Raw genomic sequence first — 57,253 nt, 5'->3', positions numbered from 1 at the left:
TGGACGCCTTCCAGGAGCGCAGTGAGGAGCGGTACGGCGACTACCTCGCCGCGTTCTTCGAGGTGGCCTCCGGTGCGGTCGGCGCACCTGACGGCTTCTCGACCATGGCGCTCGCGCTCCTCCAGGACGCCCTGCGGCGCGGTCGCCGCAGACTGCCGGGCCGTGTCTTCGGCGGCAAGTACAGTGCGAGCGCCGCCTGGTACGGCAGTCATCCGCTCACCCGCAGCCAGGACCAGTGGGAAGCCCTGGTGGAGCTCAACCTCTGGCGGCACGAAGGCGACGAGCAGCAGGAGCGGCTGGACCGGGTGCTGTTCTCGGCGTTCCTGGAGGATCTCAGACGCAACACCGCCCGTGCCTTCATGCCGCGCTCGTATCTGCTGCTCCTCGACAACTCCCATACGGAGTACGGCCGTCGCTTCCTCGACCACCTGATCCGGGCCCGGCACGACGACGCGGTGGTGACGGGCACGGACTGCGATCCGCTGACAGTCGTCGCCAGCTCCAACCGCTGGCTGCCCCGCTGGGGACCGGCGACCGGTGACGCCTGGCCCTGGCGGTTACGCGGCCCCGACCGGGCATCCCTGCAGGACTGGCACGAGCACCGGCCCACCCGCGACAGCGACGACACCTGGTGGTATCCGCTGCGGCTGCGCGACCTCAACCTCGACGAGGTCCGCATCCGGATCGACCTCGAACTGGGTGGCAACCCCGAGCTCGCCCCCTTCACTCGTCTGACGCCCTTCGTGCACCGGCTGACCGGCGGACTGCCGCGCGCGGTGCGTCAGGTGCTCGACGTGCTCCAGCAGTCCACGGCCCCCGCGGAGGACGGCCCCGGGCAGGACCGCTGGCTGCGCACGCTGCCCGACCAGACCCTGCGCGTCGGCGAGGACACCCGGACGCTCGTGGACGCCGCCCTCGGCCATCTGCTGCGTGGCTTCGACCCCGTCGCCCGGGGCGCCCTCGCGGAGTGCGCCGCCGCACGTGACCTGTCCGTCGGCACTCGGGTGCTCTCGTCCGGGGAGACCCTGTTCGGGGAGATCCGCGCTCGGTGGCTGCTGAGCCCGGGCACGATCACGCCCACCCTCCATCCGTGGCTGCGCAGGCTGCTGCTGTGGGAGCTGGGACGGCGCCCGGGCGACTGGGACACGGTGCACGAACTGCTGGCCGAGCATTTCAGGACCGAGCGTCAGCCGGTCCAGGCCATGTACCACCGGCTGGCGATGGGCTGCATCGACGAGGTCACGGACCATCTGCTGCTGCGCTTCCCCGCGGTGCCCACACCGCAGTGGATCAGCGAGTTCAGCCTGATCACCAGCGCCCCCAACCGGCTCCCGTCCCACGGCGGCCCGCTGGAACTGCTCGCCGGCCTCGCCCCGCTCCGGCCGGACCAGGCGGTCGACGCCGCCTCGGCGATACGGGGCCTGGTCGCGGCGCGCTGGGTGTGGAGCGATCCGCTGGCCGACCCGGCCATGCGGCTGAACGACCTGATCGCCGACGGGTTCACCCAACTGTCCCAGTTGCGGAGGAACGACATCGTGGCGTTGTTCAACGAGGCGGAACGCTACCGGCACTGGCGTCACCCGCAGACGACGGAGAGCGAGGGCTGAGGCGGTGTCGGAGAGTGCGGACGGTGGCGAGGGCGGGATGAGAGGAACGAGCCGGTCATGAGCCGCATTCCGAGAATCGAATGGCCCCTGCACATCGTGCGCCGGGTCGTCGTAGGCCTGATCGTCGTCGCCGCGCTCGCGGTGGCGGTGCCGTACGGAGCCGGCTGGATCGGCCAGTGGCGGGCACACTGCGCCGACGGCGTGGTCGAACGGGGCGAGGCCGACGAGTGCGTGGGGGTCACCGACGGCGGATACGCCTTCGCGAAGCACCTCGACTCGGTCCGAAAGAAGATCAAGAAAGAGAACGACCGCGTGGCCGACGGGGACGAACCCTACGTCAGCGTCGCCTACATGACCTCCTTCACCCTCACCGACGACGACAGCAACTCCGAGGAATCGGTCCGGCACGAGCTGGAGGGGGCCTATCTGGCTCAGTACCGCCACAACAACGGAGACCTGTCGGCCTCCCCGAAGATCCGGTTGCTCATCGCCAACACGGGAAGCAGCTCCGGGCAATGGCGGTACACCGTGGACGAGTTGATCAAGCGGAAGACTTCCCAGGACCGGCTGGTGGCTGTCACCGGACTGGGTCCGAGCACCGACGACAACCTGGCCGCGATCCGCCGCCTCTCCCAGCACGGCATCGCGATGGTCGCCAGCACGATGACGGCCACCAACATAAAGGACATAGCCGGGTTCGTACGGGTCGCGCCGACCAACGAGGACGAGGCGTACGCCGCCTCCGCCTATCTGAAGCGGAAGAAGATCACCTCGGCCGTGGTGGTCCAGGACACCGCCAAGGGCAACCTCTACGCCCGGACGCTCGGCACCGCCTTCAGCAAGGTCTTCCCGGACAAAGGGCACCGGCTGGTGGCCGAGACCATGACGTTCGACTCCTCGATCAGCAGCGCCTGGAAGAACGAGCTGCTCTACATGCGGAGTCAGCTCTGCGAACAGAAACCGCAGGTCGTCTACTTCGCGGGCCGCGGGCGGCACCTCACCCACTTCCTGTACGCCATCGCCAACCGCTCCTGCCAGGAGCGCACCTTCACCGTGATCGCCGGAGACGACACCACCAACCTCACGGCCCAGGAGCTGGCGCGCGCCGCGAAGACGAAGGTGCAGGTCTACTACACGGGCCTGGCCCATCCGGACATGTGGCAGAAGGAGCCCGACGCCGTCTCCGACCTCTCGGCGCAGTACTTCCAGAACGGCGGCGAACTGGACCGGTGGTTCCCCAACGACCCGCGCCACGACGGCCAGGCCATCATGGCGCACGACGCGGTCATCACCGCGGCCCAGGGCGTCCAGATGGCGGCCCGCTGGCAGGGAGAGGTGACCGGCGACGCGGTGGGCCGGATGTTCCACCAGATGGAAGGCAGCCTGCGGGTGGCGGGTGCGAGCGGCTTCATCTCCTTCCGGGAGAACGGCAACCCCGTCAACAAGGCGGTGCCGATCCTGCGCCTGGACGAGCGGGGCAGGTCGGAGTTCGTGGAGGCATCGGCGGCCGGCGGCAAACCGCCGGAAGGTCGCTAGTGTCCTGCGCCTGAAATCCGTCGGCAGAAGTGGGCGAGGGATTCGAGGATCTCTTCAGCGGTCTTGGTCCAGATGAACGGCTTGGGGTCTGCGTTCCAGTCCTTGACCCAGCGGCGGATGTCGGCTTCAAGGGCCTGAACGTTCTTGTGTGCGCCACGACGGATCATCTGGTCGGCCAGGAAGCCGAACCACGGCTCGACCTGGTTGATCCAGGAGGAGCCGGTCGGGGTGAAGTGCATATGAAACCGTGGGTGCTTGGCCAGCCATGTCCTGATCGCGGGCGTCTTGTGGGTGCCGTAGAAGCCCCTATGTTTCGTCAAGCCGCAGAAGAAGGTTGGATGTGGCCGTAGAGCTCGCGGGCGACGTACCGCCTGAGACACCTGATGATCTCGCGCTTGGACATGCCCTCAGCGGTGCGTCCCTGCAGGTACTTCTGCGTGCGTTCGTCCCAGCGTATGCGGGTCGTCACGATGCGGTAGAGGGCAGCATTCGCTATACCTCACACACCACGGATACAGCCACCGCACCAGGCGAAGCAGGGACTTCCCTCAGCTTCACCCTAATGAGCCGGAGTCAGTAACCGCGTGCCCACCTTCTTGGGGGAAGGCCCGAGGTACGACGGCAGGACCATCGTGATCACCGGGGGTAGCCGCAGCCGGTCGAACGGAACGGGTAAAAGGGGCGGACCCGCGCTCATCACTCGCCCTCGCACCAGGTCACCGAGCACGCGCACGTTCAGCCAAGGCGTCATCCGAGGCGCAAGCGGCTGTAGGTGCGCGGCGGAAGCGGCTCGGCGAGATGCCGTACTCACGGCGGAACGCGGCCGAGAAGGCGAACTCGGTCGAGTAGCCGATCTCGCGGGCGATGGTCGCCAACGTGGCGTCGGTCTCGCGGAGCAGCCGGGCACCGAGCCCCAGCCGCCAGCTGATCAGGTAACTCATCGGCGGCTGACCCACCACGGTGGTGAAGCGCCTGGTGAACGCCGCGCGGGTCATCCCCACGGCTCGACTCAGCCGCTCCGTCGTCCACTGCTGCCGTGGGTTCTCGTGGATCTCGCGCAGGGCTGCGGCGATCGCCGGGTCGTCGGTCGTCGGCCACCCGGCCGCACCGTGCTGTTCGCGCCACTGCCGCAGCACGTTGACCAGGATCAGGTCCAGCAGCGCGGGCAGTGTCGCCCCGGTACCCATCTGCGTCCCGGACACATCCGCGCAGAGGAGGTCGACCAGCGCCCGCATGTGGGGGTAGCGGTCGTAGTCCGGCGACACCGTGATGAGGTCGGGCAACACCCGGAGGTACTGCGGCGCGCGGCCGTGTTCGAGCAGATAGGCGCCGCAGAGGAACTCGAAGTCGAAAGGCCCCGGTGCCGATGGTGCCGGGCCCATCACCACGGGTGGCAGGTCTTTCAGCGCGCACGGGACGTGACTGAAGCCGTGCGCGGCGCCGGACGAGGTGAGCACGACGTCGCCCGGCCCCAGGGCGACCGGCTCCTCGTCCTCGGTGATCAGCCAGCACGTGCCTCGCACGACGACATGGAACCCACTGCCGTCGAAGTCGGGGAATCGGATTCCCCGGGAGCTCGGCTGCCTGATCAGGCGAGCGCCGGCGGTGCCGACCCGGACAGTGCGGATCACTTCGCTCACCAAGTCCATGGGCGCATGCTAACGAGGATTGCTCGCGGGCTCCGGCGCACGCTCTCGTATGGATTGGTGGAGCTCTCGTATAGTCCCGCGCGCACGGCCGGTGATTGGGTCGATGTCGTGATCGATTACGGGCCCGCGTATCCCCTGCGCCCCTGCCGAACAGCGGAGCAGGCGCGGACGCGGTGCGGAACTGGCCGGCCGTCGTCGATCGCGACAAGTGCCGGCCCCGGCCGGTGCCACGCCGACCGTCACACCCGGTCCCCTGGACCGCGACTCCCGAGGAATGCCATGTCCCAGCCTGACTACGACCGAGCGGCCCGCGAGTGGGACCGCCTCAACAGCATGCCGCAGCCGGTGTCGGACGCGATTGCACGATGCCTTCCGACGCTGCCCCCGGGCGCTCTGGTGCTCGATCTCGGATGTGGCACCGGTGAACCGGGCTTCACCATCAAGTCCGCGTTCCCCGACACCCGTCTCCTGGGTGTCGACGCCTCTGAGCCGATGATCGAGATGGCCCGTGCGAAGGCGCAGCGCGATGGCCTGACCGGTACGGAGTTCAAGGTCATGCAGATGGAGGACCTCGCCGTCGGCACCGGCGAGGTGGACGTCCTGGTCTCGCGCTTCGGTTTCCTCAGCGTCCACGACACCGCGGCGGAGGCGGCCCGCGTCCTGCGGCCCGGCGGGCACTACGCCATGGCGGTCTGGGACCGGTCGGAACTGAACACGGCGATCCATGTGTTCTTCACGGTCCTCAAGGAGTCCTCGGTGGCCGACGAGATTCCGGATCTCGGAATCTTCGACGTGGTCTCGTCGGACGCCCGTAGGGAGCAGTGGCTCCGGGACGCGGGGATGGCTTCGATCGACACCGAGCTGTTCGCGTGGTCGTACACGCTGCCCGACTTCGACGCCGTTCTGGAGACGCTGGCCGCTCCCCCGTTCGGCGCCGCCGTCGCCACGCTGGACGACGACGAGACCAAGAAGGTGCAGGAACAGATCTTCGAGCGCCTGTCCCCGCACCGTGCCGCGGACGGGTCGTACCGCATCCCGCAGACCTGCCGCCTGTACTGGGGCCAGCGCTAGACGAGTCATCTGGCACAACCACAAGACCGGCCAGCCCGTCATCCGGTCCTTGATCGCTTATGACCACTAATCACATCGGAATGACTCGTCTAGAAGCGGGCTCCTCCGGGACCTCCCCCGTCAGGTACTCAGCCTCCGACGCAGTTCCTCGGTCACCTCGACGCCCGTCACCGGGGTGACGGGTGACGGCGGTCCCTCACCTCGGTTCAGTTGGGTGCGGACAGGTCGCCGAAGACCCAGCGCGCGTCGGCGGGGGCCAGACCGGCGAGGTGGCGGCCGGCATTCTGCAGGACGACGGGGCCCGAGGTGACGTGCTGGGCGCCGGCGTGCATGTCTCGGAAGAACCTCTGGAGGTCGCCGTCGCGCAGGGCCGCGGTACCGGCCCACTTGTACGCGGTCGCGCACACGCTCTGCCCGGTCCGGGTGGCGTTGTTCAGGGCCAGCCGGGCGAGGGTCTCTTCTTCGGTGCTGAGCGGGGCGCCCGAGTCGATTGTGGCCTCGATGCCGGCCCAGACCTCCAGGGCCCAGGCACGGGCGGAGCGCAGGGCGATCTCGGCGCGGGCGTAGTCGGCGTGGAACTCGGCGGTGTCGACGGTCGCGGCCGGGGCGCCGGACTTGCGGCGGGCGACGCCGCCCAGCTCGTCCAGGGCGCGGCGGCCGACTCCGAGGGCCCAGCCGGTGAGGGCGATGCTGGCGATGTTCCAGACGCCGACCCGGTACAGCGCCCCGCCGTTGACGGGTTCGGTGGTCGTGATGTCGTACGCGTACTCGTCCGGCACGAAGGCGTCGTCGACGCGGTAGTCGATGCTGCCGGTGGCGCGCAGGCCCATGACGTCCCAGTTGTCGAGCAGGGTGGCCTGTTCCTTGGGGTGGATGAGGAGGACCGGCCTGCCCGTCTGCTCGACCACCGCCGCGCTGTGGAGATAGTCGGCATGGTGCATCCCGGAGGCGAAGGACCACGATCCGGTCAGCCGGTAGCCGCCGTCCACCCGGACGGCGGTGCCCGGGCGGGTGCCCTGGCCCGCGACCAGGGTGACGCGGCCGTCACCGTACAGTTTCTGGGCGGCCTCCTTGCCGACGTACGCGGCCGTGGTGCCGGAGCAAACGTAGACCGAGTGCACGATCCAGCCGGTGGACGCGTCCTCGTGACTGATCTTCTCGACGCTCTGGATGGCCTGGCTGGGTGTCAGTTCGTAGCCGCCGAGCGACCGGGGAATGCCGATCCGGAAGACGCCGCTGTCTTCCAGGGCCTGGACGACGGCCGGGGTGAGCCGGCCGGCCGCCTCTGCCGACTCCGCCTCCTGGCGAATCAGCGGTCCGATGGCGTCCAGTCGGGCGAGCAGGGGGCCAAACTCTTCGCTGACGTGCAGGCCGTCGGTGGCGGCGGTGGTCAGCTGGTCGGTCATTCGTCAACGCTCCCTTGCGTGATCGGCTTCGCTTGCCGTGCTGCTCGTGGTGGCTTGTTTGCCGTTCCCCTCTTGGAAGTTGACGTTAAGTCAGGGGAATGGGTGTGCGCACCACCAGTCAATCGCGGACACGTGCCATCCGGCAGCCGTATGACGAAGGTGGCGTCCGTCGAGTCATCGTGGACGAAAGGCGTACGACGCCATGTCGATGTCGCGGACGCCCAACAGCCCGCCGCCATTCCCCTGATGGCGACGGGCTGTTGGGGAGGACGGCTGCCATCAGCAGCCGTCTGGACGCAGCGCTGCCATCAGCAGCGGTCTGGATGGAGGGCGGCGATCAGCAGCTGTCGGCGATGGCGTCGATGACGCGTCCGAAGCCCCTGTCGTAGTTGTCCGCGTAGTCCCCGGCGCGGACGGTGCGGCATTCCTTGGTGCCGTTGTTGTAGTTGATGAAGGCCGCGTCGCGGGACGCTCGGAACGAGTACACGTGGTCGTGCCATCCCGGCGGGAGGTCCCGGTATCCGCCGCTCCACTTCAGCAGGTCGCCCCCGCCGTTCTTGCCCTGCCACAGGCAGACCGTGTTCGCGTCACATCCCGGAGCGGCGTGGGACGGAGTCGCGGCGACGAACGTTGCCGCCACGGTGGCGCCGGCGAGCAGCAGTGCGCTCAGTTTGCGGTTCATGATCTCCCCAGTCTCAGTAGTGAGCTCCCTCGCCTTCGAGGCTCCGGCGAGAGCTTTCGATCTGGAGACGGGAGATATGGCTGTGCCGTATGAGTCCGGCAGCGGATTCCCTCTGCCGAGTGAGGCTGATCCCGTCATCCGGTGACGTGTGACGCGGTGGCGGCGCACCGGAATGACCTGTCCGGCGAACTGATGGAGGAGATCATCGAGCTCGGCTCCATGGAGAGGCTCGCCCTCAACTCCTCGCTCTCGGTCTCAATACAGGGATCCGTTTCGCGCAACATCCACAGGCATCCGTACGGTCCGCGGCCGCGGCCAGGTCGGCCGACTTGACGCGCCTCCCACCGAGTACGTCCTGGTCTGGCCCGCCACCGCCGCCCCGGCGCGCGTCCGCACCTTCGCGGCCACCCTGCGCCAGGTCGCAGGGTGATGCGCCGGTTCGCCGACGACCTGCGCGTGGTCCGGCCTCCGGCGCGGTCGGTGCGGTCGGCGCAGTCGGCGCAGTCCGCGAGCTACGGAGTCCGTGTCCGAAAGACTCAGGACCCCTCGAACTGGCGGAGAAACGCGAGCAGTTCACTGCTGCTGAACGTGTCACTGCCGCTGTGCCGCACCCTCTCCTGATGGAGCGACTCGGCCTTGGCGAAGGCCTCTTCCAACGGCACGCCCTGGGCACGCTGGAGGGCGACGAGAGCGGTGATGAAGGCGGAGGTGGTGCCGCCGTAATGACGTTCGCTGGACATTCCGCGGATCCTACCGCCCGAAGGGCTCCCCCCCGGCTGCCGGCGGGCGAACGGGACGACCGGCCGTCCGCCCGCATGGCTGCCACCCCGGAGATGATCCGGACGCCATCCGGGGCAGCGGTACCGGCACCCCTGCCACCTGCGCGTTCGTGGTTGATTTGTCGGCGGGAACGGGCTGCCAATCAACTCCCCGGCCGCTGAACTCGAGTGTGCCGGAACCGGTCACGGACCAGTCGGCTCGGATTCGGCGGTGAACCAGCCGCCGCCGTCCGACGGTTGCCGCACGTTCCTCACGGGGGGGGAGGGAACGTGCGACGACCGGCACGGGGGAGGGCACGGGGATCATCCGTGCGGCACCTGGCGCGGGGAGCCCAGGTGCTGCACGGTTGATCCCCATCACGAACGAGCCCGGGCCGGGCGGCGTCCAAGACGGACCGGCCGGGACCGGCGCACGGCGCGGGAGAAGGAGAGCGACTGAAGTGGGACGCCCTGAGAGTCCGCTGGATCCCGAGGCGGGACCTGTCCAGCGTTTCGCCCATGAGCTGCGCATGCTGCGCCGGCAGGCCGGCAGGCCCACCTACCGCGCCATGTCCGAGCGGGCCGGATACGCGCCCGCCACCCTGTCCGAAGCCGCGGCCGGTGAGCGGCTGCCCTCCCTGCCCGTGGTGCTGGCCTACGTTGCCGCGTGCGACGGGAACGCGGAGGAGTGGGAGGGGCTGTGGCGGCAGGCCGCCCAGGAGGAGGCCACGCTGCCGCCCGTCGAAGACGGGTCCGTGGCGCCGTACCGGGGTCTGGCCCGCTTCGAGCCCGGGGACCGGGAGCGGTTCTTCGGCCGGGACAGGTTGGTCGCCGAACTGGTCGAGCTGGCCGGCAGGCACCGGTTCGTCGGCGTCGTGGGTACCTCCGGCAGCGGCAAGTCGTCACTGCTGCGGGCCGGGCTGATCCCGGCCCTGCGATTCGACAGCCCGCCGCGGGAGCGTCCGGCGGCGATCCGGATCCTCACCCCGGGCGGGCTGCCGGCCACCACCCACGCCGGCGCCTTCGTCCCGGTGGACGGGGATGCGGACACCTGGGTGGTGGTGGACCAGTTCGAGGAGGCGTTCACCCTCTGCCAGGACGCCGAAGAACGCGACCGGTTCATCGACCTCCTTCTCTCCGCGGTACGACCGGACAGCCGGCTGCGGGTGGTGATCGCGGTGCGGGCGGACTTCTACGGCCGTTGCGCCGACCACCGCGCCCTGGCCGACGCGCTGCGGGTGGCCAACTTGCTGGTCGGACCGATGAGCACCGACGAACTGCGGGAGGCGATCGTCAAACCGGCGGCGGCGGACGGCCTCGTGCTCGAGCGTGCGCTGACCGCGCGGATCATCGCCGATGTCGACCGCCAGCCCGGCGCCCTGCCGATGATGTCCCACGCCCTGCTGGAGACCTGGCGCCGTCGCCGCGGCAAGACCCTCACCCTGGACGGCTATGAGGCCGTCGGTGGTGTCCACGGTGCCATCGCGGGCACCGCGGAGGAGGTCTACACCCGTCTCTCCCCCGACCAGGCCGCCCTCGCCCGCCGCCTGCTGCTGCGGCTGATCACCCCCGGCGAAGGCGCCCAGGACACCCGCCGCCCCGCCCACCGCACCGAACTCGCCGACGAGGGCGGGGAGAGCGCCGACACCGCGCTTGTCCTGGACCAGCTCGCCCGGGCCCGCCTGGTGACTCTGCACGACGACACCGTCGACCTCGCGCACGAAGCCCTCATCACGTCCTGGCCCCGGCTGCACACCTGGATCGACGAGGACCGTGACCTGCTGCACCACCACCGCAGGCTCACCGAAGCCGCCGCCACCTGGGAAGAACTCGACCGCGACCCCGGGGCCCTCTACCGCGGTACCCGACTGGCGACCGCCGAGGAGACCTTCTCCACCCCGCAGCCGCAGGTCCACCTCACCGCGCTGGAACGCTCCTTCCTCGCCGCCGGCGTCGACGCCCGCGACCGGGAACGCGCGGCAGCAGCCCGTACGGCACGCCGTCTGCGGGCGCTGGTGGGCGCCCTGTCGGCGTTGGTCGTGGTTGCCCTCGTCGCCACCGGTCTCGCCTACGGCCAACGGCCTGCGCGTGCAGGGTGATCCCGGGGTACGGCTGTGGAACGTGGCGACCGGCGCCCTTGAGTCCACGCTCCGGCACCACAGGGCGGGCGCCGCGTCGACGGCGTTCAGTCCTGACGGTGCGGTGCTGGCGACCAGCGACTTCGGGGAGACCGTACGCCTGTGGGACACCGCCACCGGACAACTGAGGCATACGATCACCAAGGCGGGGACGGCGATGGCCTTCAGTCCGGACGGCAGTATGTTCGCCACCGCCCGACACGACGGCACCGTGATCCTCTGGGACGCCACCACCCGGCGGAAGAAGAACGTCTTCCCGGACAACCGCACGGAGGGGTCGAGGTCGTGGCTGGTCTTCAGCCCTACGGGCACGATGCTCGCCGTCGGCGGCGATTTCGGCAGGGTACGGCTGTGGGACCTGACCGACCGCCGAGCCGCAGTCACCCTGGAGATGCCCGAGGACGGCACCACGCCGCAGCCAAGGGAACTCGCCCCGTCGAACAACACCGTGTTGTCGGCCGCGTTCAGCCCCGACGGCACCACGCTCGCCACCGCCGGCACCGACGGCACCGTACGGCTGTGGGACGCGGCGAAGGCCCGGATCGAGGACACCTTCGCCAGGGCGGGGACCGCGGTGGCCTTCAGCCCTGACGGCAGGACGCTCGCCACCGGCGCCAGGGACGGCACGGTAACCCTGCGGGACGTCGCCACCGGCAATGCCCGAACCACCTTCACCGGCCACACCGACGACATCCAGTCCGTGGCATTCAGTCCGGACGGCCGCACCTTGGCCAGCGCCGGCAGCGACGGCAGCGTACGGCTGTGGAGAGCGACCCTGCCCGGCGCATCCGGCGCGATCCGCAACATCTGCCGTGCCCTCCACAACGACATCACCGAACAGGAACGATCCCTGTACCTGCCCGACGGGATGACCGGTCCGGTGTGCGGGAACTCCGGCTGACCGCGAGGCTGCGGTCGGGCGCCCGAGCCGCCTTGGCAGTCAGGGCGAGTCACCCTGCCAGTCGAAGCGGCGGTCGTCGCCGGGCCTGGGCGCGTACACGGCACGGCCGCCGTGTCCGTAGCGGCCCATCTCCGTGGGCAGGACGACGCTCTCCCGTCTCTGGTGGTCGGGCCGGCCCGTGACATCCAGGAGCAGGCCGTCCAGTGGACCGCCGACCAGCTCCCTGTAGTCGTGCCCGGGCCGGGGGCCCGGGTCGGGGTCCTCGTGGTCCGCGCCGTACACCCGGCCGCGCATGAACTTCTGCTCATCCATGTCGGGCAGGGTCGCACCCGGCACTGACAACCGGGGGCAGCCCCTCACTGACCTCGCCAGATGTTGTCGAAGGCGGCCTGTTCGATGCGTCGCCGCTGCCGTACGGACTCCAGTTCCGTCACTGCGTCGTTGACGCCGGCGAGCACGGTCGCCACCGCGTCGTCGGTGAGCTGCGCGGGTTCCGCGGCGGGCTCCGCTTCGATCCCGACGGCGGCCGCGAGACCGGCGAGGACCGGCTCGCCCGACGTCCAGCGGTCGGCCGCCTGGCGGCGGGCGGGTGATTCGACGACCGTCGTCCGGTCGGTCCGGAGGGGAAGCCAGCGGTGGTGCTCTCGGGCGATCTGTCCGTCCGCTTCCAGGAGGGTGCGATAGGCCGAGGCGAGATCGCGGCCTCGGCGCCACAGCCAGTCCTCGACGGACTCGTACGGCTCCTGCCTGACCAGCGACGACGCGGCCTCCCGCAACAGACGGTCATCGAGCTGCGGCTCGGGGCCGGGCACGATGCGGTCGCCGTCGAGGGTGAGGGCCTGGACGCCGATGAGGTCGACCAGTTCGGCTCCCGCGAGGGCCAGCGACAGGTCGCCCTGCTCCACGGGACGGCTCGACGGAACGTCCATGGTGAGGAGCAGCAGGTCCCGGGGGGTGGTCATGAGGGTTCCCCTTCAATGGCACGGTTGGTGATGCGTCGGGCACCACGGACGGACACCAGATGGTGGGGGAAGCCTATGCGCAGCCCGGCGGCAACCAGTGCTCCTGTCGGGGCACTAGTGCCGCGGCAGGCAACATGTGCCCGTCAAGGAGCGGCGTCCGGGGCGTCCTCTGGGGGTACCCCCTGCTCGAAGAGCTTGGGGAGCGTGCCGGGCGTCGCGACGGGGCGAACGTTGCCTGTTGCGGCACTAGCTGAGGATGCGGTCGACACCGTCCTCGAAGCGCTCGTCGAAGGAGCCCTCGGCGAGGGCGTCCACTGCGGCGCGGAGGGCCGGATAGGGGCCGGTGGCGACCGCCGCGCGGAAGCGGGTGAGGTCAGCCTCGGGCGCGGCCTGTTCCTCCTGGGTGAGGCCCAGGGTGAAGTAGGCGAGGGCGTAGAGGGTCCACGCCGCGTTGGCGGCCGTGCTCTCGCCCTCGGTGAGGGTCTCGAGGAGTGTGTCGGCGAAGCGCAGGGTGTGCGGCTCGGCGGCGAACGTTCCCGTCACGAGGGCGGCGCCGTCCCGATGCGCGAGCAGGGCCTTGCGGTAACGGCGCATCAGTTCCCGCGCCCTGTCCCGCGGGAGCGCGGGCAGGCCGTCGTAACCGATGGTGCCTACGACGGCGTCGGCCATCAGCTCCAGCAGCCGGTTCTTGCTCTTGATGTGCCAGAGGACGGTGTTCATGCGCACGCCGAGCCGGTCCGCGACGGCGCGCGTGGTGACGGCCTCCAGCCCCTTCTCGTCCAGCAGGCGCATCGCGGCGTCCACGACCGCCGCAGGGGTCAGCCGGGTGCGAGCCGCCGTGGGCGCGGTTTGCTTTTTGGTCACTGACCTAGTTTAGTCGAGCCCAGCTATTGGTCATTGACCAAGGAGGTCGTCGTGGAAGAGGTCGTTGTCGTCGGGGCAGGGCCCACGGGCTTGTGGCTGGCCGCCGAACTGCGGCTGCAGAACGTGCCGGTGACGGTTCTGGAGGCCAGGAAGGAGCGGAATCCTCATTCCAAGGCACTCACGGTCCATCCCCGGACCGTGGAGATCCTGGGCATGCGGGGGCTCGCGGAGGACTTCGTCGCCGCGGGCAGGACCGTCCCCACCGGCCATTTCGGGGCTCTGGACGCCCGTCTGGACTTCAGGAATCTGGACACGCCCCACCCGTTCACCCTGGTGCTGCCGCAGGCTCGTACCGAGGAATTACTGGAGGCGCACGCACGCGCCCTGGGCGCGGAGATCCGCCGCGGTCACCGGGTGACGGCGCTGGCGCAGGAACCGGACCACGCCCATGTCGAGGTGGTGGGGCCCGCGGGTTCGTACGCGCTACGGGCGCGGTACGTCGTGGGCTGCGACGGCACCCGCAGCCGCGTCCGGGAGGAGGCCGGCATCGGCTTCCCCGGCACCGACACCACCCTCTGGGGCTGGCTGGGCGACGTGCTCACCGACGAGCCGCCCGCCGTTGCCGTGAGCGTGTTCGGTCCGGACGGCGGCGTCATGGCCGTGCCCCTGCCGGGCGGACTGACCCGTTTCGTCGGGCTCGCCCCGGAGGACCGGCGACCCGACTGGCCCGGCGAACTGACCCTGGAGGAGATGCGCGCGAAGACCAAGCGCGTCCTGGGAACGGACTTCGGAATGCGTGACCCGCGCTGGCTGTCCCGCTTCGGAAACGCCACCCGCCAGGCCGCCGACTACCGCAAGGACCGGGTGCTGCTCGCCGGTGACGCCGCCCATATGCACTTCCCCACCGGAGGGGTGGGGCTCAATGTCGGCTTCCAGGACGCCACCAACCTCGGCTGGAAGCTCGCCGCCACCGTCCGCGGCACCGCCCCCGCGGGACTGCTGGACACCTACCACACGGAACGCCACCCGGTGGGGGCGCGACTTCTGGCCAGTACGCGCGCGCAGACCGCCCTCATGACCGCCTACTCCACCGAAGGACAGGCCCTGCGCGCCTTCCTGTCCGAGCTGGTCGACGATCTGCCCGCGTTCTCCCACGCCCTGGCCGAGCGGCTCGCCGCGCTGGACGTCCGCTATCCGCCGGCCGACCCGGCCACCGCGCATCCGCTGACCGGCACCCGCGCCCCGGACCTGGCCTTCGCCGACGGCACCAGCCTGTTCGCCCTGATGCGGGGCGGGAGGCACGTCCTGCTCGATCTCAGCGGCGGTACGGACGCTGAGGCATCCAGCGGGGACGGCCGGATGCCGCACCTCCCGCAGGAAACCCACCACCACAGGACCACACTCGCCCGTCCCGAGGGCCCATGGAGAGCCGTCCGCGCCGCGCTGATACGTCCCGACGGCCATGTGGCCTGGGCATCGGCGGTGGCCGACACTGAAGTGAGGTGACGGCGTGTTGGTGCCGTCCTACGGCTTCCTCGCCACCCCGCAGACTGCGTCACGTCCACGATCGGCTCGTCGGACCGGCCCGGGCGCGGGCGTGAGCAGGAGACGACGCCCGGCTCCAGCAGGTCAAGCCCCTCGCAGATGCCCAGCAGTTCCTCACGTGTGCGCAGGGTCATCGGTGCCGAGCCCTGGCTGTTCCAGTAACGCACGGCTTCCGTCATCGTCTCCCCGTCCACCTCGGTGGTGGGGTGTGACATGACCAGATAGCTGCCGGCCGGCACGGCCTCCAGGAGACGGTTCACCACGGCCCGGGCCTGGTCGTGTCGATGATGAAGTTGATGACGCCCAGCATCGTCACGGCGACGGGCCGGCTGAAGTCGAGTGTGGCGGCGGCCCGTTCCAGGATGGTGGCCGGATCGTGCACGTCGGCCTCGATGTAATTGGTGGCGCCCTCGGGGGGGGCTGGTCAGCATGGCGTGGGCGTGCGCGAGCACGATCGGTACGAGGGCCGGCCGGGGCCGGGGGGCAGGGACCGGAGCCTGCGGGACGGGGCCGGGGACCGGGAACGGAAGCCGGGGGACCGGGAGCTGGGGACCGGGGCGGGTCCTCAAACGGCTGCGCCCCGGCGTGCTCCCAGTCCTTCCGGACGTCCACACCTCCCCCGCCTCCCTTCGCCTCCCTTCGCCTCCCTTCGCCCCCGGACTCCCCCCTCCCCCGCCAACCGGTCTGTGCGTCAAGGACGTTGACCCGTCCCCGGCGCACCAGCACAATGAGCGCGCACCACTGAGAGCGCTCTCAGGACCGGCACTGCCCCGCCTCGTACCTCGCAAGAGACCCATGACCGGCAACCAAGGTCCCGCGCTCAGCCGTCGTACGCTTGTCGGAACCGGACTCCTCATCGGAGCCGCGGCGCTGACCGCGGGCGGCGCCGGCGGTGCCCACGCGGCCGGACTCCCGGCCGCGTCCGGCCTTCCGCCGAGCACCGGGCGCACGCCTTCCTCGCCGCCGCCATGGACGCCTATCCGGATCACGGCAGGATCCGTCTGGCCCAGAGCTACACCGACCAGGCCGGTCTGTTCAGCACCGCCTTCACCTACGACAACGCCCTCGCCATCCTGGCCCATCTCGCGGCGCGTACCGCGGACGGCCGGGCACGGGCCGTGGCGCTCGGCGACGCGCTCCTCTACGCCCAGGCCCACGACCCGGCGTACGACGACGGCAGACTCCGTCAGGCCTACAACGTGGGGCCGTACACGTTCTACGACGGGTCGCGGCAACCCGACGGGTTCGTACGGGCGGACGGCACCGCCAACGTCGGCACGCAGTTCGGCTTCACCGGCACGGCGGTGGGCGACATGGCCTGGGCGGGGATCGCGCTCAGCGCACTCGCCCACCGGACCGGTACCCGCCGCTTCCTCGCGGGTGCCGTGCGGATCGGCGAGTGGATCGAGCGGACCGGCCGCACCGACGAGCCCCTCGGCGGCTACAAGTTCGGGGTCAACGGGGCCGGCGAGAAGCTGCCGTTCACTTCGACCGAACACAACACCGACCTGGTCTGCCTCTTCGGACGGCTCGCCCGGCTCACCGGGGACCGGGTGTGGCTGGAGCGGCGCGCGCGTGCCGAGGCGTTCGTCAAGAGGCCCCAGGAGACGGTTCGCCTACGCGGACACCTGCCCGCCTCCCGACGACCGGCCCGGGCCGCCCTCCCGCACTCGGCGCCCTCAACCGTCGCCGAGACCGGACAGTTGCTTGCGTACGTCCTCCGCGCGCGGTGAGCCGAGGGCGGTGTACAGGTCCAGGGCCTGCTGCCAGTGGGTCCGCGCCCGGCCCGGATCGCCCAGCGTCTCCTGGACGCGAGCGGTGCCGATCTGGGCGCGGGCCTGCTCCTCCTGCTCATTGATCTCGAGGGCAACGCTCAGCGCCGACGCGTGTGCCTCCAGCGCCTCGGTGTGCCGCCCCATACCGTGCAGGGCCTCGCCGATGCCATTGCGGGCGCCCGCCTCGCCGTAGCGTTCCTTGGTCTGCCGGAACAGCGCCAGGGCCTGACGCTGCCGCTCGGCGGCCTCCTCGTGCCGTCCCATCCCGCACAGCGCGTCTCCGAGGTTGGTCAGCGCATGCGCCTCCCCGCTGGGATGGCCGAGCCGGCGGAACGCGTCGAGAGCCCGCTCGAAGTGCCCGGCCGCAGCGGCGTGCTCACCGAGCCGCGACAGCGTGATGCCCAGGTTGCCCAGCGCGCCGGCCTCCCCGGTCGTGTGGCCCAACTCCCGGTACAGCGCCAGGGCTTGACGGTAGTCGTTCATCGACGCGTCGAAGTCCTCGAGCAGTTCGTGGACGATGCCCAGGTTGTTCAGCACGTCCGCTTCGCCCTGGCGGTCCCCGGCCGAGCGGAACAGCACCACCGCCTGCGTGTGGCACTCGGCGGCCTGCGGGTACTGCCCCTGCAGCTCGTGCAGCACTCCGAGGTTGGTCAGGTTGCGTGCCTCGCCCACCTGATACCCGGTGCGCCGGCAGATGGCCAGCGACGCCTCGTGGTTCTCCCTCGACGTCTCATAGTCCGAAAGCCGCCGGTGGACGGCTCCGATACAGACGAGGACGTCGGCCTCGCCCCGTGCGTCGCCTGCCTGCCGGGCTGCCCGCAGGGCGTGTCCGTGGACGGCGAGGGCGTCGGCATAGCGGCCCGACCGCTCGTAGTGACGGTGCAGGGTCATCGCGAGGCGGACGGTGTTCTCCGCCGATCCGGAATACTCCGTCCGGGCGCACAGGGCCACCAGTGTGGGTTGCTCGGCGCGCAGCCACTCCTGGCTCTCGGCGGCGGTGCGCAGGGGCGGCAGCACGGTGTCGAACGCCGGGACGGGCGGGCGCAGATGACGCTCCGCGGGGTAGAGCACGTCCATGGCGGCCGCGGCCGCCGCCAGGCAGTGGTCAAGCAGCCGGGACAGTGCCTCGGCGCGGTCTCCCGGCCCGTCGTGGGTCTCGGACTGATCCGCGGCGTAGGCGCGCAGCAGGTCGTGCATGGTGTAGCGGCCGGGTCGTGTCTGCTGTACCAGGTGGGCGCGGATGAGGATGTTCAGCGCCCGGCGGACCCGGTCGACGGGTTCGCCGGACAGCGCGGCGGCGGCGTGGGCGCCGAAGTCGGGTCCGGGGTGCAGCCCGAGCAGCCGGAACAGCCGGGCCGCCGGGTCCGGGAGCCGTTCGTAGGACCAGGAGAAGACGGCGCGCACGGCGGCCCGCGGGTCCCCGTCCGAGTCCAGCAGGTCCAGGCGGCGGCGGAAGTCGCGGAGTTCGGTGACGAGTTCGGCGAGCGGCACCTGCGGTCTGAACAGCACCAGCTCGGCCGCCACCCGCAGCGCCAACGGCAGTCGTCCGCACTGTTCTGCCAGGGTCACGGCGTCCGCCCGCTCGGCGTCGACCCGGTCGCCCACCAGTGTGCGCAGCAGGGCCAGCGCGTCGTCGGGCGAGAGGACGTCGAGGAGCAACCGGTGCGCTCCGTGCAAGGACACCAGGGGGGCCAAGGAGTCCCTGCTGGTGACCACCACCTTGCAGGTCGGGGTTCCCGGCAGCAGCGGCCGGATCTGCTCGGCCGAGGAGGCGTTGTCGAGGACGATCAGCATGCGGCGTCCGCTGACGGCCGTGCGATAGCGGGCGGCCCGGTCGTCGATCCGTGCGGGGATCTCCGGGCCGGGGACACCGAGCGCGGCGAGGAATCCGGACAGCGCGGTCGCGGCGGACACCGGTTTCTCCGGGTCGTAACCGCGCAGGTTCACATACAGCCGGCCGTCGGGGAAGGCGTGGCGCATGCGGTGCGCCCAGTGCACGGCCAGGGCCGTCTTGCCGACGCCCGCCGTGCCGGAGACGGCGGATATCACGACCGTGTCGGCGTCGCCGGCTTCGGTATCGCCCGCTGTCAGATGCCGGGTGAGCTCGGCGAGTTGCTCGTCCCTTCCGGTGAATGCCCTGATGCTCGCGGGCAGTTGTTCAGGGACGGGTCCGCGGGCGGGTGGGGGTGCGGCGGCCGTGGCCGCGGTGCCTTCGCCGGGCCGGGCCTCCGACTGGGCGCGCAGCAACTCCTGGTGGGCGGCGTGTAGTTCGTCCCCCGGGTCGACTCCCAGCGCGTCAGCCAGCCGCTGCCGGACGTCGGCGTATGTGCCGAGTGCCTCGGCGATCCGGTCGGAGGCGGCCAGGGCGCGGATCATCACCACGGCAAGGGGTTCGGCCAGGGAGTGCTCGGCCAGTACGGGGCGCACCCGGGCCACGACCTCCTCCGCCCGGCCGAGGCGCAGTTGGATCCGCGCCCAGGCGGCGGTCGCCTCGATGCACTCCTGTGTCCACACCGTACGCACGCGTTCCGCCCAGGCACCCGTCAGCCCGGAGAGCGGGACGCCTCTCCACAGGTCCAGCGCCTCCGTCAGCAGCCGTCCGCGGTGCGCGTCCTCGAGGTGTTCCTCCCGTGCCTGGGAGACGAGCGCGCGAAACATCGTCACATCGATGTCGCGCTCGTCGGCCTCCAGGATGTACCCGCCGGAGGCTCTCCGGATGGACAGCGGTGACCGGTCCGGGACGGGCGGAGGCGCCGTTTGCCCGGCGTCCGCGTCCGCGGCCTCCTGCAGGGTCCGGCGCAGCCGGCTGATGTGGGCGTAGAGGGCGGACCGTGCGCCGTCGGGCGGGGTGTCGTCCCAGACCCGGTCCACCAGGTTGTCCACGGTGACCAACCGCCCGGCGTCCACGGCGAGTGACGCCAGCACGGCTCGTTGTCTGGGCTGGCCGAGGTCGAAACGCCGGTCTCCCGCCCACAGTTCAAGCGGGCCCAGTAGGTGAAGTCTCATCGCCCCTCATCGGCAGGTCCGGCGCCCGGATCGGGGTAACTGGCGACACCGGGCACGGACAGGCTCACTGCGCGCCGACCGCCACAAGGTTTCCGCAAGGCTCGCGGCAGATCCTGAAGCAGGGACCCGCCCCGGACGGGACGCACACCGTTGCGCAGGCCGCAGGGGCGGGGCTTCGGTACGTCGTGGCGGCAACACCGGAGAGGACGGAGGGCACCACGAGTCCCGAGTGGCGGCGCCTGCGGGTCTGCGCGCGACAAGTTACCGGTGAGGAGCCGGTCGTCAGCAGATGCCAATGCGCCGTGTTCATGGCCGAAAAACATCAACGTATTGGTTGCCTCGGTTTCCTGTTGTACAGGGGTCAGCAGGAGCGCTGAGGCAACCCACTTCTGCACGTCAACTCCGTTGCAGATCAGAGCACCTCAGAGAAGGAGCGCAGATGTCCCGCTCGCACAGTGTCCGTGTCGCACTGTCCACCCTCACCGCCGCCGTGCTGGGCTGGAGCGGTCTGGCGATCGCCGCGGCCGGTCCCGCCGCGGCATACGACGGGTGGTGCAACTCCTACGTATCGCGGACCAAGACGATCAGCGGAAGCACCTACACCGCGTACATCCCCTCCTACAACAGCAGTACCAACTGCTATATGAACAGCGGGGCGCAGAGTCAGGCGGTCGCCATGTTGCAGCGCTCGCTGAACGTCTGCTACAGCGAGTCCCTGGTGGTCGACGGCTCCTTCGGACGCAACACGACGGCCGCCCTGACCCGTGCGCAGCGCAAGGAGGGCATCGGCGCGGACGGAGAGTACGGAACCCAGTCGCGGGACCACCTCAAGTGGGAGTTCAGCCGCGGCGGCGCCTTCAGCTGCCGACGCCTCTGACGCCACTCTCCCTCCGCACCACGCCCCTTCCCCAGAGCTCGGCGGCGTCCGGGCCCGGGGCCCCGGGGGGTGGGGGCCCAAGGGCCGGGTGCACGGGAGCCCGAGGGGCCGAGGGGCCGAGGGGCCGAGGGGCCGAGGGGCAAGAGCCGGGGCGGGGGCCCGAGGTCCGGTGGGGCCGAGGTCCGGGGGTCGGGGCCCGAGGTCTCGGGTCCGGGGCCCGAGGGCCGGAGGCCCGAGACCCGAGGCCCCAGGCCCGAGGCCCGGGGGCCCGAGGCCCGGGGCCCCAGGCCCGAGGCCCGGGGAGGGGCCGGGGCCCGGGGGCCGGGGAGGGGCCGGGGCCCGGGGGCCGGGGGGCGGGGGTGGGGCCGGGGCCCGGGGGCCGGGGGGAACCCGCCCGACGGCCGCCGGCCGGGCTTGTCCCGGACCGGCGGCCGTCGGCCCTGCGCCGCCGGCTCTGCGTCTGTCGACCTAGCTGCCGCCGCCGTCGCCCCTGCCCCGAGGGACGGCACCGGGCGGTACTGCGGCCCGGCGTCGCGGGGGGGGGCGGGAGGCGGGGGCCAAGGGGCCCGGCGGCCGGCGGCCCGGGAAGCGAGGGGCCCGGCGGCCAGGGGCCCGAAGGCCGGGAAGCGAGGGGCCCGGCCCCCGGGGCTGGGGGGACCCACCGACCCACCGACGGCCGCCGGCCGGGCTTGTCCCGGACCGGCGGCCGTCGGCACTGCGGCGATCGGCTCTGCATCCATCGACCGCGCTGCCGTCGGCCGTGCAGCCGCCGCCCCTTCAGCTGTCGCCCCTGCCCCAAGGGACGGCACGGGCGGGACAGCGGCCCGGCGTCGCGGGGGGCCAGGAGCCGAGGCCCGGGAGCCCGGGAGCCGAGGGGCCCCTGGAGCTGGGTGCACCCACCCGACGGTCGTCGGCCGGGCTTGGCCCGGACCGGCGGCCGTCGGCCGTCGGCCGGGCTCTTCCCCGACCGGCGGCCGTCGGCCCTGCGCCGCCGGCCCTGCATCCGTCGACCGTTACTGCCATCGACCGCGCTGCCGTCGCCCGTGCTGCCATGGCCGTGCCGACGCCCTTCCTCCCCTCCGCCCCGCCACGAGCGGAACGGCGCCGGGCGGGGCAGCGGCCCGGCGGCGCGGATCAGCTTCTGCGTCCGCCCTTTGGAGGGAGCAACTGCTCACGCAGGACGGTAAGTTGATGTGAGGTGTCGACGGCTCGCGTCTCGTCCAGGGTGGTCAGCGCGAGCAGTAGCACATCCGCCACGACCAGGGCCGTGAGTGCTTCCGAGGTGATGCCCGTCGGGGTGTGCGGCGCGGTGAGGACGGCGTCGACGCGCGGGCCGAACCGTTCCCCGAGTTCCTCGGTGACCAGCACGACGCCGGCCCCGACGGCCTGTGCCCGTTCGATGAGCACGGTGAGCTCGGGCAGTTCACGGCCGGGCTGGAAGATCACCACGGCGTCGCCCTGACGCAGGGCGAGGAGATGGTCCGCGAGGGCGAAGCCGGTCGCGCCCACGAACCGCGCCCGGCGGCCGATGCGGGCCAGCGTCAGTGACAGGTGCCGGGCGGCCGGCTCGGAGGCCGCGACTCCGTAGCAGTGGACCTCTCCGGCGTCGGCCAGGACGGCGACCGCCGCACGCAGTGCCTCCGGTTCGGTGAGGCGCTGGGTCTGCTCGATGCGCTCCCTGGCCTCGTCGATCACATCGTTCCAGATGCCTTCCAGGTCGCGGCCGACGTGGGCGATGCGCTGCTTCAGCCGCACCTCGGGGGCCACGGCCGCGGTGAAGTGGGTGGCGAGTTCCCGCTTCAGCGCGGGCAGCCCTGCGTAACCGAGGCGCTGGAGCGCCCGGACGACGGTGGCGTTGCTGGTACCGCTGGCGCTGCCCAGTTCCTGGGCGCTGGCGAAGAGGAGTTGCTCGACGGGTGCGCTCACCAGGTAGCGGGCGACCGAGCGTTCCGATGCGGAGAGGGTCTCCCAGTGGTCGCGTACGGCCGTACGGAGGCGGGCGACGCCGGCATCGTCCTGTGAAATCTCCATTACAGGGATTGACTTCCTTGTTATGAGGGTTACGCTCCTGGTCATTGCATTCCGGAAGGAGAGCTTCTCGTAATCCACGTTACAGGACGTGGGCCGAGCAGGAGTTCTCCGTCGCGAGGAGAAGAATGACATCCCGCACGCTGCCCCTCATCGAGATCTCCGGCACCCCCGCCGAGCGCGGACGCCAGTACGGCGAGGCCGTACGCCCCCAGATCCACGCGGCGCTGGCGTACTACGAGGAGGCCTTCGGCCAGTCCGCCGGGCTGACCTGGGACCAGGTGACCGCACGCGCCGCACGCTGGCAGGAGCCGGTGCGCTCCCACGCACCGCACCTGCTTCAGGAGATGCGGGGCATCGCCGACGGAGCGGGGGTGACGCTCCTCGACGTGCTGGCCCTGAACGCCCGCGGCGAGGTCATCTACGACAATTCGTTCGCGGAGATGGCTGAGCACCAGGTGGAGACGGAGCCCGCCGAGGGCTGCACGTCCTTCGCCGCATACGGTCCGGCCAGCGGCGACGGCCATGTGTGGGCCGGGCAGAACTGGGACTGGCGGGCGGGCGTCGCCGACACCGTCGTCATGCTGCGTGTCGTCCAGCCGCCAGCGCCCACGGTGATCATGCAGGTGGAGGCTGGTCAGGTCGGTCGTCAGGGCGCCAACTCCGCGGGGATCGCCTTCAACGCCAACGGGCTGGGCGGCCGCTTCAACAACACCATCGGCCTGCCGCAGACGGTCGTACGCCGCAGCGTCCTCGACCAGCCCACCATCACCGACGCACTCGACGTGCTCTGCCGCACCCGCGCCCACATCGCCTCCAACGCACTGCTCACCTGCCGCGAGGGCTTCGCCGTCGACCTGGAGACCACACCCGCCGGGCACGGCTGGCTGTACCCGGAGGAGGGCCTGCTCGTGCACGGCAACCACTACCAGGCGGGCGTCCCGGCGGCCCTCGCCGCCGACTACCGCCCGCTGTCCCCCGACTCACTGGTCCGCGTCCCCCGCGCCACGCAGGGGCTGCGCGCCCTCCGCGCGAGCACCGGCCCCGACGAGAGCCGCAAGCTGATCAAGGACGCCCTCTCCGACCACCTCGGCCGCCCCGAGTCGCTGTGCACCCACCCGGACCCGCGCAAGCCCACCATCGAGCACTGGACCACGCTCGTGTCCTCCTGCGTGGACCTGACCACGGGTGACTACCATCTGACGGCGGGCACGCCCTGCGACCGCGACTACCAGCACCTGCCCTGGAACCTCTACGACGGCCCGTACGGCGACGCGCCCTACGCCGAAGCCCCGATCGCCGTCTGATCCCACTTCTTCGGGGTGGCCGGTTCCCGCCGCATTCCCCGACTCCCCCCACTCCGCAGACCTCGTGACCCCCGCACGACGACGTTCCCGAGCCCCTCCCCCGCCGAACCCGGAACAGGAGTCCGCCCCGATGGCGACGAACAAACGGATGACCAAGACCTGTAAGACGGTGACCGTGGGCCTGGTCACCGCCACCATGCTCACCGCCGCGGGCTGCAGTGGCGCCGCCACGAACACCCCCGGCGGCAAGACCGCCGACGCGGCCGAGCTCGAGCTGACCCCGACCTCCCCGCCGGCCGCCGGAGGAGTGGACCGGGTGAACTGGCTGCTCGAGGACGAACCGGACTCCCTGGATCTGGACACTCAGGGAGGCAGCGCCGGCCGCGTCGTCCTCACCAACGTCTGCGAGCGGCTGTTCCAGCTGCAGCCGGACATGACGTCCAAGCCCTTCCTCGCCGAGAAGGCCGCGACCCCGGACGACAAGACCCTCGTGCTGACCGTCCGCGACGGCGTCACCTTCCACGACGGCTCCGAGCTGACCGCCGACGACGTGCTGTGGAGCCTTGAGCGGCACGCCGACCCGGACATGGAACAAAGCGACGAGTTCACCAACGTCACCTCCATGAAGAAGACGGGCCGGAACGAGATCACCATCCGTTTCAAGGCGCCCGACGCCCTGTTCACCAAGGCGCTCGCGGGCGACGCCGGCATCGTCTGGAACAAGGAGCAGGTGGAGCGGGCCGGCGAGGACTTCGGCACGGCCGGCCAGGGCGACGCCTGCTCGGGTCCGTACGAGCTGGCCGGCTGGAAGTCCGGCGACTCGATCACCATCCGCGCGTATGACGGCTATTGGGGCAAGAAGCCGCTCGCCGGCCAGGTCGTCTTCCGCTGGGCCTCCGACAGCGCGCTGGTCAACGCGCTCAAGACCGGGGCCGCGGACGGCGCGTACGCATCGGCACCCAACACCGCCTCCGCCCTGCGCGGCACCAAGGGCCTCAGCCAGTACTACGGGCCGTCGACGGCCACCCTCAACCTCATCCCCACCGAACGCGGCGGTCTGAAGAAGCCGGAGATCCGCCGGGCCCTGTCGCTCGCGCTCGACCGGACAGGCATCGCCAAGTCGGGCTACGGCGGGCTGGTCGAGCCGTGGGCGAGCCCGGTGGGAGCCGGCTCCTGGGGCTACGCGAAGACCGAATTCACCGCCGCGGAGAAGAAGTTGGAGCAGACGGCGCCCGCATCCCCGGACGCCGAGGACCTCGCCGAGGCCAAGAAGCTGGTCAAGGAGGCCGGCGCCCCCACGGAACCGATCGTGATCGGCACCGACGCCACGCAGGGCCGCACCGTCATCGCCAACGCCACCCGCGCCGCGCTGCAGAGCATCGGGCTGAAGGCCTCGATCAAGACGGTGCCGCCCGCACAGTTCGAGGAGTTTTACAGCGACCCGAAGGCCCGCGCCGATGTCGACGCGATCGTCGGCGACTGGTACATCTCCAAGGCCGACCCCATGGGCTTCTACGACAACGGCCTGTCCGACTCGTCCAACAACTGGGTCGGCTTCAAGGACAGCACGTACGACGCCAAGGTCCGTCAGGCGCTGGCCACCCTCGACGACGACGAGCGTGCCACGCTCGCGATCGACGTGGAGCAGCGCTTCGCGGACGCCGCCGTGTGGATCCCGATCGCGCAGGTGCCGTCCGTGCTGGTGCTGAGCGACAAGCTGACCGGCCCGCCCGCCTCCCAGGCCTACCTGTACTACCCGTGGGCGGCCGATCTCGGCGTCAAGAAGGGCTGAGGGGACCATGCCCGTCCGCATAGCGCGGCGCCTGGCCGGATTCCTGGCCACGCTCTTCGCCGCCTCGTTCGTCATCTTCGTCGCCGTGTACGCGGCGCCCGGTGACCCGGCCGTCTTCCTCGCCGGCGGCCGCGACAAGCTCACACCCGAGCGGCTCGCGGCCGTCCGCGCCCAGTACCACCTGGACGAGCCGCTCGTCGTCCAGTACGGCCGCTGGCTGGGGGACTCTCTGCACTTCGACCTCGGCCGGTCCTTCCAGTACAGCGACCAGGTCGCGGATCTGATCGCGGCCCGGCTGCCGACCACCGTGCAACTGGTCGCCTACGCGACCCTGCTGTTCGTCGTCCTCGGCGTGGGTGCCGGCATCCTCGCCGCGGTCAGGGAGGGCAGCTGGGTCGACTCGGCGGTCGTGGGCACCACGACGCTCGCCGCCTCGGTGCCGTCGTTCGTCGCCGCGATCGCGCTGGTCTCGCTGTTCGGCGTGCGGCTCGGCTGGTTCCCGGTTACCGGCAGCGGTACCGGCTTCGCCGGAACGCTGCACCATCTCACCCTGCCCGCTCTGTCGCTGGCGCTCGGGGCACTCGCCGTCATCAGCCGGGTGACCCGGCAGGCCATGGCGGACGCCGCCGCCTCCGACCACGTGGAGGCGGCACGCGCCTCCGGCATCCCGGAACGCAACATCGTCCGCCGCCACGTCCTGCGCAACGCGCTCGGACCGATCATCACCATGTGCGGGCTGGTGGCGGCGGGCATGTTCGCCGGCACGGTCGTCGTGGAGACGGCCTTCGGGATCAGCGGGATCGGCTCCCTGCTCGTCGGCGCCATCAACGCCCATGACTTCCCGGTCGCCCAGGCCGTGCTGCTGCTGATGGTCACCGGCTACGTCCTGGTGACCACCGTGGTCGACCTGGTGCATCCGTTGCTCGACCCGCGTGTGAGAAAGGCCCGCACCGCATGACCGCACTCACCCTCGCTCCGGTCGCCGTCCGCCCGCGGCGCCCTGTGGGCGTCCTGCTCGCCGGCTCCTTCCTGGCGCTGGTGGCGCTGGCCGCCGCCCTCGCCCCGCTGCTGGCGCCCTACGCGCCGGAGGCGATCGACCTGTCCGCCTCGCTCGCCGGCACCAGCGCGGAACATCTGCTGGGCACCGACGCCTCCGGCCAGGACCTGCTGTCGCGCGTCCTGTACGGCGCCCGCACCAGCCTCATCGCGCCCGTGCTGCTGCTCGCGGTCGCGGCCGTGCTGGGTGTCACCCTCGGGGTGCTCGCCGCATGGCGCGGCGGCTGGGTCGACGCCTTCGTCTCCCGCTTGACCGATGTGATGTACGCCTTCCCGGGACTGCTGTTCACCGTGCTGATCATCGCGGTGTTCGGGACCGGTATGACCACCTCCGTGCTGGCTCTCGGGCTCGCGTACACGCCGACCGTGGCCAAGTACACGCGCTCTCTCGCCCTGTCGGAGAGCGGTAAGCCGTACATCGACGCCTACCGGGTGCAGGGCATGGGCGGCGCCAGGATCTGCGCCCTGTACCTCGTGCCCAACCTCGGCCGCGGTGTCGTGGGCTATCTCGTGGTGCTGTTCGGCGAGGCGCTGATGTCCCTCGCGACCCTGTCGTACCTCGGGTTCGGCGCCCAGCCGCCCAGCTCCGACTGGGGGTTGATGGTGCAGGAGGGGCAGGCCGCCGTGGTGCAGAGCGCGTTGCTGCCCGCTCTCGTACCGGGCACGGCCATCGCCGCGGTGGTGGTCTCGTTCAACGTGGTCGGCGTCTGGGCCGCCGACCGGCTGGGGAGGCGGGGCTGATGCTGCTCACCATCGACCGACTGACCGTCGAGGTGCCGGGCACCGCGCGTCCGCTGCTGGACGAGGTGGCTCTGCATATCGCCGAGGGCGAGGTCGTCGGCCTCGTCGGCGAGTCGGGATCCGGCAAGTCGACGACCGCGAAGGCCGCGCTCGGCCTGCTGCCCGCCGGGGCCACGGCGTCCGGCTCGGTCCACGTCGCCGGCGCCGACGTCCTGTCACTGACCGGTGAAGAGCTGCGCCGGCACCGCGCCCGCACCGTGTCCATGGTCCACCAGGACCCGCGCGCCGCGCTCAACCCCGTGCGCCGCATAGGCGACTTCCTCCTCGAACGCGGCGCAGACCGGACGCGGGCCGTGGAACTCCTCGCGGCCGTCGGCCTGTCCGATCCGGAACGCCGGATGCGTCAGCGTCCCCACGAACTGTCCGGCGGCATGCTCCAACGGGTCGTCATCGCCGGTGCGTTGGCCACGCCGCCGCGGCTGCTGCTGGCCGACGAGGCGACCAGCGCGCTCGACGTCACCACCCAGGCGGAGATCCTCGCCCTGCTGCGCACCCTGCGCGCCGAACACGGAGCGGGGCTGCTGTTCATCACGCACGACCTGCACCTCGCGGCGGCGTACTGCGACCGCGTGTACGTGATGTACGCCGGCCGGGTCGTCGAGGAGCGCACCGCCGCCGCCCTGTTCGCCGACCCCGCCCACCCCTACACCCGTGGGCTGCTGGCCTGTTCACCCACGCTGGGCGACACCCCGCGCAGGATCGAGCCCATCCCCGGAAAGCCGCCGTCGCTTTCCGACGCCTTCCCCGGGTGCCCGTTCACGGCGCGCTGCCCCGATGCGCAACCCGACTGCTCGTCCCGGCACCCGGCAGCGGTGACGCTGCCGGACGGAGGCACCGCCGCGTGTCACCGCATACCCGCCGCCGTGCCCGCCCCAGCGGAAAGGACCGCGCCATGAACAACACCGGCCTGCTCGTCGTGGACAAGGTGTGCAAGAGCTACCCGCTGCCCGGCGGCGGACGGCTCACGGCGGCCGAGGACGTGTCCTTCGGCGTGGCACCCGGTGGCTCGCTCGGCATCGTCGGGGAGTCCGGGTCCGGCAAGACGACCGTGGCGCGGATGCTCGTGGGACTGGTGCGGCCCGACTCCGGGACGGTGACGGTCGGGGGCACTGCCCGGGCCGCCCGCACGCCGGGGCGACGGACCGCCCGGCTGGCCCGGGCCCGCGAGATCCAGATGGTCTTCCAGGACCCCTATCTCTCCCTCGACCCGCGGCTCACCGCAGGCCAGTGCCTGCGCACGGCGCTGCGGCTGCACGGCAAGGAGGAGGCCCTGGCCGGGGAGTTGCTGGAACGGGTCGGGCTCGGCGAGCGGGAGGCCCGGGCACGGCCCCGGCAGCTCTCCGGCGGGCAGCGGCAGCGCCTGGCGATCGCCCGCGCTCTCGCCGTCGACCCCCGGGTGCTGGTCCTCGACGAGGCGGTCGCGGCGCTGGACGTGTCCATCCAGGCCCAGATACTCGCCCTGCTGGACGAGATCCGCCGGGAGGCCGGCGTCGCACTCGTCTTCGTCAGCCACGACCTCGCGGTGGTCCAGCACATCACCGACGACGTGCTGGTCATGCGGCGCGGCAGGGTCGTCGAACAGGGCCCGACCGCCCGTGTGCTCAGCGAGCCCAGCGACCCGTACACCCGGCTGCTGCTCGCCGCCGTGCCCCGGGAGGGCTGGGACCCGGACGACGCGGTCGCGGCACGCTCGGCGCTGGTGGAGGCGACCGGCTGATGACCGCCGGCCCGCGACCGACCGAGAAGGGACGGACGTTGCCCCCAGAACCTCGGAAGCCTCAGGACCGTGGGGACTCCCGGAGCTGGGACTCTCGGGGCTCCGGGAATACTGGGGACCCGCTCCCCGACTGGCCCGGCGGCGCACGCTGCGCCGTCATGCTCAGCTTCGACGTGGACGGCCCCACCCTGTGGCTCGACGACCGTGCCACCGGCCGCTGGAGCGACGCGAGGGGTTTCTCCATCGGCGCCTACGGGCCCTGGCGCGGGACCCCGCGCATCCTCGACATGCTGCAGGACCGCGGGCTTCCCGCCACGTTCTTCGTCCCCGGCAAGACGATCGAACAGTGGCCTGCCCTCGTGAAGGACGTGGTGGCCTCGGGCCATGAGATCGGCCACCACGGGTGGATGCACGAGACCTTCTTCGACCATCCCCTCCGCGAGCAGCGCGCGATCATCGAGCGCAGCCAGGAGTTCCTGGAGCGCACCGCCGGGGTGAGAGCTGTGGGGTTCCGCAGCCCGAGCGGCGACATCGCCGCCGACACCCCGGCGCTCCTGGCCGACCTCGGCTTCTCCTACTCCAGCTCCATGCGCGGTGACGACCGCCCCTACTCGTGGGGGGTGGCGGGCAGCGCCGGGGACCTGATCGAGATACCGGCCCACTGGGAGCTCGACGACTACCAGCAGTTCGTCTACAACGAGTCCCCGCCCGAACCGCGCGGCCTGGACCGGATCGCCGGCACGGCCGCGACGTTCGACAACTGGCGCCGCGAGTTCGACGGTTATCACCGCTGGGGGCTGTGCTACGTGCTGATGCTGCATCCGCAGGTCATCGGAAAGCCGGGGCGGGTGCGGGCACTTGAACGGCTGCTCGACCACATCGGCAGGCACGACGACGTGTGGTTCGCCACCGGGTCGGAGATAGCCGAATGGTGGCGGAGGGCATGACCGTGCGCGAAACACGGCCGGTCTGGCCTTCGGGCGCTCGCTGCGCCGTGGTCCTCACCTTCGGCCTGGACGCCGAGTCGTTCTGGCTGCGGCTGCACCCTTCCGCACCGGACCGGCCGAAGACACTGTCGTTGGGCACCTATGGCATACATCGGGGCGTGCCGCGGCTGCTGGAACTGCTGGGACGACGCGGTCTGCCGGGGACCTGGTTCGTCCCCGAGCACACCGCCGTTCACCACCCGGAGGCCGTGCGCACCATCGCCGCCGCCGGGCACGAGATCGGCGTCGCGGGACCCCCGGCCCTCGACTCTCCGGCCCGCGACTCCCCGGCCCGCGACGAGAGCCCGGCCGGCCCGGAAAGGGTCTGGGCACGGACGGCCGACCTGCTGACGTCCCTCACGGGGAGCCGGCCGACGGGTCTGCGCGCCGTGCCCGGCACCCTGGGCGGCGAGGCGCACCCCGCGCTCCTGGAGCGGTCCGGGTTCGCCTGGTCGTCCTCGACCCACGGAGACGATCGTCCGCACTTCCTGTGGTCCGGCGGGCGGCGCACATCGGTGGTGGAGCTGCCGTGGCAGTGGGAGTACGCCGACCACCCGTACTTCCTCTACAACGGCGCGCCGGTGGCGTTCCCCCCGGGCGAGGCGCGAATCGCCGCCTACCGGGACGTCCTGGAGGACTGGAAGGACTCCTTCGACGCCTACCGCGACTACGGTCTGTGCTGGGTGCTGGCGCTCGACCCGCAGTCCATCGGCAAGCCCGGGCGGGCGCTGCTGCTCGAGGAACTGCTGGACCACATGCGGTCCCCCGGCGACGTCTGGTTCGCCACCGGCGGGCAGGTGGCCCGGCACTGGCGGTCCCTGGCCGGGCGGACCACGGAACCGGAAGGCCACCCGGAACGGGTCAAGGCGGCATGGTCGTCAACAGAATGAGACGCCGACCGGGCTCCGGGCCCACGCCGGGCTCCGGGCCCTCGCCAGGCTCCAAGCCCGCACAAGGCCGGTCCGCGGCCCGGTCGCCGGACGGGCGGTCACACCGGCCCGGGGCCCACTCCGCCCTTGAGGCGTTCCAGGTCCGAGGGGCGGACCTGGATGACCAGGACTGCGATCAGCGCCGCGATCACGGTGAAGATCGCCGCCATGATGAAGGCGGCCGAGACCCCGGCGGTGAGGACCTCGTCGGCCCAGGGCGGCGGCAGCTCCCCGGTGCGCTGGAAGCGCAGCCGCTCGGCCGGGGTCGCCTGCGCCAGGAACTGCGGGATCTGGTTCTCCGCCTCGTTCCTGCTGGCCGTGCCGAACATCGTGACCAGGATGGACAGTCCGAGCGAGCCACCGACCTGCTGGGTGGCGTTGAGGAGTCCGGAGGCGGCGCCGGTCTCCTGGGTGCGGACGTCGGAGAGCGCCATCAGGGTGAGGGAGACGAACTCCATGCCCATGCCCAGACTGAAGACGAGCATCGGTCCGAGGACGCTGCCCGCGTACGTGGAGTGGACATCGGTCAGGGTCAGCCAGGCCAGGCCGGTCGCCGCGAGGATCGCGCCCACCACCATGAAGGGCTTGGGTCCGTAGACGGGCAGGAACCGGGAGGCCAGTCCGGCGCCGACGGCGATGACCGCGCTGACGGGCAGGAAGGCGAGCCCGGCCGCCAGCGGGCTGAAGTCGAGCACGTTCTGCACGAAGAGCGTGAGGAAGAAGAACATGCCGAAGATCGCGGCGGCGAGGCACAGCATGATTCCGTAGGTGCCCGCGCGGTTGCGGTCGGCGAACATGTGCAGGGGTGTGATCGGCTGTCTGGAACGCCTTTCGATCAGGATGAACCCCGCGAGGACGACGACGGCCGCGGCGAACGAGGCCAGCGTGAGGGCGTCCCGCCAGCCGTCCTGGGCGGCCCTGATGAACCCGTACACCAGCAGCACCATGCCGATGGTGGACGTCAGCGCTCCGGTGATGTCGAAGTGGCCCGGGTGGCGTTCGGACTCCCTGATCCAGCGGGGCGTGGCGAGGACGATCAGCAGCCCGATCGGGACGTTGACGAAGAACACCCACCGCCAGTTCAGCCACTCGACGAGGACCCCGCCCGCGAGCAGCCCGATCGCGCCGCCGCCCGCCGAGACCGCGGCGAAGACCCCGAAGGCCCGGTTGCGCTCGGGTCCTTCGCGGAAGGTCGTGCTGATCAGGGCGAGGGAGGTCGGTGACGCGATGGCGCCGCCGACGCCCTGGAGGGCACGTGCGCCGAGGAGCTGGGCCTCGTTCTGTGCGAGCCCGCCGAGCAGGGAGGCGAGCACGAAGAGCAGCACGCCGAAGATGAAGACCCGCCGTCTGCCGAGGATGTCACCGGCCCGGCCGCCGAGCAGCAGCAGACCGCCGAAGGTGAGCGTGTAGGCGTTGACCACCCAGGACAGGCTGGTGGTGGAGAAGTCCAGGGAGCGCTGGATGTCCGGCAGCGCGATGTTCACGATGGTGATGTCGAGGACCACCATCAGCTGGCACGAGGCGATGACCAGCAGTGCCATCGCGTTCCCGCCACCGCGGGGTTCCCGTGCGGTGGTCTGGGGCGACGGGGTCGGCTGCCGGCTGCTCATGGCGTGTCGCGCTCTCGGGGGACGAACCCTCGGGAGAGTCAGTGGCCGCTTCCGCCCGGCGCTCTGTCCACTGCTGTGTCCACCGTTCGACCGTACGCCCCTGTCGTGGCCGTCACCAATCGATCAGCACGGGCGGCTGGGCGGGTCGTATTGCGGTTGCGGGGCGCGTGCCGGCTCGACGCCGGGATGGCCGCGATCACGCGGGGCATCGTGGGGTTCTCGTCCTCGGCCCGGCCGCCGTGGACACCGTCGTGCCCGCCACCGCCGCCAGGCCGGCCGGCTCAACGCCGAGTGGATCGAACGCTTTCGGACTGAGTGCGCCGGGCGGTGAGCCCTGCGATCGGTAAGGTCGCTGCGGTCGGCGCGAGGCGTGTGGCAACGGTCGGCGCCGGGCGTGTGGCCGGGGTCGGCGCGAGGCGTGCGGCCGGGGTCGGCGCGAGGCGTGCGGCCGGGGTCGGCGCGAGGCGTGCGGCCTCCGTCGGCGCGAGACGTATGGCCTCCGTCGGCGCGAGGCGTGCGGGTGGTACGGCGAGGGGTGTGGGCTGGGTATGGGGGTCAGGCGGTCGCTGGGGCGGGGGTTCGGGTGGCTGTGGGCGTCCTACGCGGTCAGTACGTTCGGCACACGGGTCGCCTTCGACGCGTTTCCCATGATCGCGATCCTCGTACTGCACGCCGGGCCGGCGCAGGTGGCGGCGCTGGCCGCGGCGGGGACGGCGGTGGGGGCCGTGGTGTCGGTGCCGCTCGGCCCGTGGGTGGAACTCCGCCGCAAACGGCCGGTGATGGTCGCGATGGACCTGATCCGGTGTGCGGCGCTGCTGACCGTCCCCGCCGCGTACGCGCTCAACCTGCTCACTTTCGGCCAGCTCGTGGTCGTGTCGGTCGTCGTCGCGGCGGCCGACATCACCTTCGGCGCGGCCGTCGGCGCATGTCTGAAGGCACTCGTCCGGCCGCAGGACCTGCTCGTCGCGAACGCCCGCCTCGAGGCCACGACCTGGACCGCCACCGTGACCGGCCCGCCGCTCGGCGGGGCCGCGATCGGGCTGTTCGGCCCCGTGCTGACCGTCATCGCCGACGCGGTCAGCTATCTGCTGTCCGCGGCGGGGATCCGCGCGATCGGCGGCGAGGACCCGCAGCCGGACCCGGGCACCGGCGAAGCACCACCACGGCTGCGGGCCCGCGACGTGTTCGAAGGGTGGCGGTACATCCTCTCCCACCCGGCGCTGCGGCCGCTGTTCCTGAACACGGTCCTGGTCAACGGTCTGATCATGGCGAGTTCGCCGCTGCTGCTCGTTCTCATGCTCGGTCCGCTCCACTTCGCGCCCTGGCAGTACGGCCTCGCCTTCGCGGTGCCGTGTCTCGGCGGGCTGATCGGCTCACGGCTGGCCCGCCCGCTCGTCGCACGCTTCGGTCAGCACAAGGTGTTGCTCACGGCCGGGGCGTTGCGCGCCTGCTGGCCCGTCGGGCTGGCCTTCATCCACCCCGGTACCAGCGGCCTCGTCCTCGTCATGGTCATCGAGCTCGGGCTCATCACGTGCATCGGCGTCTTCAACCCGGTGCTCGCCACCGAACGGCTGGGCCACACGCCGGCGGGCCGGGTCACCCGCACCCTGTCGGCGTGGTCGGCGACCGGCAAGGTGTCCATCGCGGCCATGACCGCCCTGTGGGGACTGCTGGCCGGCGTCACCGGCCCCCGTACCGCGATCGCGGTCGCCGGCGTCCTTCTGCTCGCCACCCCGTTCCTGCTCCCCCGACGACACCACGTCGCGCCGCAACCCGACCGGGAACCGCGCCCGAGCCGCTCGTGACCCACCACAACGGCGCGGTCCTCGACGGGCGCGTCAATCCTCCGCCCGGTGGCCCCGTGCGAGGAACAGCGAAGCAGGTGATCCGCTCACAGGACCGGGCCGGCTTCGTGGTGAACGCGCTGCTGGTGCCGTATCTGCTCTCCGCGGTACGGATGATGGAATCCGACTGCCTCCGCCGAGGACATCGACACCGGTATGGTCCTCGGCTGCGCCCATCCGCTGGGGCCGCTGAGCCTCGCCGATCTGATCGGCCTGGACACCCTCACGGCGATCGCCGACGCGATGTACGCGGATTTCAAGGACCCGTTGCACGCCGCGCCGCCGCTGCTGCTGCGCATGGTGGAGGCGGGGCTGCCCGGCCGGAAGTCGGGGCGCGGCTTCCACGACTACGCGTCCACCCCCGCCCTCGCGTAACCGGGTTGGCTCGCCTCGGCCGCCACCGCGATGTTGCGGGCCATACCGCCGAAGACGAGGGCGTGGAACGGGGAGACACTCCACCAGTAGGCGTGCCCGAGCAGGCCGTGCGGGTGGAACAGCGCACGCTGCCGGTAGCAGGTACGGCCGTCCTCGTCGGTCTCGGCGCGCATCTCCAGCCAGGCAAGGCCAGGCAGGCGCATCTCCGCGCGCAGCCGCAGCAGGTGTCCAGGCTCGATCTCCTCGACGCGCCAGAAGTCGAGCGAGTCGCCGATGCGCAGCCGGGCCGCGTCCCGGCGCCCGCGGCGCAGGCCGACGCCGCCCACGAGGCGGTCCAGCCGGCCGCGGACCGCCCAGGCCCGCGGATGCGAGTACCAGCCGTTGTCGCCGCCGATCCCTTCGATCATCCGCCAGAGGGTCCCCGGACTGGCGTCGACGGCCAGTTCACGGCTGTCCGTGTACAGGCTCCCGCCGGCCCAGTCGGGGTCGGTGGGCAGGGGCTCGCTCGGCGCGCCCGGCACCGCGGCCGACGACCAGCGGGTGACGACCCGGGCCTCCCGGACGCGGCGCAGCGCGAGCGCGACCGCCTCGTCGAACCGGACGGGGCCGCCCGGCGGATCGGGCACGTACCGGGTGATGTCGCGCTCCCTGCACACCACCTCGTGCCGCAGGGACTCGGTGAGCGGTCGCGCGATGGCGTTCGGCACCGGCGTGACCAGGCCGATCCACAGGCTGGACAGCCGTGGGGTGAGGACCGGCACGGGCAGGATCACCCGGTGCGGGAGCCCGGCGACGGCACCGTAGCGGAGCATCATCTCGCGGTAGGTGAGGATGTCGGGGCCGCCGATGTCGAAGGCCCGGTTGACTCCCTCGGGCATGCGTGCGCTGCCGACGAGGGCGCGCAGTACGTCGCGGACGGCGATCGGCTGGATGCGGGTGCGCACCCAGCTCGGGGTGACCATCACCGGGAGCCGTTCGGTGAGGTAGCGCAGGATCTCGAAGGAGGCCGAGCCGGAGCCGATGATGACCGCGGCCCGCAGCACCGTGGCGGGCACCGGCGAGGCCAGCAGGATGCGGCCGACCTCCGCGCGGGACCTGAGGTGCGGCGACAGCCCGGTCTCGGGCACGCCCGCGGGGGTGAGTCCACCGAGGTAGACGATCCTGCGCACACCAGCGGCCCGTGCCCGTTCGGCGAAGATCCGCGCGGCCCGTCGGTCGGTCTCCTCGAAGTCGCGTCCGGTGCCGAGGGCGTGCACAAGGTAGTAGGCGACGTCGATGCCCCGCATCGCCGCGGTGAGGGAGCCGGCGTCCGTGACGTCACCGCGCACCACGTCGACGTCGCCCGCCCAGGGGTGGTCGCGCAGCTTCCGCGGTGTACGGGCCAGACAGCGCACCCGGTGACCCGCTTGGAGAAGCTCGGGCACGAGCCGCCCGCCGATGTAGCCGGTGGCGCCGGTCACCAGGCAGTTCAGCCCGTGGCCGGTTCTGTCGTCGCTCATCCGTCCCTCCGCCTTGTCTGTCATGTCTCGCTTTATGTCTCGCCTCCCCCGTGTGGTTCCGCCGGAAAACGGCGGTCGGATGCGGGACGCGAAAGCGATCGCCCACCGGGCGCGAACGGCTGTCGGCGGATCTACCCTCGGTGGTGTGAGGGCGGGCGGAGGCCGGCCTCTCGACCCCTGCCCGCCTCGTTGAGAGGAGGCGGACATGAAGGCGTCGAAACGGGCGTGGAACCGGGCGCCGAAAACGCCGAACAGGCCGTTGGAGCGGCGAACGCCGATACAGCGGTCCGCGATCTTCACGAGCGTGGCGGCCCTGCTGGTGAGCGTGATCGGCGTGACCGGCAGCGCCGGGGCCGCGGCCCCGGCCGGTGAGGAGGACGGGGAGCTGAAGTTCGGCGCTGTCCTGCCGGAGACGGGGCAGCTCGCCTACCTGGGCCCGCCGCAGATCGAGTCCGTGAGATTCGCGATCCAGACGATCAACGACGCGGGCGGTGTTCTGGGCAGGCCGGTGCCGGCCGTGGTATCCGGCGATGAGGCGGGCCAGGAAGCCGTCGCGGCGCAGGCCGCCGAACGGGTGCTCGCCTCCGGGGTGGACGCGATCATCGGCGCGGCGGCCTCGGGTATGTCCTTGGCGTTCATCGACCGGGTGACCGGAGCCGGTGTGGCGCAGTGCTCGGCATCGAACACCGCGCCCACCTTCACCGACTACGACGACGGCGGGTTCTACTTCCGCACCGCACCCAGCGACGTCCTGCAGGGGCCCGTGCTCGCGGACCTCATAAGGGATGACGGTCACGAGCGGATCGCACTGATCGGTCGGGCCGACGACTACGGCCGCGGCCTGGTGGAGTCCACCGCGGATGCGTTGAGGGAGCGCGGTGCGACCGTGGCGCTCTCGGACACCTACGACCCGAGGGCGGCCAACTTCGACCAGGTCGTGCAGCAGGTCGAGGACTCCGGGCCGGACGCGGTCGTGGTGATCGCGTTCGAGGAGGGCGCACGGATCCTGCAGGGCCTGATCGAGGCCGGGCTCGGACCCGACCGGATCGGCGTGTACGGCGCGGACGGGCTGCGCAGCGAGGAACTTCCCTCCCTCGTGTCCCCCGGCAACCCGGAACGGCTGGCCGGGATGAAGGGGACGGCTCCGGCGGCGGCCGAGAACGAGCAGTACGTGAAGGATCTCAAGGAGTTCGCGCCCGACCTGAAGGAGCTCCAGTTCGCCCCGCAGGCCTTCGACTGTGTGACGACCGTGGCGCTCGCCGCGGAGAAGGCCGGGTCGGACAACCCGGAGACGTTCGTGAAGGAGATGGTGGGGATCACCAAGGGCGGGGAGAAGTGCAACTCGTTCGCCGCGTGCAAGAAGCTGATCGCGGCCGGCCGGGACATCGACTACGAGGGTGTGAGCGGTCCGCTGGAGTTCAGTGACGCCGGCGAACCGAACCGGGCCACGATCGAGGTGTACGCCTACGACGACAAGGGCGTACTGCGGACCCCCGTACGCACCGAAGTGAGCACCGGCCAGGAGTGAGGACCGGATGAGCACCGGCCGGGAGTGAGGACGGAGGACCCAACGGGGGACCCAGAAGACACCTCAGCGGACGCGGGCCAGGGTGCCGAGGTAGAGCTCGATCACCTTCTCGTCGTGCAGCAGTCGCTCGCCCGTGCCGGTGTAGGCGTTGCGGCCCTGGTCGAGGACGTAGCCACGGTCGCAGATCTGCAGGCACCGGCGGGCGTTCTGCTCGACCATGAGCACGGCGACTCCCGCGCCGTTGATCTCCTTCACACGATCGAACACATGGTCCTGATGGACCGGTGACAGGCCCGCGGACGGCTCGTCCAACAGCAGCAGGCGTGGCTCGGTCATCAGCGCCCGGGCCATCGCGAGCATCTGCCGCTCGCCGCCCGACATCGCCCCGGCCTTCTGCTTGCGTCGGGTGGCCAGCACGGGGAAGAGTTCCGCCATGGCCGCGGACCGCCGCGCGTACTCCTTGGGCCGCAGATAGATCCCCATCCGCAGGTTCTCCTCGACGGTCAGCGTCGGGAAGACGTTCTGCAACTGCGGTACGTAGCCCACTCCCCGGCGTACCTGCTCGTGCGCGGGCCGGCCCGTGACGTCCTCGCCGAGGAGCCGTACCGTCCCGCCCCGCACGCGCAGCAGCCCGAAGACCGCCTTGATCAGGGTGGACTTCCCGGCTCCGTTGGGGCCGATCACCCCGACCAGTTCGCCGGGCCCCACCCGGACGCTGCATCCGCGCAGTACGTCGACGCCCGGCAGGTACCCGGCGACGATGTCGTCCCCCGCCAGTACGGGTGTGTGGTCGGCGGACATGTGTCACTCCTCGTCCCCAATAGCCCTGGCATCCCCGGAACCGGTGGGCCCTGGATCCCCGGCGGTCCCGGGCTCGTCGTGCCGTTTGCCCAGATAGGCGTCCACGACGGCGGGGTTCTGCCCGATCGTGTGGGGCGGGCCCTCGGCCACCAGTCGGCCGTCGGCCATGACGGCCACCCAGTCACTGACGCCCATGACCACGTCCATGTCGTGTTCCACGAAGCAGACGGTCAACCCCTCGTCCCGTAGCTCGGCCATGTGGCGCAGCAGGGACTGGGTCAGTACGGGATTGACCCCGGCCATCGGCTCGTCGAGGAGCACCATGATCGGCCGGGCCATCAGCGCGCGGGCCATCTCCAGCAGTTTGCGCTGCCCACCGGAGAGTGTGCCGGCGAAGTCGTCGCGCACTCCCTGGAGCCTGAACCGTTCGATCAGTTCGTCCGCCCTGCGCCCGGTCTCGCGCTCCTGCCCGCGCCACAGCGGGCGCATCACCGCGGGCAGCAACCGTTCGCCGTGCTGTCCGTCGGCCGCGAGCATCAGGTTCTCCCGCACGGTCAGCCGGGCGAGCACCCTGGTGAGCTGGAACGTCCGGACCAGTCCCTGACGTGCCACCCGGTGCGCCGGTCGGCCGGTGAGCGGATGCCCGGCGAACGACCACCGGCCGCTGTCGGCGCGGTCGAAGCCGCTCACGATGTTGAACAGGGTCGTCTTGCCGGCGCCGTTGGGTCCGATGAGCGCGGTGATGGTGCCGCGCTGTACCTCGAGGTGATCCACCCGCACGGCGGTGAGGCCGCCGAAGCTGCGGGTGACCCGGTCCAGGACGAGCAGCGGATCGGGCTTGCGCACGCCCGGCTCGGGCACGGTACCGGCGAGCCGTCCGGCCGCCTCGGCGGAGACACCGACGTCGGGTGAGGCGACGCCGGGGACATCTTCAGCGCTCACTGAGCATCATCTCCTTCCGGTTGCCGAGCAGTCCCTGCGGCCGGAACACGATCAGCAGAATCAGCGTGAGGCCGACCAGCGCGAAGCGCACCGCACCCACCTCGGAGGTACTGATCAGCTCCGACGACACGTAGCCGGCTTCGATGGCCTGCCGCAGCGCACTGTCGAGGAAGGTGAGCAGGAACCAGAACAGGATCGAGCCGACGACCGGCCCCAGGATCCGTCCGGCTCCGCCCAGCACGAGCAGGGTGTAGAGGAAGAAGGTGACGGCCGGGTCGAAGGTGTCGGGGCTCACGGACTGCACCTGGATCGCCTGCAGCATGCCCGCGACGGCTCCGATGACGCCCCCGAGGACCAGGCTCTGCATTTTGTAGGCGTACACGTTCTTGCCCAGGCTGCGGGCGGCGGTCTCGTCGTCGCGGACGGCCCGTACGACCCGCCCCCACGGGCTGTGCACCAGCAGGGCGAGCAGCGCCCCCACCACGGCCACCAGCCCCCACCCGACGGTGAGCACCCACAGGTCCCGCGCGTCGAAGCTCACCAGCCACACCCCGTAGGAGCCCCGCGGGATGGGGTTGAGGTCGTAGAAGTCATTCGCGAACCGCTGCAGCCCGTACACCCCGCCGGTGACCGGTTCCGCCCAGCTCGACCGGTAGAACAGCCGGAGTGTCTCCCCGGCGGCGATCGTGGTGATCGCGAGGTAGTCGGCACGCAGCCGCAGGGTGGGCACACCGAGCAGCAGGGCCAGCACGACCGCACAGGCGAGTCCGCCGAGGACGCCGAGCCACATGGCTCCGCCGTAGGTCACCACCGTGACCGCGAGACCGTAGGCGCCCACCAGCATGAAGCCGACCTGGCCGAAGTTGAGCAGCCCGGTGTAGCCGAAGTGCAGGTTCAGTCCCATCGCGGCGAGCGCGTACACGGCGGCGATGGGGCCGATGCCGGAGCGCAGCGCGTCGGAGACGATGACTTCGAAGTCCATGGCGCCCGCCCCTCATCCCGTGCGTTCCGGACGGCCGAGGATGCCCTCGGGCCGGACGAGCAGGATCACGATGAGGACCAGCAGGGCCCAGGCGTACTGCAGGTCGACCGGGAACCACAGGGTGGACACCTGGGCGACGATCCCGATGACCAGGCTGCCCACCATCGCGCCGTAGGCGGAGCCCAGTCCGCCGAGGATGATCCCCGCGAACATCAGCAGCAGCAGCTTGAATCCCATGTCCCAGGTGATGATCTCCACCAGGCCGTAGAAGACCCCGCCGAGGGCGGCCAGGGCGCCGCTGAGGATCCACACGACCAGCACCACCCGCTGAACGTCGATGCCGGAGGCCTCCGCGAGGTCGCGGTTGACGGAGACGGCGCGTACCGCGGTGCCGGTCCGGGTCCGCTGCAGCAGGACGGCGACGCCGACGAGCACCGCCACCGAGAGCAGGGTGACCGTGAGGTCGCGCGGGGTGATGCCGATCGCTCCGAGGCGGATCGCGTTCTGGATGTCGTACTGCGCGAAGGAGGCGGGCCGGGCCCCGAACAGAACGAGGACGACGTGCCGCAGCAGCAGGGACAGTCCGATCGTCACGATGAACAGGTTGATCAGCCCCGTGCCGCGGGCCCGCAGCGGCCGCCACAGGCCGCGGTCGACGGCAGCGCCCAGAAGTGCTCCGAAGACGACCGCGGCGGCCGCGGCAGGGATCAGGTGCCAGCCCGGACCCGCCGCGGAGACATTGAGGAAGAAGGCGAAGGCCGCCCCGATCGTCACGAACTCGCCGTGCGCGAAGTTGATCAGGTGGATGGTGCCGAACAGCAGCGACAGGCCGACGGCCGTGACGGCGATGATCACCCCGAACTGGACCCCGTCGACCAGCGATTGAAGCAGCCGCGCACCGAATCCCCGGCCACGTGACACCTCACCCTGTCCCTGGGCAGGGGGTGCGGCCACCAACACCAGGGTCAGGGCGAGTACTGGAAGGAGAACCCGCGGACAGCGCATGACGTTCCCGATATGTACCGAACGCCCGTGTTTGCTCAGTGTAAGCGCACCTCGCGTCCGCGGTGACCGCGCGTTCGGGCTCCTTCCGGGACGGAACGCCGGTCGCACGGCTTTCCGCCCCGGTCTACCCCTCCCGCTCCGGCCCCGGACTCAGCTCTCGTGATGGGTCAGGTTCAGGCCCGTCTCCGGGTGGAAGACATGGGCCCTGCTCATGTCGACCTGGAGTTCCACGGGCGCGCCCTCGCGGGCACGGGTCGCGGCGTCCAGCCGGGCCACGATCTGGCTGGCCTCCGCCCCGCCGGTGTCCTGCTGACCGGAATCGGCGGCGAGTTCCTCCAGCTCGGCGGTTCGCGCCGGTCCGCCTTCCATCGCGAAGTAGATGAAGACGTCGGAGCCGAGGGATTCCAGTACGTCGACGGTGGCGGCGAAGGTGGGCCTGCTGGGCCCGCCGCGTCCACGGGTGAGGGCCGCGTCCTCGAAGGTCTCCGGGCGCAGCCCGACGATGACCTGGCGCGGCGCGTCCTGGCGCTGGAGCATCTGCCGCTTGCGGTCGTCAAGGGGCAGGTCGCCCAGGGCGGTCCGCAGGACGCTGTCCTCCAGGGTGGCCGGCACGAAGTTCATCGCGGGCGATCCGATGAACCCGGCGACGAACAGGTTGCGCGGGTGGTCGTAGAGCTCCGCGGGGGTGCCGACCTGCTGGATGAGGCCCTGCCGCATGACGACGACCCGGTCGCCGAGGGTCATCGCCTCGGTCTGGTCGTGGGTGACGTACACGGTGGTCGTGCCGAGCCGGCGCTGCAACCGGGAGATCTGCGTGCGCATCTGGACACGCAGTTTCGCGTCCAGGTTGGACAACGGCTCGTCCATGAGGAACGCCTTGGGGTCGCGGACGATCGCCCGGCCCATGGCGACCCGCTGACGCTGGCCGCCGGAGAGGTTGGCGGGTTTGCGGTCCAGGTGTTCGGTCAGGTCCAGGACACGGGCGGCCTCCTCGACCTTGCGGTTGATGGTGTCCTTGTCGGTCTTGGCCAGACGCAGGGCGAAGCCCATGTTCTCGCGCACGCTCATGTGCGGGTACAGGGCGTAGCTCTGGAAGACCATGGCGATGTCGCGGTCCTTGGGTGCGAGGTCGTTGACCACGCGGTCACCGATGCGCAGTGTGCCGTCGGTGATGTCCTCGAGTCCCGCGATCATGTTGAGGGTGGTGGACTTGCCACACCCGGAAGGGCCGACCAGGATCATGAACTCGCCGTCGTCGATGGCGAGGTCCACGTCCTGCACGGCGAGTGCCCCGTCGGGGAAGCGCTTGGTGACGCTCTCCAGCACGATCTCGGCCATGGTGGTGCCTCCTTGCCTTCCTTGTGCCTTCCCCGTTCCGGCGCTCTCAGCCCTTGACGGCGCCGGCCGTCAGACCTGCGACGATCCGCCGCTGGAAGAGCAGGACGAAGATGATGATCGGGATGGTGATCACCACGGCGGCCGCGGCAATCGAGCCGGTGGGCTGCTGGAACTGGGAGCTTCCGGTGAAGAACGCGATCGCCGCGGGCACGGTGCGCGCGGCCTCGGTCGAGGTCAGCGAGATCGCGAACAGGAAGTCGTTCCAGCAGAAGATGAAAACGAGGATGGCCGTGGTGAAGACGCCCGGTGCGGCCAGGGGCGCGATCACCAGTCTGAAGGCCTGCGCGGGCGTCGCCCCGTCCACCTTCGCGGCCTTCTCCAGATCCCAGGGGATCTCCCGGAAGAACGCCGACAGCGTGTAGATCGCGAGCGGCAGGGAGAACGTCATGTACGGGATGATCAGCCCCGGCCAGGTGTCGAAGATCCCGATCACGCGCTCGATGTTGAACAGCGGTGACACCAGCGAGATCGGCGGGAACATCGCGATCAGCAGCGACACACCGATGAGGGCGCGCTTGCCGGGGAAGCGCAGGCGGGCGACGGCGTAGGCGGCCATGGTGCCCAGGACGACCGCGATGGCGGTGGAGATCAGGGCGATGCCGATGGAGTTGATCAGCGCCCGGGTGAACTCGGAGGTGTCGAAGATGCCGCGGTAGTTCTCCCAGGTCCATTCCCGCGGGATGAAGTTGCCGTCCGTGAGGGTGGCGGGGGTCTTGAACGACAGGGCGGCGATCCACCAGACCGGGAACAGCGCGTAGAGCACCACCACGATGTTGATGATCGCCCATCGGGTGGCATGTGTCCTTCCCACCGCGGCCATCAGCGTTTCACCTCCGCACCGGGTGCCGCCGCGCCGAACAGCTTGATGAAGGCGAAGGCGATGAGCGCGACACAGATGAAGATCATCACCGAGATCGCCGATCCGATGCCCAGGTTCAGCGCTGTGAACAGGTTGTCGTAACCGAGGATCGACACCGATCCGGTGTCATGGGCGCCCGCGGTCAGGATGTAGATGTTGTCGAAGATCCGGAACGCGTCCAGGGTGCGGAACAGCAGTGCGACCAGGATCGCGGGTTTCATCAGCGGCAGCGTGACCTTGGTGAAGCGCTGCCAGGCGGTGGCGCCGTCCACCATCGCGGCCCGCAGGGTCTCCTCGGGGACGAGGGCGAGGCCGGCGAGCAGCAGCAGCGACATGAACGGCGTCGTCTTCCACACCTCCGCCAGGATGATCAGCCACAGGGCGGGCCACTGCTCGGTGAGGGGCGCCTCCCCCGCGGGCAGCAGTTCGGCCAAATAGCCCGTGTCCGGCGTCCAGGCGAACTGCCAGGAGGTCGCGGCGACGACGGTGACGATGCCGTACGGGATGAGGACCGAGGTCCGTACCGTGCCGCGCCCGAAGATCGTGCGGTGCATCACCAGGGCGATCGCCATGCCGAGGACGAGTTCGATGGCGACGGAGACGGCGGTGACGAACAACGTCACCCAGAACGCCTGCCACCAGAACGGCGAGGTCAGCACGGCCCCGTAGTTGGTCAGTCCGACGAACTCGGCCTGGGCCGGGAACCGCAGGTCGTAGCGCTGCAGCGAGAGGTAGATGGCGTAGCCGACGGGGTAGGCGGTCACGGCGAGCATCACGACGACGGCGGGTGCGCACAGCAGCCAGCCCAGACGCCGTTCCTGCCTGGCGCCCGCCGAGAGCGCGGCCCGCTGCTCCGCGGTCTGTCCGGTGTCCGGCGGGGGCGCGGGGGCGCCGGCCGGCTCGGCCTGCATGCTCATGTGAGGCCCTCCGGGGAGTGGGTCAGGGCGCGGGGTCGCCCGTCGGCGGGAGGGTGGGGAAGGCGGTGGCTCACGGGATCACACCCTCGGACCGCAGGGCCCTGTCGATCTGTTCGCGGATGGTGTCGACCGAACTCTCCGGCTTGATCCCGGACGGCGGGGACAAGGTGTGGGAGATGGCGATCGAGACGTTCTGGTAGGCGGGGGTCTGCGGCCGGACGCTCGCGGATTCCAGGGCCGCCAGCACCTCCTTGGCGAACGGGTAGTCCTTGATGAGCTCCGGCTCGTCGTACAGGCTGCGCAGGGTGGGCGGCAGACCGCCGGTGAGGGCGGCGGTGAGCTGGTTCTCCCGGTTGCGCAGGCACAGGGCCGCCTCGAACGCGAGCTGCGGGTGGCGCGAGTAGGCGCTCACCGCGAGGTCGATGCCGCCGATGGTGGGCCGCGACGGACGGTCGGCGTCGACCCTCGGGTAGGCGGCCCAGCGGAACTGCTTGAACAGCTCGGGGTTGTTCGTCTTCATCGAGGGATAGACGAACGGGTAGTTGAGCTCGAAGGCCGCCGTTCCCGCTTCCATGGCGAGGCGGTTCTGGTCCTCCATCTGGTTGGAGAGCGAGGGGTCCGCGGCCGGGGAGTTCGCCAGGTCGCGCATCACCGCGGCGGCCCGTACGGCCGGCGGGCCGAGGGTGGCCTCGGTCGCGCGCGGATTGAGGATCGACCCGCCGGCACTGTTGACCAGCGTGTTGAACCAGACGGTGAGGCCCTCGTACTGGGCGCCCTGGATCTCCACGAAGTGCGGTTTGCCCTGCCGGGCCAGTTCACTGGCCTGGTCGATCATCTCGGCCCAGGTGACCGGCGGCTTGGGGACGAGGTCCTCGCGGTACCAGAGCAGCTGGGTGTTGGTGTTGTACGGGACCGCGTAGAGCCGCCCCTTCCAGGTGGCGGTCTGCAGCGGTACGCGCAGGGTGTCCGCGGTGGCCCGGCGCTTGGCCTCGCCGGTCCACTCCCTGATCCAGCGGGCCTCGGCGAACTCGGCGGCCCAGGTGACGTCGAGTCCCAGGATGTCGAGCGAGGAGTCCTCGGCGGCGAGCCTGCGGACCATCTGCTGGCGCTGGCCGTCGGCGGTGCGCGGAAGCTTGTTGTAGTTGATGCGGTAGCGGCCGCCCGAGTCACGGCTGCACTTGTCGGCCGCCTCCTGCAACGCCCCTGAGTCGTCGGGGAAGTTGTACCAGTTCAGGGTGGTCGTACCGGTTTCCTCGTCGCCTCCGCAGGCGGCGAGCACCGACGCCAGCAGCGGCAGCACGGCAAGCACCCGCAGCCGCCGGGCGCGCGCCGGACGCGCCGTACGCACGACCGGCCGTACTCCGGCGACCGGTGGGCAGTCGGGCCTTGCCTGCACGCTCCACGCCTCGCTTCCGGGGTCGGCGGACGGGACTGGGCATCCCGCGACATCTTCGCGAAGCATGCCAAATAGTTCATAACGGACGGCTCATTTCCTGCGGGTCGACGCCGCACATCACCCGTAGGGCTCAGGCCGCCGAGGCGGCGGGCCTGCTGTCCAGGCGGTGGCAGGCCCGGCGCGCGTGAGCGCACCGGCCCGGCGAAGGCCGCGGCTCACCCCGCAACTACCGTGGGCGCCATGGACATCAGCGTGGTTGCCGCAGCCCGAGAAGACGACAGTCCGACCGAGGAACCCCTGCGGGTGGCGACGGTGGCGGATCGCCTCGGATACCGCGAGGTGTGGGTGGGTGAGGGGCCCACCTGGGACGCCTTCGTGCTCGCCACGGCGATCGGTCCCGCCACGGAGCACATCGCGCTCACCGCCGGACCGGTCGCGGTCTCCGTCCGTGACCCGCTGTCGACCGTACGAGGCGCGGCGTCGGTCGCCGAACTCACCGGCCGCCCGGTCGGTGTGGCCCTCGGCGCGTCCAGCGTCCGGGTCGTCGAAGGAGTGCACGGCCGGTCGCGTGCGGGGGTCGCCCGCGTCCTGGAGGAGAGCGCCGGGGCCGTACGACAGCTCATGAAGGGCGAGCCGGGACAGGAGGTGGTACCCGGCAGCGGTTTCCGCCGGCAACTGGCGCCACCCGGTGGCGAGCTCACGGTGGCGGCCTTCGATGACCGGGCGATCGCCACCGCGGCGGCGCACGCCGACCGTATGGTGCTCGACTCGGTCTCCCCCGAGCAGGTCCGCGACCTGCGCGCCAAGCTGGACACGGCCGCGGCACGGCAGGGCCGCACACCACCGCGACTGGCCGCCTGGCTGCCCGTGGCGGTGGACCCGGCGCCGGAGTCGCTGGTCCAGATCCGGAGCGGTCTCGTCGGATATCTGACGGTCCCCGGCTACCGGGAGATGTTCGTGGCGTCCGGATTCGGTGCGGCCGTGGAGCTGGCCCGTTCGGGTGCCGACCCGAAAAGCCTGCTCGCCGCGCTGCCCGCGGAAGCCGCGACCAGGGTCGGTCTCATCGGTGACGTCACCGATGTACGCGGGCGCATGGAGGCCTACGCGGCGGCCGGGCTTGACGAGGTGGCGCTCGTCCCGGCGACGGCCGGCGATTCCGGGGGCGAGCGCACCTTGACGGCCCTGGCGTCCTGACCGGTGGGCTTACGCCTGCCTGACCGGGGCCGGAGGAGGGTAAGCGGGGTACGGGCGATCCATTCGTCCACGCATCCATCCACACGTCCATCCACACATCGATCTGCACATTGGGCTCTCCGGGAGGAACGACATGGCAGGCATCGTCGAACGGATCAAGCAGTTCGCCAGGAGTCCGCAGGGGCGGCGGGCCGTGGCCGAGGCGCGGCGGGCCGCGGCGGATCCCCGGCGGCGCGCGCAGGCGCAGCGGTTCCTGCGCAAGCTTCGGTCGGGCAGCCGCTGACCGGAGGCCCAGGGGGTCGGCCCGACCCCCTGGACGCCCGAGGTCGCCGAACCAGAGCCGCCGAAGTCGCCCGGGTCCGGGCTGGGTCCGGGCCCGGACAAAGGAGCGCCACCGCCGCCCCTTCCCCGGCGCACTCCCCCATAATTCAGGGGCGGACGTGCGTGGCGGACCGGCATAATCTGGTGCATCCCCTGTCGTGCCGGGCCCCCTTCCGGAAAGGATCCATCCTCATGCGTTACGCCGTCCTCGGCACCGGCGTCGTCGGTCGGACCATCGCCGCCAAGCTCGCCTCCCTGGGCCACCAGGTCACCATCGGAACCCGCAACCCCGCCGCGACGCTCGCCCGCACGGAGCCGGACGCCATGGGCACGGAGCCGTTCGCCGACTGGCACGCCGCCCATCCTTCCGTGTCCCTGAAGCCCTTCGCCGAGGCCGCCGCCTCCGGTGAGACGGTCGTCAACACCACCGCGGGCGACGCCACACTCTCCGTACTGAACGCCGCGGGAAGCGCGAACCTGGCGGGCAAGGTGCTCATCGACGTCGCCAATCCGCTCGACTTCTCCAGGGGGATGCCGCCCTCGCTGAACCCCGTGAACACCGACAGCCTCGCCGAACAGGTGCAGCGTGCCTTCCCCGGGGCACGCGTCGTCAAGACCCTCAACACCATGAACTGCCGTGTCATGGTCGAGCCCGGCCGCGTCGCTGGAGAGCACCACGTCTTCGTCTCCGGCGACGACACGGACGCCAAGGCGCAGGTCACCAAACTGCTGGTCTCCTTCGGTTGGCCCCCGAGCAGCGTCATCGACCTCGGTGGGATCGAGACCGCCCGGGGCGCCGAGATGCTGCTGCCGATCTGGCTGCGTCTGCTCGGCGCCCTCGGCCACACCGACTTCAACTTCCATATCCAAGGCGCCCGTCAGCATGTGAGCCAGTGAGTCGTCAGCACGCCTGACTCCTCAGCACGTCAGCCCGCGAACCCCGCCGGCATGTGGCCGGAGATCGGCGGGCCACCGGAAAAGGTTCCGCAGGAGGCGTTGACCAGAAAGCGCTTGCACCCTACCTTCCGTTCAGAAGAGTGAACTGCACCGCATCGCGCACTCGGAATGCCCCAATGTCCTGCGTCGATGCCATTGAACGCGACCTCCGACATCACCTACCGGTAGTCCGCTCCACCTACCTGTGGTCCGCTGACCGGCGGCCGTACGGGTGCCCGGCCCGGCACCCGTACGGCCGCTGTTAGCGCGGCGATCCCGCCGCGCGACTGCCCGGGCGGGTCCCTCGTCGGCCAGGGGCGGCTACCAGCGGGATTCGACCTGCTCCTTGATCCGGCGGTCGTACAGCTCCCGGATGGCGTCCACGGTCTCGGTGGGGAGTTCCGGCAGCTTCACCGACGTCGCGTTGGCACGGGCCTGTTCGGGCGAGCGGGCGCCCGGGATCACCGCGGTCACTCCGGGCTGGTCGGCGATCCAGCGCAGTGCCAGCTGGGCCGGGGTGTAGCCCTCGGGGGCGAGGGCGGAGAACTCGGCCGCGGCCTCAACGCCCGTGGCGTAGTCGACACCGGAGAAGGTCTCCCCCTGGTCGAAGGCCTCGCCGTGGCGGTTGTAGGTGCGGTGGTCGTTCTCGGGGAACACCGTGTCCTTGGTGTACTTACCGGAGAGCAGGCCGGAGGCCAGGGGGACACGGGCGATGATGCCGACGCCCGCCTCCTTCGCCGCGGGGAGCACCTCAAGCAGCGGCTTCATACGGAACGGGTTGAGGATGATCTGGACGCTTGCCACGTTCGGCCGGGCGATCGCGGTCAGCGCCTCGTCACAACGCTCGACGCTCACGCCGTACGCGGCGATCCGCTCCTCCTCCACCATGGAGTCGAGTGCGTCGAAGACCTCGTCGGACGAATAGACGGGCGTGGGCGGGCAATGCAGTTGCACCAGGTCCAGGCGGTCGACGCCGAGGTTGCGCCGGGAGCGGTCGTTCCACTCACGGAAGTTGTCGAGCACGTAGTTCTGCGGGATCTGCTCGACGCGCCGGCCCATCTTGGTGGCGACCAGCACATGCAGGTCCGGGCGGCCGTGGAGGAACGACGCGATCGTCTGCTCGCTGCGTCCGTCGCCGTACACGTCGGCCGTGTCGAAGAAGGTGACCCCCGACTCGGCGGCGGCCTCCAGCACCGCGTGGGCGTCCTTGTCGCTCACATCGCCCCAGTCCGCGCCGAGCTGCCATGTGCCCAGACCGATGACCGAGGCCCGCTGACCGGACCTGCCGAAATTACGCTCGTCCATGGGGCCAGTGTGACATCCGCCGCACCGTCTCACCCACCGGCCCCGGACACCGTCGGGCCCATGCCTGCCTCGGTGCCGAACTCGACGACCGTTCGGTCTCCGTCCGCCCAGTGCACCGTGAGGGTGCGGGCGTTGACCTCCGCTGTGGCCAGTCCGGTGAGGGGGGCCGGGTCGGGTTCGCCGGTGAGCGAGGCGAGCGCGGCGAACACCGTGCCGGCCTCCGACTCGCCCACCGTTCCGGTGAGTTCGGGCACGAGCGCCCAGGGGCCGTACGCCGTGCCCTGCGGGGCGCGGACGGTTCGGTGGGTCTGCCAGCCGTAGAGGCCGAGGAGCTGGCTGGTGACGGCGGGGCCGGCGATCCGTGTCTCCTGGGTCTGTCCGGGTGCGGGGGGCTGTTCGGCTGCGGGGGTCTGTCCGTCTGCGGGGGTCTGTTCGGCTTGAGCGGCCTGGTCGGCTTCGCCGGTCTGTTGGGCTTGGGCGGTCTGTTGGGCTTGAGCGGCCTGTTCGGCTTCCGCGGACTGTTCGGCGTGGGCGGCGGACTCCGGTGGGAGGGCGACGGCCCAGCCGGTGTGGTGGATCGGGGTGCCTGCCGGTACCCGGACCGTGCGGTGCACACGGAGTTCGAGTCTGCCGCGCACCAAGGTGAGGCTCTCGATCCGGGTGGAGGGCAGGACCGGGCCGCCGTCGGGGAAGACCGGGCGGTGCCAGGAGGCGAGCCAGTCGGGGCCGGCGGCGAGGGGGTGGATCCGGATGCGGGCGCTGCGGGTGCCGCGCGCCTGGATGGAGATGTGGTTGTCGGGGGCGTTGACGGCGCTGGTCGGGCCGGTGCGGGTGGAGTAGGCGAGGCGGGCGTAGAGGGGGTCGCCGGGGGCCTCCTCCGGCGCGCGGGAGTCGAGTTTGTAGCTGCCGTGGTTGTGCAGGCGGGTCAGGCCGTCCCGTCCCGTGGTCTGGATGAGCAGTCCGGGGGCGGGGAGCGCGAGAGCACGGTCGGGGCCCTCGGCGGGCGCGCTCTCCTCGGTGGCCGTCCACACCGGGTCCTCGGGTGGCAGCAGCAGGGCGAGGAAACCCTTGGAGGCCCAGTACGGGGAGCCGGGTCCGGAGTAGCGCTGGAGCGTCGCGGCGTGCGGCCCGTACCAGCCGAGGCTGAGGACGCCGTCCTCGGTCAGTGCGCCGCGGTCGAGGAAGTGGCGCAGTGCTCCACTGAGGATGCGGCGGGTGACACCGGGGGCGAGTGGTGTCGTCCCGGTGAGTGCTCCCAGGGCAACCGCGGTGACGGCGGCGAAGCGGTAGGTCAGTGAGCGCCCGTGGTGGATGGGGGCACCGTTCGCGTCGAAGAGGAGGGCGAAGCCGTCCAGGAACTCCCTCAGCCGCGGGCCGAGTCGGTCGAGCAGTGCGCGGTCCCCGGCGAGGTGTGCGTGGAGCAGTGGGTAGAAGTGGAGGGCCCAGCCGTTGTAGTGGTCGAAGGACCGGCCGTCGCCGTCGGAGTACCAGCCCTGGCCCTGATACCAGCCGTCCAGCAGGTCGAGTCCGCGCTCGATCGCTTGACGTGTCTCGGTGTCGCCTCGCCCGGCGGACTCCAGGAAACCGGCGACGGTCAGCGGGAAGAGGTACCAGTTGTTGGGGGCGGGGGTGTGCCGCAGCGCGCCGCGCAGCCACTGCTCGACTCGGTCCTGGTCCGCCGCCGGGAGCGTGTCCCACGTCCAGGGCGCGGTCAGTCGCAGGGCCAGTGCCACGGAGGCGGACTCCACCATGGGCTGGCCCTGGATGCCGTGGTGTCCGATCTCCGGCCAGGACTCGGTGTCGTCGCGGCCGGGGGTGCGGGTGCCGCGGGCGAGGCCGGCGGTGTAGCGCTCCAGGAAGCCGTGCGGGTCCTTGCCGGAAGCTCCGGCGGTGCGGAACGCGGCCAGCAGGAAGGTACGGGCGAACCCTTCCAGGCCGTCGGAGCTCACCCCGGACTTGGAGGGCGGGCCGGGCAGGTCGATCAGGGCCTGGCCGGGGGTGGCATAGCGGAGGGCGGCGGTGAGCAACCGGTCGGCGGTGGCTTCCCAGTGGGCGCGGGTGTATCCGGTGTGCGGGCTGAGGGTGCGGTCTTCCTCGGGGGCCGTGGGGAAGGGGTGTTCGGGCATGTGGGGGCCACGTCTCCTGTCGGGTCCGGTCGGTTCTGGTCGGATCTGGTCCGGACGGTTCTGGTCGGCTCTGGTCCGGACGGTTCTGGTCCTCTGGTCCTCTGATCCGGTCGGTTCTGGTCCTCTGGTCCGGTCGGTTCTGGTCCGGTGGGTTTTGTACGGCCGGCTTGTGTCCGCTTGCCTTCGTACGGTCGGTGCGGTCGGCTTCGTACGGGCGGAACGGGTGGGCTCAGGCGAGGCGGGCCAGGTGTTCGGGCCGGACCGGGTGGGAGAAGGGGCGGCCGAGGGCGTACGACTCGACCTCGGTGAGCGCCAGGTCCGCGAGCCGACGCAGTTCGCCGCCCTTCGAGCCCGCGATGTGCGGGGTGATGACGACGTTGGGGCAGTCGAACAGCGGTGAGTCCACCGGGAGTATCTCCGGTTCGGTCACGTCGAGGATCGCGCGGATCCGTCCGGTGAGCACCTCGTCGGTGAGGGCGTTCTGGTCCACGACGGCGCCCCGCGCGGTATTGATGAGGGTGCCGCCGGTGCGCAGTCGCGCCAGCAGGTCGCGGCTGACCAGACCCCGGGTCTCGGGCAGCAGCGGAGTGTGCACGCTGATGACGTCGCTGCGGGCGAACAGCTCGGTGAGCGGCACGGGTTGGGTGCCAAGTTCGCGGGCCTCGGCGTCCGTGACGTAGGGGTCGTGGAGCAGCACCGTGAGGTCGTGCGGACGGAGCAGTTCGATGACGCGGCGTCCGATGACCGAGGCGCTGAGGATGCCGACCGTCCGGTGGTAGTTGCCGGCGTTGGGGTGGCGTTCGTTCCAGTCGATGCGGCGGCGCTCGAGGCGGTAGGCGCGGGCGGTGTCGAGGACCCTTTTGTTGGCGAGCAGGATCATGGCGAGGGTGTACTCGGCGACCGGGACGGCGTTGGCCGCGGCGGCGGAGGACACCGCGAGGCCACGTTCCCAGCAGGCGGGGGTGATGTGGTGGCGTACGGTGCCGGCGGTGTGCACGACCGCCCGAAGCAGGGGCGCGGCCTTCAGCGCCGCCTCGTCGATGGGCGGGCAGCCCCAGCCGGTGACGAGCAACTCGACGTCGGCGAGCGCGCGGTGCGCGGCGGGGGTGGTCAGGTCGTCCAGGACGAGGTTCGGGTCGATGTCGGTGAGTTCGGCCAGTCGGGCCCGTACGTCGGCGTCGAGGACCTGCCGGGCGGTCTTCTTCGCCATGGCCAGCGCGGCGCGCGGACGGGGCCGGTGGTCGGGGTGGGTCACTTGGCGCTCCTGCGGGTCGATCGGGGCCCCCTGGGGTTCAGTTGACGCTTCCGGTAGGTCGATTGGCGCTCGGTGCAGGTCAATTGGCGTTCCGTGCAGGTCACTTGACGCTTCCCGCGGTCAGGCCGGACTTCCAGTAGCGCTGCAGGGTGATGAACGCGACGATCAGCGGGACGACGGCGAGCAACGAGCCGATGACGACGAGCGGGTAGTACTCGGGTGAGACGGTGGCGGCGCTGTTCCAGGTGTAGAGGCCCAGGCTGAGCGGATACAGGTGCTGGTCCGAGAGCATCACCATGGGCAGGAAGAAGTTGTTCCAGATGGCGGTGAGCTGGAACAGGAAGACGGTGACGAAACCGGGCCCGAGCATGCGCAGGCTGACCCGGAAGTAGGTCTGGAGCTCACCGGCGCCGTCCACGCGGGACGCCTCCAGCACCTCGTTGGGTACGTAGCCGCTGGACAGGAGGCGGGCGAGGTAGACCCCGAAGGGGTTGAACAGGACGGGGATGAACACGGCCCAGAAGGTGTTGACCAGACCGATGCCGGAGGCCACCAGGTAGAGCGGGAGGGCCAGCACGGTCGGCGGCACCATGACGCCGGTGAGGACGAGCCCGAACAGTTTCTCCTTGTGCGGGAACTCGTACTTGTCGAAGGCGTATCCGGCGGCGACGCTGATCATCGAGCCGACGAGTGCGCCGACGACCGCGTACAGCAGGCTGTTGACGTACCACTCGCCGTAGAGGCCGCCGTCCATGGCGAACAGGTCGGAGACGTTGCGGGCGAAGGAGAAGTCGCCGAAGGAGAAGATGTCGCTGCCGAAGAGAGCGTCGGCGTTCTTGGTGGAGGCCATCAGCAGCCACAGCGTGGGGAGCAGGGTGTAGAGCGCGGCGAGGCCGACGACGACGTTGGCGATGCTCCGGCTGGTGAGCCTGCTGCCGGAGGAGCGTCCCCGTGGTGTGCCGAGGGCGGGTGTGGTCGGGGTGGTGGCGGTGGTCGTGGTCACTTGGCGCTCCGTTCCCGGCGGCCGGCCCACCGTGTCACCGCGAAGGACAGGGCGCAGGTGACGACGAGGAGGATGACGGAGGCCGCGGAGGCGAGTCCGTAGTTGTTGCGGCGGAAGGCGGCGTCGTAGATGTACATGTTCAGGGTGAAGCGGGAGTTGACCATCGGCGTGGCCTGGTTCATCAGCATCGGCTCGGTGAACAGCTGGAGCGCGCCGATCAGCGAGAACATGCCCACCATGACGACGGAACCCCTGATGATGGGCACCTTGACCAGCAGCGCCGTGCGCACACCGCCCGCTCCGTCGATCCGGGCCGCCTCCAGCACCTCGCGCGGCAGCGCCTGGAGCGCCGCGTAGAAGATCACCATGTTGTAGCCGAGGCCGCTCCACAGGGCGATGTTGACGATCGACGGGAGCACGGTGTGCAGTCCCAGGAAGTCGATGGTGACGTCGGCCTCGGCGAAGAGTTTGATGACCGGGCTGAGCCCCGGGGTGTAGAGGTACAGCCAGATGACGGCGGCGATGATGCCGGGTACGGCGTGCGGCAGGTAGAGCAGCATCTGCGCGGTGCGGCGCAGCCGGATCAGGCCCGAGTCGAGCAGCAGGGCCAGCGCGAGCGCGCCGATGACCACGGTGGGGACGAAGATCACGCAGTAGAGGGCGATGGCACCGAACCCGGAGAGGAAGCTCGGATCGCTGAGCACCGCCAGATAGCTGCGCAGTCCGGTGAAGACGGTCTCACCGCCGCCGAAGCCGAGGCCGTCGTGGTCCTCGGAGAAGAGGCTGAGGCCGATTGCGTAGCCGACGGGGACGAGGAACACGGCGACGAGCAGCGCCGTGAACGGGGCCAGCAGTGTGACGCAGGCAAGGGTCTGCTGCCGGCGTCCGGCGCGACGGGTTCGGGTGGGGTCCGTCGGCGGCGGCGGGGTCGCCGTCCGCGTATCGGAAGACATCACTGTGCTCACGGGTTCACCTCGGCTCCAACCTGATGTGCGGCTCTATGGGGTGGTGGGTGCGGGCTGCTGCGCGGCGGCCCGGGGACGGACTGCCGCGCGAAGCCGGGTCAGCGGGTGGTGACCGACAGGCCGAGGCTCTTCAGATCGGGCAGGGTCTTTTGCTGCGCTTCGCGAAGGGCGTCCAGGATGGTGCCGCTGCCCGCACCGGCGCGGGCGAGTCCGTCGTCGCCGGAGCTGATGGTCGACACCATGCGCGGCCCCCACTTCCACTCGGGGTCGATCAGCTCGGCCTCCTTGTGGAAGAGGCCGAAGATGTCCTGGCCGGAGTAGTAGCTGGTGTCCATCTCCTTGCGGGCTACCGGCACCAGGTCGGGAACGGCCGGGTAGGCGCTGCTGATGCCGCTGGCGAGTTTGGCGCGCAGCGCGTCGGGGCTGGTGACCAGCCAGGAGATGAACTCCATCGCTTCCTTGGGGTGCTTGCTGTCCTTGGTGACCATGAAGGTGGAGCCGCCCTGGGTGCCGAGCGACGGCTTGCTCGGGTCCCACTGCGGGAAGGGCGCGATGGCCCATTTGCCCTTGCCGCTCGGGGTGGAGGCCATCATCGAGCCCGCCGCCCAGGCGCCCGCCAGCCAGCCGGCCGTCTCACCGCTGCGCAGGTGCGCCCGCCACTGCTGACTGGACGCTGGCTCGACCCGCACCAGGTCGTCGTCCAGCAGACGCTGCCAGTAGGTGGCGACCTTGCGGGTGGGGGCGTCGTCCATGGAGATGCGCCAGGTCTCGTCGGAGGTGTCGTACCACTTGCCGCCGGCCTGCCAGACGAGTCCGGCCATGGCGAGGGTGCCGCCGGTGGTGAAGAGGCTGGCGATACGGGAGGCGGGCTCGGCCTCCTTGAGCTTGCGGGCCGAACTCTCGAACTCCGCCCAGGTCTTGGGGACCGGGATGCCGTGCTTGGTGAACAGGTCCTTGCGGTAGAGGAAGACCATCGGTTCGATGTCGACCGGCACGGCGTAGGTGCGCCCCTCGAACGTGGTGAGGTCCATCGCCTGGGGCAGGATCTTCGCGCGTACGGAGTCGGGCAGCAGGTCGGTGATGTCGCGGGGCACGCCGTCGATCGCGAAGCCGGGCAGCTGCGGGTATTCGAGGGTCGCGACGTCGGGGGCGTTTCCGGCCCGCGCGGCGTTGCTGAGCTTGGCCCAGCCGCCCTGGTCCCCCGAGGGAACCTGTTCGAAGTCGACCTGGATCTTGGTGTGGGTGCGGTTGTACTCGTCCACCATCTCCTGGCTGCCGCGCAGCGCCGACCAGAAGGTGATGCGGACCGGGCCGCCCTCGACGGTGTCACTGCCGCCCGAGGCCGAGCACGCCGTCAGCAGCATGGCCAGGACCATGAGCAGCGCCGCGCCGGGCACGTGTACGAGTCGACCTGACGTTGCCTGCCGGGGCACTAAGTGTCGTTGACCAGGCATGGGCCCTCCCGCATCGTTGCTGGCTCATGGGCATCCTGATCGCAGAATGAAAAAGGCGTCAATACATCGAACAGAAGAAAGTGAAACGCTCAAACAATCAGAAGTGGTGGGACGGTCGGCTGTGAACCGGTCGCGTGGGGCACGT

General features: G+C 70.8%; 46 protein-coding genes and 4 pseudogenes (1 of these 50 only partly in view). 22 read left to right on the top strand and 28 right to left on the bottom strand.

The genetic code is table 11. The features are described from left to right. Both EF387_RS11445 and EF387_RS11440 read left to right on the top strand, forming a co-directional pair. On the top strand, positions 1–1,607 hold the 3' portion of the coding sequence (locus EF387_RS11445; protein WP_128376597.1) for a hypothetical protein. 379 nt of this gene lie to the left of the window's left edge; 1,607 of the gene's 1,986 nt are visible here — the last part of the coding sequence; its start codon lies beyond the left edge, outside the window; its stop codon occupies positions 1,605–1,607. 57 nt (positions 1,608–1,664) lie between these two features. Continuing rightward, positions 1,665–3,143, top strand: coding sequence for an ABC transporter substrate-binding protein (locus EF387_RS11440; protein ID WP_238431453.1), 1,479 nt, complete (start codon positions 1,665–1,667; stop codon positions 3,141–3,143). Here the strand turns inward: EF387_RS11440 and EF387_RS11435 are convergent. The 3 genes and pseudogenes from EF387_RS11435 to EF387_RS11425 form a co-directional block, all read right to left on the bottom strand. Next, positions 3,140–3,442 (bottom strand): annotated as a pseudogene (locus EF387_RS11435) (transposase); the annotation flags it as partial. The gene EF387_RS11440 and the pseudogene EF387_RS11435 overlap by 4 nt on opposite strands. A gap of 17 nt (positions 3,443–3,459) precedes the next feature. Beyond that, a pseudogene (locus tag EF387_RS11430) lies at positions 3,460–3,636 on the bottom strand (IS110 family transposase); the annotation flags it as partial. Between the two features lie 223 nt (positions 3,637–3,859). Then, the gene (locus EF387_RS11425) at positions 3,860–4,792 is read right to left on the bottom strand and encodes an AraC family transcriptional regulator (protein WP_128376406.1); all 933 of its coding nucleotides are present in this window, start codon (positions 4,790–4,792) and stop codon (positions 3,860–3,862) included. 279 nt (positions 4,793–5,071) lie between these two features. Between EF387_RS11425 and EF387_RS11420 the strand changes: the two genes are divergently transcribed. Continuing rightward, positions 5,072–5,863, top strand: a complete 792-nt coding sequence (locus tag EF387_RS11420) for a class I SAM-dependent methyltransferase (RefSeq protein WP_162467121.1) — start codon at positions 5,072–5,074, stop codon at positions 5,861–5,863. A 206-nt stretch (positions 5,864–6,069) separates the two neighbouring features. Here EF387_RS11420 and EF387_RS11415 read toward each other — a convergent pair whose 3' ends face one another. From EF387_RS11415 to EF387_RS11405, 3 genes are all read right to left on the bottom strand, one after another. Continuing rightward, a complete protein-coding gene (locus EF387_RS11415) occupies positions 6,070–7,269 on the bottom strand; it encodes an acyl-CoA dehydrogenase family protein (protein WP_128376404.1) in 1,200 nt (399 codons plus the stop codon). A 337-nt stretch (positions 7,270–7,606) separates the two neighbouring features. Then, complete coding sequence (locus EF387_RS11410) at positions 7,607–7,951, bottom strand: peptidase inhibitor family I36 protein (RefSeq protein WP_128376403.1); 345 nt, start codon at positions 7,949–7,951, stop codon at positions 7,607–7,609. A 536-nt stretch (positions 7,952–8,487) separates the two neighbouring features. Further along, positions 8,488–8,691, bottom strand: coding sequence for a hypothetical protein (locus EF387_RS11405; protein WP_128376402.1), 204 nt, complete (start codon positions 8,689–8,691; stop codon positions 8,488–8,490). Positions 8,692–9,170: 479 nt separating this feature from the next. Here EF387_RS11405 and EF387_RS47075 point away from each other — a divergent pair, with 479 nt between their 5' ends. Both EF387_RS47075 and EF387_RS11400 read left to right on the top strand, forming a co-directional pair. Next, complete coding sequence (locus EF387_RS47075; protein WP_162467120.1) at positions 9,171–10,808, top strand: helix-turn-helix domain-containing protein; 1,638 nt, start codon at positions 9,171–9,173, stop codon at positions 10,806–10,808. After that, entirely contained in the window at positions 10,798–11,748 is a 951-nt protein-coding gene (locus EF387_RS11400) for a WD40 repeat domain-containing protein (protein ID WP_162467119.1), read from the top strand. The genes EF387_RS47075 and EF387_RS11400 overlap by 11 nt, the downstream gene beginning before the upstream one ends. A gap of 39 nt (positions 11,749–11,787) precedes the next feature. On the opposite strand, the gene EF387_RS11395 is transcribed toward EF387_RS11400, so the two are convergent. The 3 genes from EF387_RS11395 to EF387_RS11385 all read right to left on the bottom strand — a co-directional run bounded on the left by EF387_RS11395 (position 11,788) and on the right by EF387_RS11385 (position 13,574). Then, complete coding sequence (locus EF387_RS11395) at positions 11,788–12,060, bottom strand: hypothetical protein (protein WP_128376400.1); 273 nt, start codon at positions 12,058–12,060, stop codon at positions 11,788–11,790. 44 nt (positions 12,061–12,104) lie between these two features. Beyond that, the gene (locus EF387_RS11390; RefSeq protein ID WP_128376399.1) at positions 12,105–12,710 is read right to left on the bottom strand and encodes a GOLPH3/VPS74 family protein; all 606 of its coding nucleotides are present in this window, start codon (positions 12,708–12,710) and stop codon (positions 12,105–12,107) included. A 246-nt stretch (positions 12,711–12,956) separates the two neighbouring features. After that, the gene (locus EF387_RS11385) at positions 12,957–13,574 is read right to left on the bottom strand and encodes a TetR/AcrR family transcriptional regulator C-terminal domain-containing protein (protein ID WP_128376398.1); all 618 of its coding nucleotides are present in this window, start codon (positions 13,572–13,574) and stop codon (positions 12,957–12,959) included. A gap of 51 nt (positions 13,575–13,625) precedes the next feature. Here EF387_RS11385 and EF387_RS11380 point away from each other — a divergent pair, with 51 nt between their 5' ends. Continuing rightward, positions 13,626–15,080 (top strand): FAD-dependent monooxygenase, encoded by a 1,455-nt coding sequence (locus tag EF387_RS11380; RefSeq protein ID WP_128376397.1) that lies wholly within the window; start codon positions 13,626–13,628, stop codon positions 15,078–15,080. A gap of 295 nt (positions 15,081–15,375) precedes the next feature. Here the strand turns inward: EF387_RS11380 and EF387_RS49715 are convergent, their stop codons facing one another. Continuing rightward, on the bottom strand, positions 15,376–15,501 hold the full coding sequence (locus EF387_RS49715; RefSeq protein ID WP_338058103.1) for an SAM-dependent methyltransferase: 126 nt from the start codon (positions 15,499–15,501) through the stop codon (positions 15,376–15,378). A 413-nt stretch (positions 15,502–15,914) separates the two neighbouring features. On the opposite strand from EF387_RS49715, the pseudogene EF387_RS11370 reads away from it, so the two are divergent. After that, positions 15,915–16,726, top strand: a pseudogene (locus EF387_RS11370) (Tat pathway signal sequence domain protein); the annotation flags it as partial. A gap of 72 nt (positions 16,727–16,798) precedes the next feature. Here the strand turns inward: EF387_RS11370 and EF387_RS11365 are convergent. Then, the gene (locus tag EF387_RS11365) at positions 16,799–19,900 is read right to left on the bottom strand and encodes an AfsR/SARP family transcriptional regulator (RefSeq protein WP_128376396.1); all 3,102 of its coding nucleotides are present in this window, start codon (positions 19,898–19,900) and stop codon (positions 16,799–16,801) included. 439 nt (positions 19,901–20,339) lie between these two features. Here EF387_RS11365 and EF387_RS11360 point away from each other — a divergent pair, with 439 nt between their 5' ends. Beyond that, on the top strand, positions 20,340–20,777 hold the full coding sequence (locus EF387_RS11360; RefSeq protein ID WP_162467118.1) for a peptidoglycan-binding domain-containing protein: 438 nt from the start codon (positions 20,340–20,342) through the stop codon (positions 20,775–20,777). Positions 20,778–21,911: 1,134 nt separating this feature from the next. Here the strand turns inward: EF387_RS11360 and EF387_RS11355 are convergent. Continuing rightward, positions 21,912–22,808, bottom strand: coding sequence for a MurR/RpiR family transcriptional regulator (locus EF387_RS11355; protein ID WP_128376394.1), 897 nt, complete (start codon positions 22,806–22,808; stop codon positions 21,912–21,914). 125 nt (positions 22,809–22,933) lie between these two features. Here EF387_RS11355 and EF387_RS11350 point away from each other — a divergent pair, with 125 nt between their 5' ends. The 8 genes from EF387_RS11350 to EF387_RS11315 all read left to right on the top strand — a co-directional run bounded on the left by EF387_RS11350 (position 22,934) and on the right by EF387_RS11315 (position 31,354). Continuing rightward, entirely contained in the window at positions 22,934–24,112 is a 1,179-nt protein-coding gene (locus EF387_RS11350; RefSeq protein ID WP_128376393.1) for a C45 family autoproteolytic acyltransferase/hydrolase, read from the top strand. 130 nt (positions 24,113–24,242) lie between these two features. Further along, positions 24,243–25,904, top strand: a complete 1,662-nt coding sequence (locus EF387_RS11345; RefSeq protein ID WP_420802555.1) for an ABC transporter substrate-binding protein — start codon at positions 24,243–24,245, stop codon at positions 25,902–25,904. A 7-nt stretch (positions 25,905–25,911) separates the two neighbouring features. Further along, on the top strand, positions 25,912–26,862 hold the full coding sequence (locus EF387_RS11340) for an ABC transporter permease (protein WP_128376392.1): 951 nt from the start codon (positions 25,912–25,914) through the stop codon (positions 26,860–26,862). After that, positions 26,859–27,701, top strand: a complete 843-nt coding sequence (locus tag EF387_RS11335; protein WP_128376391.1) for an ABC transporter permease — start codon at positions 26,859–26,861, stop codon at positions 27,699–27,701. The genes EF387_RS11340 and EF387_RS11335 overlap by 4 nt, the downstream gene beginning before the upstream one ends. Beyond that, on the top strand, positions 27,701–28,657 hold the full coding sequence (locus EF387_RS11330; protein WP_128376390.1) for an ABC transporter ATP-binding protein: 957 nt from the start codon (positions 27,701–27,703) through the stop codon (positions 28,655–28,657). The genes EF387_RS11335 and EF387_RS11330 overlap by 1 nt, the downstream gene beginning before the upstream one ends. Continuing rightward, complete coding sequence (locus EF387_RS11325; RefSeq protein WP_128376389.1) at positions 28,654–29,478, top strand: ABC transporter ATP-binding protein; 825 nt, start codon at positions 28,654–28,656, stop codon at positions 29,476–29,478. The genes EF387_RS11330 and EF387_RS11325 overlap by 4 nt, the downstream gene beginning before the upstream one ends. A 158-nt stretch (positions 29,479–29,636) precedes the next feature. Continuing rightward, positions 29,637–30,425 (top strand): polysaccharide deacetylase family protein, encoded by a 789-nt coding sequence (locus tag EF387_RS11320; RefSeq protein ID WP_238431450.1) that lies wholly within the window; start codon positions 29,637–29,639, stop codon positions 30,423–30,425. Then, entirely contained in the window at positions 30,422–31,354 is a 933-nt protein-coding gene (locus EF387_RS11315) for a polysaccharide deacetylase family protein (RefSeq protein WP_162467117.1), read from the top strand. The genes EF387_RS11320 and EF387_RS11315 overlap by 4 nt, the downstream gene beginning before the upstream one ends. A gap of 98 nt (positions 31,355–31,452) precedes the next feature. Here EF387_RS11315 and EF387_RS11310 read toward each other — a convergent pair whose 3' ends face one another. Then, complete coding sequence (locus EF387_RS11310; RefSeq protein WP_128376594.1) at positions 31,453–32,934, bottom strand: MFS transporter; 1,482 nt, start codon at positions 32,932–32,934, stop codon at positions 31,453–31,455. Positions 32,935–33,551: 617 nt separating this feature from the next. Here EF387_RS11310 and EF387_RS11305 point away from each other — a divergent pair. Both EF387_RS11305 and EF387_RS11300 read left to right on the top strand, forming a co-directional pair. Next, entirely contained in the window at positions 33,552–34,808 is a 1,257-nt protein-coding gene (locus tag EF387_RS11305; RefSeq protein ID WP_128376386.1) for an MFS transporter, read from the top strand. A 71-nt stretch (positions 34,809–34,879) separates the two neighbouring features. Beyond that, positions 34,880–35,222, top strand: a pseudogene (locus EF387_RS11300) (3-hydroxyacyl-CoA dehydrogenase family protein); the annotation flags it as partial. Here EF387_RS11300 and EF387_RS11295 read toward each other — a convergent pair. Then, positions 35,195–36,721 (bottom strand): SDR family oxidoreductase, encoded by a 1,527-nt coding sequence (locus EF387_RS11295; protein WP_238431449.1) that lies wholly within the window; start codon positions 36,719–36,721, stop codon positions 35,195–35,197. The pseudogene EF387_RS11300 and the gene EF387_RS11295 overlap by 28 nt on opposite strands. Positions 36,722–36,926: 205 nt before the next feature. On the opposite strand from EF387_RS11295, the gene EF387_RS11290 reads away from it, so the two are divergent. Then, on the top strand, positions 36,927–38,249 hold the full coding sequence (locus tag EF387_RS11290; RefSeq protein WP_128376384.1) for an ABC transporter substrate-binding protein: 1,323 nt from the start codon (positions 36,927–36,929) through the stop codon (positions 38,247–38,249). A gap of 63 nt (positions 38,250–38,312) precedes the next feature. Here the strand turns inward: EF387_RS11290 and EF387_RS11285 are convergent, their stop codons facing one another. The 8 genes from EF387_RS11285 to EF387_RS11250 form a co-directional block, all read right to left on the bottom strand. Beyond that, entirely contained in the window at positions 38,313–39,050 is a 738-nt protein-coding gene (locus EF387_RS11285; RefSeq protein ID WP_128376383.1) for an ABC transporter ATP-binding protein, read from the bottom strand. Positions 39,051–39,053: 3 nt separating this feature from the next. Then, positions 39,054–39,992: an ABC transporter ATP-binding protein gene (locus EF387_RS11280; protein ID WP_202918205.1), complete on the bottom strand. Its 939-nt coding sequence runs from the start codon at positions 39,990–39,992 to the stop codon at positions 39,054–39,056. Beyond that, complete coding sequence (locus EF387_RS11275) at positions 39,982–40,974, bottom strand: branched-chain amino acid ABC transporter permease (protein WP_128376382.1); 993 nt, start codon at positions 40,972–40,974, stop codon at positions 39,982–39,984. The genes EF387_RS11280 and EF387_RS11275 overlap by 11 nt, the downstream gene beginning before the upstream one ends. Positions 40,975–40,986: 12 nt before the next feature. Next, a complete protein-coding gene (locus tag EF387_RS11270) occupies positions 40,987–41,928 on the bottom strand; it encodes a branched-chain amino acid ABC transporter permease (protein WP_202918204.1) in 942 nt (313 codons plus the stop codon). A 201-nt stretch (positions 41,929–42,129) separates the two neighbouring features. Then, a complete protein-coding gene (locus tag EF387_RS11265; RefSeq protein ID WP_128376380.1) occupies positions 42,130–43,317 on the bottom strand; it encodes an ABC transporter ATP-binding protein in 1,188 nt (395 codons plus the stop codon). Between the two features lie 46 nt (positions 43,318–43,363). Next, positions 43,364–44,197 carry a carbohydrate ABC transporter permease gene (locus EF387_RS11260; RefSeq protein ID WP_128376379.1) on the bottom strand — a complete coding sequence of 278 codons (834 nt, stop codon included), beginning with the start codon at positions 44,195–44,197 and terminating at the stop codon, positions 43,364–43,366. Beyond that, positions 44,197–45,153, bottom strand: coding sequence for a carbohydrate ABC transporter permease (locus EF387_RS11255; RefSeq protein WP_128376378.1), 957 nt, complete (start codon positions 45,151–45,153; stop codon positions 44,197–44,199). Before EF387_RS11255 ends, EF387_RS11260 begins: the two co-directional genes overlap by 1 nt. Positions 45,154–45,223: 70 nt before the next feature. Next, entirely contained in the window at positions 45,224–46,501 is a 1,278-nt protein-coding gene (locus EF387_RS11250; RefSeq protein ID WP_238431448.1) for an ABC transporter substrate-binding protein, read from the bottom strand. A gap of 288 nt (positions 46,502–46,789) precedes the next feature. Between EF387_RS11250 and EF387_RS11245 the strand changes: the two genes are divergently transcribed. The 3 genes from EF387_RS11245 to EF387_RS11240 all read left to right on the top strand — a co-directional run bounded on the left by EF387_RS11245 (position 46,790) and on the right by EF387_RS11240 (position 48,961). Then, on the top strand, positions 46,790–47,743 hold the full coding sequence (locus EF387_RS11245; protein ID WP_128376377.1) for an LLM class F420-dependent oxidoreductase: 954 nt from the start codon (positions 46,790–46,792) through the stop codon (positions 47,741–47,743). A gap of 133 nt (positions 47,744–47,876) precedes the next feature. Then, the gene (locus tag EF387_RS47410; RefSeq protein WP_202918202.1) at positions 47,877–48,026 is read left to right on the top strand and encodes a hypothetical protein; all 150 of its coding nucleotides are present in this window, start codon (positions 47,877–47,879) and stop codon (positions 48,024–48,026) included. A 230-nt stretch (positions 48,027–48,256) separates the two neighbouring features. After that, positions 48,257–48,961, top strand: coding sequence for an NADPH-dependent F420 reductase (locus EF387_RS11240; protein ID WP_128376376.1), 705 nt, complete (start codon positions 48,257–48,259; stop codon positions 48,959–48,961). Positions 48,962–49,321: 360 nt separating this feature from the next. Here EF387_RS11240 and EF387_RS11235 read toward each other — a convergent pair whose 3' ends face one another. The 6 genes from EF387_RS11235 to EF387_RS11210 all read right to left on the bottom strand — a co-directional run bounded on the left by EF387_RS11235 (position 49,322) and on the right by EF387_RS11210 (position 57,108). Beyond that, positions 49,322–50,305, bottom strand: coding sequence for an aldo/keto reductase (locus EF387_RS11235; RefSeq protein ID WP_128376375.1), 984 nt, complete (start codon positions 50,303–50,305; stop codon positions 49,322–49,324). Between the two features lie 29 nt (positions 50,306–50,334). Further along, positions 50,335–52,431: a DUF2264 domain-containing protein gene (locus EF387_RS11230; protein WP_128376374.1), complete on the bottom strand. Its 2,097-nt coding sequence runs from the start codon at positions 52,429–52,431 to the stop codon at positions 50,335–50,337. A 229-nt stretch (positions 52,432–52,660) separates the two neighbouring features. Beyond that, a complete protein-coding gene (locus EF387_RS11225; RefSeq protein ID WP_420802554.1) occupies positions 52,661–53,686 on the bottom strand; it encodes a hydroxyacid dehydrogenase in 1,026 nt (341 codons plus the stop codon). 100 nt (positions 53,687–53,786) lie between these two features. Continuing rightward, positions 53,787–54,689, bottom strand: a complete 903-nt coding sequence (locus tag EF387_RS11220; protein ID WP_162467116.1) for a carbohydrate ABC transporter permease — start codon at positions 54,687–54,689, stop codon at positions 53,787–53,789. Then, positions 54,686–55,642, bottom strand: coding sequence for a carbohydrate ABC transporter permease (locus EF387_RS11215; RefSeq protein WP_128376589.1), 957 nt, complete (start codon positions 55,640–55,642; stop codon positions 54,686–54,688). The genes EF387_RS11220 and EF387_RS11215 overlap by 4 nt, the downstream gene beginning before the upstream one ends. Before the next feature lie 110 nt (positions 55,643–55,752). Further along, positions 55,753–57,108 (bottom strand): ABC transporter substrate-binding protein, encoded by a 1,356-nt coding sequence (locus EF387_RS11210; RefSeq protein ID WP_128376373.1) that lies wholly within the window; start codon positions 57,106–57,108, stop codon positions 55,753–55,755. Positions 57,109–57,253 lie beyond the last annotated feature (145 nt).

Origin of the sequence: Streptomyces cavernae, from assembly GCF_004023625.1 — a bacterium.
Lineage (GTDB): Bacteria > Actinomycetota > Actinomycetes > Streptomycetales > Streptomycetaceae > Streptomyces > Streptomyces cavernae.
The sequence above is the reverse complement of the archived record's forward strand: the minus strand, read 5'-3'. Positions and strand labels throughout refer to the sequence as shown.

What these genes read in the sequence shown, in the direction of transcription:
- EF387_RS11440 (WP_238431453.1), top strand. Translation starts at nt 1,665, where the DNA reads ATGAGCCGCATTCCGAGAATCGAATGGCCCCTGCACATCGTGCGCCGG.
- EF387_RS11425 (WP_128376406.1), bottom strand. Translation starts at nt 4,792, where the DNA reads ATGGACTTGGTGAGCGAAGTGATCCGCACTGTCCGGGTCGGCACCGCC.
- EF387_RS11420 (WP_162467121.1), top strand. Translation starts at nt 5,072, where the DNA reads ATGTCCCAGCCTGACTACGACCGAGCGGCCCGCGAGTGGGACCGCCTC.
- EF387_RS11415 (WP_128376404.1), bottom strand. Translation starts at nt 7,269, where the DNA reads ATGACCGACCAGCTGACCACCGCCGCCACCGACGGCCTGCACGTCAGC.
- EF387_RS11410 (WP_128376403.1), bottom strand. Translation starts at nt 7,951, where the DNA reads ATGAACCGCAAACTGAGCGCACTGCTGCTCGCCGGCGCCACCGTGGCG.
- EF387_RS11405 (WP_128376402.1), bottom strand. Translation starts at nt 8,691, where the DNA reads ATGTCCAGCGAACGTCATTACGGCGGCACCACCTCCGCCTTCATCACC.
- EF387_RS11395 (WP_128376400.1), bottom strand. Translation starts at nt 12,060, where the DNA reads ATGGATGAGCAGAAGTTCATGCGCGGCCGGGTGTACGGCGCGGACCAC.
- EF387_RS11390 (WP_128376399.1), bottom strand. Translation starts at nt 12,710, where the DNA reads ATGACCACCCCCCGGGACCTGCTGCTCCTCACCATGGACGTTCCGTCG.
- EF387_RS11365 (WP_128376396.1), bottom strand. Translation starts at nt 19,900, where the DNA reads ATGAGACTTCACCTACTGGGCCCGCTTGAACTGTGGGCGGGAGACCGG.
- EF387_RS11360 (WP_162467118.1), top strand. Translation starts at nt 20,340, where the DNA reads ATGTCCCGCTCGCACAGTGTCCGTGTCGCACTGTCCACCCTCACCGCC.
- EF387_RS11355 (WP_128376394.1), bottom strand. Translation starts at nt 22,808, where the DNA reads ATGGAGATTTCACAGGACGATGCCGGCGTCGCCCGCCTCCGTACGGCC.
- EF387_RS11350 (WP_128376393.1), top strand. Translation starts at nt 22,934, where the DNA reads ATGACATCCCGCACGCTGCCCCTCATCGAGATCTCCGGCACCCCCGCC.
- EF387_RS11345 (WP_420802555.1), top strand. Translation starts at nt 24,243, where the DNA reads ATGGCGACGAACAAACGGATGACCAAGACCTGTAAGACGGTGACCGTG.
- EF387_RS11340 (WP_128376392.1), top strand. Translation starts at nt 25,912, where the DNA reads ATGCCCGTCCGCATAGCGCGGCGCCTGGCCGGATTCCTGGCCACGCTC.
- EF387_RS11335 (WP_128376391.1), top strand. Translation starts at nt 26,859, where the DNA reads ATGACCGCACTCACCCTCGCTCCGGTCGCCGTCCGCCCGCGGCGCCCT.
- EF387_RS11330 (WP_128376390.1), top strand. Translation starts at nt 27,701, where the DNA reads ATGCTGCTCACCATCGACCGACTGACCGTCGAGGTGCCGGGCACCGCG.
- EF387_RS11325 (WP_128376389.1), top strand. Translation starts at nt 28,654, where the DNA reads ATGAACAACACCGGCCTGCTCGTCGTGGACAAGGTGTGCAAGAGCTAC.
- EF387_RS11320 (WP_238431450.1), top strand. Translation starts at nt 29,637, where the DNA reads ATGCTCAGCTTCGACGTGGACGGCCCCACCCTGTGGCTCGACGACCGT.
- EF387_RS11315 (WP_162467117.1), top strand. Translation starts at nt 30,422, where the DNA reads ATGACCGTGCGCGAAACACGGCCGGTCTGGCCTTCGGGCGCTCGCTGC.
- EF387_RS11310 (WP_128376594.1), bottom strand. Translation starts at nt 32,934, where the DNA reads ATGGCACTGCTGGTCATCGCCTCGTGCCAGCTGATGGTGGTCCTCGAC.
- EF387_RS11305 (WP_128376386.1), top strand. Translation starts at nt 33,552, where the DNA reads ATGGGGGTCAGGCGGTCGCTGGGGCGGGGGTTCGGGTGGCTGTGGGCG.
- EF387_RS11295 (WP_238431449.1), bottom strand. Translation starts at nt 36,721, where the DNA reads ATGAGCGACGACAGAACCGGCCACGGGCTGAACTGCCTGGTGACCGGC.
- EF387_RS11290 (WP_128376384.1), top strand. Translation starts at nt 36,927, where the DNA reads ATGAAGGCGTCGAAACGGGCGTGGAACCGGGCGCCGAAAACGCCGAAC.
- EF387_RS11285 (WP_128376383.1), bottom strand. Translation starts at nt 39,050, where the DNA reads ATGTCCGCCGACCACACACCCGTACTGGCGGGGGACGACATCGTCGCC.
- EF387_RS11275 (WP_128376382.1), bottom strand. Translation starts at nt 40,974, where the DNA reads ATGGACTTCGAAGTCATCGTCTCCGACGCGCTGCGCTCCGGCATCGGC.
- EF387_RS11265 (WP_128376380.1), bottom strand. Translation starts at nt 43,317, where the DNA reads ATGGCCGAGATCGTGCTGGAGAGCGTCACCAAGCGCTTCCCCGACGGG.
- EF387_RS11260 (WP_128376379.1), bottom strand. Translation starts at nt 44,197, where the DNA reads ATGGCCGCGGTGGGAAGGACACATGCCACCCGATGGGCGATCATCAAC.
- EF387_RS11255 (WP_128376378.1), bottom strand. Translation starts at nt 45,153, where the DNA reads ATGAGCATGCAGGCCGAGCCGGCCGGCGCCCCCGCGCCCCCGCCGGAC.
- EF387_RS11245 (WP_128376377.1), top strand. Translation starts at nt 46,790, where the DNA reads ATGGACATCAGCGTGGTTGCCGCAGCCCGAGAAGACGACAGTCCGACC.
- EF387_RS47410 (WP_202918202.1), top strand. Translation starts at nt 47,877, where the DNA reads ATGGCAGGCATCGTCGAACGGATCAAGCAGTTCGCCAGGAGTCCGCAG.
- EF387_RS11240 (WP_128376376.1), top strand. Translation starts at nt 48,257, where the DNA reads ATGCGTTACGCCGTCCTCGGCACCGGCGTCGTCGGTCGGACCATCGCC.
- EF387_RS11235 (WP_128376375.1), bottom strand. Translation starts at nt 50,305, where the DNA reads ATGGACGAGCGTAATTTCGGCAGGTCCGGTCAGCGGGCCTCGGTCATC.
- EF387_RS11230 (WP_128376374.1), bottom strand. Translation starts at nt 52,431, where the DNA reads ATGCCCGAACACCCCTTCCCCACGGCCCCCGAGGAAGACCGCACCCTC.
- EF387_RS11215 (WP_128376589.1), bottom strand. Translation starts at nt 55,642, where the DNA reads ATGTCTTCCGATACGCGGACGGCGACCCCGCCGCCGCCGACGGACCCC.
- EF387_RS11210 (WP_128376373.1), bottom strand. Translation starts at nt 57,108, where the DNA reads ATGCCTGGTCAACGACACTTAGTGCCCCGGCAGGCAACGTCAGGTCGA.